Below are 57,671 nucleotides of genomic sequence, written 5' to 3' on the forward strand. Positions count from 1 at the left end.
AATGATAGGCTTTTTTGTATAATTTACTTTTTAAAAGTATGGTACCTTGGCTCAGATGGTAGAGCAATGGACTGAAAATGGATCAATCCTAAAACCTGTGGGGAAGCAAAATTAAGCATAAATATTAGTTAGTCTAAAAAGGAAGAATTCTATATTTCTAACCTCTTTAAATTGTGATCTAAATGGTAACAAGTTCAAAAGTTGGGGTTTAAACAAAAATCATAATCTTAACAGGAAAAAATCAGTTTTTTAAACTAATTTGTACTTAATTTTAAACTAAAGCAAGGTCAAAAATTGTGGATTCAAGATAAATATTTGATATTTTGAGATGAGAAAATCAATTTTAGAACCACTTTAAATCGAATATAGATAGTGTAGATTTTAAGGTTAATATTAGTTTTAATATGCTAAGTCTTAATAAATTTTATTATTAGAAATAGGTTATACAAAAAGCAGCAAAATACTTTGCTGCTTTTTGTAATTTAAATTGTATCTACTATTCCGCCAAAACGGATTCTGATGCTAGCACATTCAATTCTATCATGCATTGCTTCATCATTTGATACGTTCTTTCAATATCATTATCTAAACCAATGGAGAATCGAATTAAACCATCAGTCAATCCCATTTCTATTTGTTCTTCCATAGGAATTTCACTAGATGTAGAGGTTCCTGGTGCACTAAATAGAGTTTTGTAAAAGCCTAAGCTCACAGCAAGGTATCCCAAGTTTTTTTCTTGCATCAATTCCATTAAGGCATTTGCCATTTCTAATGTGCCGACATCAAGCGTCATCATTCCCCCAAAACCATACTCATGGTTAATCATAGACGAATACAATTCATGACTCGGGTGACTTTTTAATCCAGGATAAACTGTTTTTAATCCATCTTTTTCAAAGCGTTCTGCTAAATACTTCGCATTATGGCTGTGTTGTTTCATTCTAATATGTAGTGTACGTAAGTTTTTCATTACACTAGCAGATCGTAAACTATCCATTGTTGGGCCCAATAACATACTGGCACCGTTATTTACATTTTTTAAACTGTCGATAAATTCCTGAGAAGCACATGTTACACCACCCACCGTATCACTGCTTCCGTTGATGTATTTCGTTAAACTGTGAATCACTATATCAGCACCTAATTTTGCAGGAGAAACGGACAATGGTGAAAAAGTATTATCTACAACCAATTTTAAATTATGTCTTTTTGCAATTTCGGCTAGTCCAGCAATATCGGCAACTTCCAATAAAGGATTACTCACCGTTTCGCAATATAAAACTTTAGTTTCGGGAGTAATAGCTGCTTCCACAACAGCAAGTTTCGTGATGTCAACAAAAGTGGTTTTGATACCTAATCGTGGCGTGAAATTCTTAAGGAATGCATATGTTCCTCCGTAAATGGTTCTACTAGAAACAATGTGATCGCCTGAGCTGCACAGTTGTAATAGTGTAGGCGTAATTGCTCCCATCCCAGAAGCAGATACATTAGCTGTTTCGGTGCCTTCCATTGCTGCCAAGGCTTTGTCTAAATATAAATTACTCGGCGAGGAATGACGGGAATACAAGTAGCATCCTTCCATATTACCTTCAAAAGTATCGAACATCGTTTTTGCCGATAAAAAAGTATAGGTTGACGAGTCTGAAATCGATGGATTTACACCACCAAATTCACCAAAATACTGTAAATCCTGAATGTTGTCTGCGGGATTGAAATTTTTCATAGTTTTTTTGTTATTTGAAGCCATTCCTGCTATTCGCTTTATCTTTTATTCGCCGCGGCGAATAAAAGTATGCCGCTTCTATCAGGGCTAGGAGATTTCGGTTTGAATAAAACCTTTTCAAAATAACAGTGATTTAGATTAATAATCAATCATATTGTTCGACATTAGATTTTAAAACTATTAAATATAAATTATACAATTTAATTTTCTAAATTAGCTTCGTAAATAATAACTTTATAGATTATTTATCCATTCTAAATTTTATTAAAATGACATTAGATTCAATAGATAAAAAACTACTTTTTTTACTACAAACAGACAGTAAGAAAACAACCAAAGAACTTTCCTTAAAATTGAATCTATCTGTCACGGCAGTTTATGAACGTATTAAAAAATTGGAACGAGAAAGGGTTATTGAGAAATATGTTGTTTTAGTCAACCGTTCTAAAGTTGAAAAAGGATTTGTTGTTTTTTGTCATCTTAAATTAATACAACATACCAAGGAGTTTATCGCTAAGTTCGAAAGTGAAGTAATACAGCTTAAGGAAGTGATTGAATGCCATCATGTGAGTGGCGATTATGATTACATATTAAAAATTGTGGTTAAAGATATGGAGGCCTACCGGGAATTTTTGGTTACAAAACTCACCACATTACAGCATATAGGAAGTACGCACAGCACATTTATGATTAGCGAAGTTAAAAACAGTACAATTGTTGATATTTAGAATAAACGTGAATTTAAAGCGGTATTCAATAATTAGTAAATGCTAACTACTAAAAATTCGTAACAAAAAACCTTCTGAATTAAACTTTAAACAAAACTTAATTCCTTAATTTTGTGCAACATTTTATAAAAACACAATAAAAAAATATACTATGAGTTCATTTGACGTAGTCATTATAGGTTCTGGTCCAGGCGGATATGTAGCAGCAATTCGTTGTGCACAATTAGGTTTCAAAACAGCAATTATCGAAAAATATTCAACTCTTGGTGGAACTTGCTTAAATGTTGGTTGTATTCCTTCAAAAGCATTGCTTGCGTCATCTCACCATTTTAGTGAAATTGCACATTTTGCAGACCACGGAATCGAACTTTCAGGAGAAGTAAAAGTAAATCTAGAGAAAATGATTGCTCGCAAACAAGCGGTTGTTGATCAAACTTCAGGTGGAGTAAAATTTTTAATGGACAAAAATAAAATAACCGTTCTCGAAGGACTGGGTTCATTTGTTGATGCTACACATGTTGCTGTTGTAAAAGCAGATGGAACTACTGAAACTATCGAAGCGAAAAACATCATTATTGCTACAGGTTCAAAACCATCTTCTTTACCTTTTATCAAAATCGATAAAGAGAGAATTATCACTTCTACCGAAGCTTTGAAACTTAAAGAGGTACCAAAACATTTGGTGATTATTGGTGGTGGAGTTATCGGAATTGAATTAGGTCAGGTGTATTTACGATTGGGAGCGCAAGTTTCTGTTGTAGAATATTTAGACCGAATCATTCCAGGAATGGACGCTTCGTTGTCTAAAGAATTGACTAAAGTATTAAAGAAACAAGGGATGAAATTCTACGTTTCACACAAAGTGAAATCAGTTGAAAGAAATGGCGAAGGTGTTGTAGTTCAAGCTGAAAATGCAAAAGGAGAAACTATTACGCTGGAAGGAGATTATTCATTAGTTTCTGTTGGTCGCCGCCCGTATACAGATGGTTTGAATGCTGATAAAGCAGGAGTAAAAATCTCAGATAGAGGAATGGTTGAAGTAAACGATCATTTACAAACTTCAGTTCCTAATATCTATGCAATTGGCGATGTTGTTCGTGGAGCAATGTTAGCGCACAAAGCAGAAGAGGAAGGAACTATGGTTGCCGAAATTTTAGCGGGTCAGAAACCACATATTGATTATAACTTGATTCCTGGTGTTGTTTACACTTGGCCGGAAGTAGCTGCTGTTGGCCAAACGGAAGAGCAATTGAAAGCTGCCGGAGTAGAGTATAAAGCAGGAAGTTTTCCTTTCAAAGCTTTAGGTCGTGCTCGTGCAGGTGGGGATTTAGACGGATTTGTGAAAATTCTTGCAGATGCAAAAACAGATGAAGTTTTAGGCGTTCACATGATTGGTGCTCGTTGTGCGGATTTAATCGCTGAAGCAGTAACTGCAATGGAATTTAAAGCATCTGCTGAAGATATTTCAAGAATGTCTCATGCGCATCCAACTTTTGCGGAAGCAATAAAAGAAGCAGCTTTAGCAGCAACTGATAATAGAGCTTTGCATGTGTAATTAGGAATCTAAATTAGATAATTAATTTCGTTTTAAAATAAAGAAACCCGTTCAATTGAACGGGTTTCTTATTTGTTATGAGATGAGTTTAATTAGCCTTTTGCTACAAACAGACCTTTATAATTTTCCCAATGGCTAAAAATTAAAAATAGATTTCCTAAAAATAAGAACATCGCAATAGGTATTCCTTCCGGTGACAAGAAAAAGTTAATAAACAAAATATTTAAAGTTATAGGAAGGATCAAGATATTGGCCAATGTCACGTATCTACCTGTAAGAAAAGATAATCCGCAGAGGAATTCTATTGATTTAGCTAAAGGAATTAAGTACGTTGAGGCAACTAAACCTACATTAAAAGCTTTGAAATTTCCAGTAGCTTCTGGTTCTGGCGCTAGTTTTAAAAAGAAACTAACCGATGCAAATAATAATAAAAGTCCAATTAGGCTTCGAATAATAATAATTGCGATTTTCATAGTATATTATTTAAGTGGTTACATATTGAAAATTATTATAGTGGAATTGCATTTTCATCCATATACATAATTTCCCACTGATGCCCGTCTAAATCAGCAAAACTATGTCCATACATCCATCCATGATCTTGTGGTTTCATATATATTGAACCACCGGCATCTACTGCAGTTTTTACTATTTCATCTACTTTTTCTCTACTATCAGCATCTATTGCAATTAATACTTCTGTATTTTTATGGGCATTGCAAATTTCTTTTTTGGTAAAGTCTTTAAATCGTTGGTCAGTAAGAAGCATCGCAAAAATAGTGTCTCCAATAATCATGCATGTGGCGTGTTCATTAGTAAATTGTGGGTTGAAAGAAAATCCAAGTTTAGTAAAAAAAGCAACAGATTTTTTAAGGTCTTTAACAGCTAAATTAATGAAAATTTTTAAAGCCATAATCGGAATGATTTAATGATTTAAAAAATCTAAAATTGAACACTCACTATCCAAGTTACAAAAAAATAAGCTAATTTTAGTAAAATCGTTTATTGAAGGTTTATTTTTTGTTGTAATTTTGAATTTTAAATACCAATACTTTTTGAGAACTTTTATTTACAAGTATATTTCTGATCCAAAACTGTTAAAAGAACAGCTTTTATTTTGGTCTCAACAATTTCACGAAATCATATATTTAGACAGTAATGACTATCCACAGAATTATTCGAGTTATGATTGTGTTCTCGCCGTCGACGCATTTACTTCAATAAAAACAGATTATCACAATGCTTTTGAGGATTTAAAACAATACCAACAAAGTACTAAAGATTGGCTTTTTGGCTATTTATCCTATGATTTAAAAAATGATATAGAGCAGTTACAATCAACTAATTTTGACGGATTAGGATTTCCAGATTTGTATTTCTTTCAGCCTAAAAAGTTATTTTTATTGAAAGGCAATCAACTCGAAATTCAATACCTAAATTTGTGTGATGATGAAGTAGAGGAAGATTTTGAAAATATAGTTAAAAGTCAAAAGTCAAAAGTTGAAATTGAAGAACTAGTAACGATCCAACAACGAATTTCGAAGGAGAATTATCTTCAAAAAGTTTCAAAAATAATAAAACACATTCATCAAGGGGATGTTTATGAAGCTAATTTTTGTATGGAGTTTTTTGTTGAAAAAGCCGCGATTGATCCAATCCAAAAGTTTTTAAAACTCAATGAAATCTCCAAACCACCTTTTGCTGTTTTTTTTAAAAATAACAATCACTTTTTACTTTCGGCTACACCAGAACGATATCTAAGAAAAGAGGGTGATTTGCTTATTTCACAACCGATAAAAGGAACTGCCAAACGATTTTCAGACCCAATTGAAGACGAAAATTCAATAAAACAATTGGCTTTAGACCCAAAAGAACGATCAGAAAACATAATGATTGTGGATTTAGTTCGTAATGATCTGTCAAGAACGGCACAAAAAGGATCTGTAGAAGTACAAGAATTATGTAAAATTTATTCTTTTTTACAGGTGCACCAAATGATTTCGACGGTAACATCAAAATTAGACCCGCAATATTCAGCAGTAGATGCATTAAAAACCACTTTTCCGATGGGAAGTATGACTGGTGCTCCCAAAATTTCAGTGATGAAAATCATTGAACAGCTGGAAGAAACAAAACGGGGTTTATATAGTGGTGCTGTGGGGTATTTTTCGCCAAATGGTGATTTCGATTTCAATGTAGTAATCCGAAGCATTTTGTACAATCAAGAAAAAAAATATGTTTCATTCTCTGTAGGAAGTGCTATTACATCTCAATCTATTCCCGAAAAGGAGTACGAAGAATGTTTGCTTAAAGCAAAAGCGATGCGAGAAGTTTTAACCTAAAACAAAATGAATTCATTAAATTTGAATATGCTACAGAAATTCCAAGATCATCTTCGTCAAAACTTTCAGTTCTTGAACGGAAAAAAAATTCTGCTTGCTACAAGTGGTGGGAAAGATAGTATGGTGCTCTTGCATTTGTTTCATCACTTGGATTATCAAATAGGAATCGCACATTGTAATTTTCAGTTGCGTGGAATGGAAAGTTTTGAAGACCAAAATTTTGTCCAGGAATATGCTTCCGCAAATGATATTCCGGTATTTATTACACAATTTGATACTAAAGCTTTTGCAGAAGATTTTAAAGTCTCTACTCAAGTTGCCGCCCGTGAGTTGCGCTATAACTGGTTTTATGAATTATTAGATACTGAAAAATTTGATTATATTCTTACGGCACATCATGCCGATGATAATTTGGAAACTTTTTTAATTAATTTGAGTCGTGGAACCGGATTAGAAGGTTTGACAGGGATTCCTGAACAGAACGAAAAAGTAGTGCGTCCCCTTTTGGCATTTAGCCAAGAAGAAATCGAAGAATATGCCAAATTTAATACTATTCAATGGCGAGAAGATAGCAGCAATGCGTCTGACAAATACCTTCGGAATAAAATTCGCCATCATTTGGTTCCGATGTTAAAGGAATTTAATTCAAATTTTCTTTCGTCATTTCATAAAACGCAAACCTATTTGCAAGAAGCACAAGTGATGGTCGAAGATGCTTCTATTATGATTTACCAGCAAGTGGCTAGGCAAGAAAATGATACCATATATTTTGATTTAAAGAAATTGCAACAATTACCCAATTTCAAATCCTATTTGTACCAATGGCTGAAAGAATTTGAATTTACTGCGTGGGAGGATATATATGATTTGGTCGAAAGCCAACCTGGAAAATCTATTTTTGCTCCAGAATATCGTTTATTGAAAGATAGAGAATTCTTAATTTTAAGCCCGATAGATTTTACAGCTTCAAATGATAAATACTATATTCAAAAAGATCATTCGGAAGTTAATATTCCCTTAAAACTTACACTTTGTAAAGTAGCTGACATTAGTATCGTTTCAAATAAAACTATATTTGTGGACGCAGATAAAATCTGTTATCCACTAGTTTTACGAAGATGGAATGAGGGAGATGTTTTTCAACCTTTTGGCATGAATGGAAAATCTAAAAAAGTAAGTAAGCTTTTCAAAGATGAAAAATTGTCTTTGCTAGAAAAGGAAAACGTCTGGATTCTATGTTCTGATAATGAAATAGTTTGGGTTATTGGGATTCGTCAGGATGAACGCTTTAAAATTAATACAACAACAAATAACATACTCAAAATACAATTAGACTAATGAAGAAACTATTATTTTTATTCATTGCTTTTTTGGCTTATTCCAATGGTAATGCACAAATTCTAGATCCAGCAAAATGGACTACCAAAATAGAGAAAAAATCAGAGACAAACTACATCTTAACATTTAATGCTGTAATCGAAAATGATTGGCATTTATACTCCCAGTTTACTCCAGATGGAGGACCATTACCATTAGAAATTATCTTTAAAAATCAAAAAGGGAATTTCAACTTAGTAGGTAAAGCTAAAGAAAGCAAAACAAGAACGGCTTACAATGATATTTTTGAAGTAAATGAAACATTTTTTGAAAAAAAAGCTCAAATCCAACAAGAAATTAGCATTACAAATCCAAAGCTTACGGAAATAAAAGTTGATTTTAACTATCAGGTTTGTAAAGACGTTTGTATCAATGTAGAAAAAAACTTTACAATTAAAGTTACTGCTGTTAAATTAGTTGCAACTGCTAGCACAACTGATTTAGTACCTTTAGACTCCACAAAAGTTGCTCCAGTAATTTCTAATAGTACTGTTGATGAAAAACAAGTTACCACACCCGAGAGAGTTTCAACTATAGACCCAAAACCGGCTGCGAAAAGAGGATTGTGGTCCATTTTCTTCATAGCTTTTTTATCAGGATTTGCAGCATTGCTAACCCCTTGTGTGTTCCCAATGATTCCTATGACAGTGAGTTTTTTTACAAAACAAAGCAAAACTAAAGCCAAAGGAATTCGAAATGCTATTATTTATGGCATTGCAATTATTTTTATTTATGTGGTTTTGGGATTTTTAGTGACTTGGATTTTTGGTGCCGATGCCTTAAATGCACTCTCTACAAATGTGTGGTTCAACATCATATTCTTTATACTGCTTGTTGTATTTGCCTCATCATTTTTGGGTGCTTTCGAAATTATGTTGCCTAATTCTTGGGCTAACAAAGTAGACAATCAGGCTGACAGGGGTGGAATAATAGGCATTTTATTCATGGCGTTGGCATTAGTGATTGTATCTTTTTCGTGTACCGGACCAATCGTAGGAACTCTTTTAGTCGAAGCGGCATCTAAAGGCGGAATAGCACCAATTATAGGAATGTTCGGATTTTCATTGGCTTTAGCCTTACCATTTATGTTGTTTGCTATGTTTCCTGGTTGGTTGAATTCATTGCCAAAATCAGGTGGTTGGTTGAATACTGTCAAAGTAGTTTTAGGATTTTTAGAATTGGCTTTGGCATTTAAATTTTTGTCGAATGCAGATTTGGTATTGCAATTGCATTTTCTTGAGAGAGAAGTGTTCCTTGTGATTTGGATTGCCATTTTTGGAACATTAGCCTTTTATCTATTCGGAAAAATTACATTACCGCATGATAGTCCTATGAATCATATTTCAGTAGGACGATTATACTTAGGATTGGTAGTTTTAGCTTTTACTGTTTATTTGATTCCTGGAATTTGGGGAGCACCATTAAAAATAATTTCTGGTTTTCCACCTCCTATGACTTACAGCGAAAGTCCGTACGGAGTTGGGAATTCTAAAAGCGGTTCGAACGCATCTGCCCAAATTTTGCCAGAAGGCGCACATTTAGGTCCACATGATTTGATCGCTTTTGAAGATTATGAAAAAGGATTGGCTTATGCCAAATCAGTAAAAAAGCCAATTTTACTTGACTTTACAGGATATGCGTGTGTCAATTGTAGAAAAATGGAAGACTTTGTTTGGTCTGATCCTGCAATTTTAAAAATACTGCAAAATGAAGTAGTATTAATCTCTTTGTATGTGGATGACAAAAGAGAATTGCCTATAAAAGAACAATATGTATCAAAAGAAACTGGTAAAAAAATTATAAGTATAGGGAATAAATGGAGTGATTTTCAAATTACAAAATTTAAGGCAAATGCACAGCCGTATTACATTATATTAGACAATGACGGAATGATGTTATCTGACAAACCAGAGAGTTACAATTCAGACATCAATGCCTACAGAGAGTGGTTGAGATCTGGAATAGATCGCTTTCAAAAATAGAAATACCAAGAATTTAATTGTTCTAAAAACACTAATTGTTACTACTGTGAAGGTAGTAGTTAGTGTTTTTTTTGCTTTATGTTTTAATCAATTCTCTTTTAAGTCGTTTTAGTAAAGAGGTAATTTTAAGCAACTGCTTAATTACTGGCAGGTTGTTTTATTCAAGAAGGATGTAAATAGTTTTGCTATTTTCTTTATCCTCTTTGAATTTGCAGCGATTTGATAGAGATAAAATTATTTGGTTTACGACCTTATATTCAGTGAGATTTTTTACCTTTAAAAACTATTTTTTAATTCAAAAATTATGAAAAAACTATTTAGTATTGCATTACTTTTCGTTAGTGTAATTCTTTTTGCTCAAGACAAAGCACCAAATTATGTTGCTGCTAATTATACTAAAAAAGAGGTGCATATCAAAATGCGGGATGGAGCTGAGCTCTTTACTTGTATTTATTCTCCAAAGGATCTTTCAAAAAAGTATCCTATTATAATGCAAAGGACTCCCTATGATTGTGCCCCGTATGGAGCAGATCAATTCAAAAGGAGTATCTCGCCAAGCGAAACGATGATGAAAGAGGGCTATATAGTAGTTTATCAAGACGTTAGAGGTCGTTATATGAGTGATGGATTGTATGATAATATGCGTGGTTTTATACCAAATCGAAAAAATAAGAAAGATATTGATGAAGCCTCTGATACCTACGACACGATTGATTGGTTAGTTAAAAATGTAGCAAACAATAATGGAAATGTAGGAACTTGGGGAATTTCATATCCGGGATTTTATGCGACTTATTCATTATTAAGTAACCATCCTGCATTGAAAGCAGTTTCGCCTCAGGCTTGTATTTCCGATTTCTTTTTTGATGATTTTCATCACAATGGCGCTTATTTATTGAGCTATTGGAAGGTAACACCATTATTTGGACCTCAAAAAACGAAGAGAACTACTGAAGATTGGTTTAAATTTGCAGATGTTGGTACCAAAGATGATTATCAATTTTTCTTGAATGCTGGACCTTTGTCAAATTTGGACAAATATTATGGTAAGGATAATGAGTTTTGGCAACAGTTGAAAGATCATTCTAGTTATGATGATTTTTGGCAGAAACGTGGAATTTTACAGCATTTAAAGAACATCAAGCCAGCGGTGATGACAGTAGGAGGTTGGTTTGATGCAGAAGATTTGTACGGTCCATTAAATACTTACAGTACAATTGAAAAAAACAGTAAAAATTATAACACTATTGTTATGGGGCCTTGGAGTCATGGCGATTGGGCAAGAAATTCAGCAAAACAGGTAATAGGAAATATCAATTTTGGTGACAGTATTTCAGGTTTTTATCAAAAAAACATAGAAGCTAATTTCTTTCGTCATTTTTTAAAGGAAAATGGAAAAGGTGAGAATAAATTACCTGAAGCTTATGTTTTTGATTCTGGGCGAAAAGAGTGGAAGACATACGATGCGTGGCCACCGCAAAATACAGTAAAACAAGATTTCTATTTGCAAGAAAACAAATTGTCAAAAATGGCTAAGAAAAATTTAGCTTTTGAAGAATTTGTTAGTGATCCAAAAAAACCTGTACCTTCCTCAGAGGATATATTACAAGGTTTTACCCCAAGAAAATACATGACAGATGATCAGCGATTTGCAGCTAAGCGTCAAGATGTAATTGTTTTTGAAACGGAAGTATTAGCTGATGATATGTCACTAGCGGGAGAAATACTAGCTAAATTACAAGTTTCTACTACAGGAACTGACGCAGATTGGATTGTGAAAGTGATTGATGTTTTTCCAAGTGACGAGCCGGAAACAAAAGAAATTGCCTCTTATTTAAAAATGAGTAACTATCATATGATGGTGCGCAGTGAAGTAATGCGAGGACGTTTTAGAAATAGCTTTTCAAAACCGGAACCTTTTGTTGCAAATGAAAAAACGGCAGTAAATATTAAATTACAGGATGTTTTTCATACGTTCAAAAAAGGGCATAAAATCCAGATCCAAGTTCAAAGTACTTGGTTTCCGTTGATAGATTTGAATCCGCAAACTTTTGTAGAGAATATTTTTTATGCTAAACCAGAAGATTTTCAAAAGCAAACACACCGCATTTATAACGATTCAAAAATAGAGTTTACCATTTTAAAATAGTAAAAATTTAATTTGAATACTATATAAAAAAGGCTACCAGTATGGATAGCCTTTTTTGTGTTTAGTTCGGTTTGTTTTTTTTTAAACGTACAAAATTGTATAGTTGTTTTCTTAATAATCAGCTTATTTATAGAAATTCGCCGTGCTGAGAAATATCTAATCCTAATTCTTCCTTTTCTTCACTAACGCGGAGTGGTGTTATTTTATTTACAATAAAGAATAGGAAATAGGAAGCAGAAAAAGCAAACACCGAAACTATAACTAAGGCAGTCAATTGGTTTAAAAATAGAGTAGTGTCTCCAAATATAAGTCCCTGATTGTCGCCAACTACTGAATTAACTGATTTAGATGCAAATACACCAGTTAGTAACATACCAACCATTCCTCCAACGCCGTGACATGCAAATACATCTAGCGCATCATCAATTTTACCTTTTGGAAATTTACTAACAACTAAATTACTGACAATACTAGCAAAAATACCAATAAAAATGGCATGAGGAATAGTTACAAAACCTGCTGCAGGTGTAATGGCTACTAATCCTACAACGGCTCCTATACACGCGCCCATTGCAGAAAGTTTGTGTCCTAAAATTTTATCAAGAAATACCCACGTCATTCCTGCAGCCGCCGCTGCTACAGTTGTGGTTCCTAATGCTTGTACCGCTAAACCATTTGCTCCTAAAGCTGATCCAGCATTAAAACCAAACCATCCAAACCATAGCAAACCTGTTCCTAGTAAAACATAAGTGATACGTGCAGGATTTACTTTTTGTATTTTTCTTTTCCCCAAGAATATGGCTCCTGCCAATGCAGCCCAACCAGCGCTCATGTGCACTACTGTTCCACCAGCAAAATCCAATACGCCCATTTTAAAGAAAATGCCATCAGGATGCCAAGTCATGTGTGCTAATGGAGCATAAACCAATAGTATAAATAGTACCATAAAAAGTAAGTATGCCCAGAAACGAATTCGCTCTGCAAATGCGCCAGTAATTAAGGCTGGTGTTATGATAGCAAATTTTGCCTGAAACAAAGCAAATAACATAAATGGTATGGTTGGAGCGAGACTCCAAGCGGTATTCGTTCCTACATTTTGAAAAAATATATTAGGCAATGGGTTACCAATTATTCCTCCTATTGTTGGTCCAAATGATAAACCGAAGGCAATTACAACCCATAAAACAGTAACAATGATCATAGCCATAAAACTTTGTAACATGGTACTAATAACATTTTTTTTACCTACCATTCCACCGTAGAAAAAACCTAGACCTGGCGTCATGATTAATACAAGTGCTGTTGCAACAATCATCCATGCCGTATCGCCAGTGTCAAATTTTACGGCTACCGTTGGAGCAGGACTGTCGATTATGAAATAATTTGAAAAAAGAGTGGCCACCAAAATTGTGAATAAAATCACGCTTAAAATAATTTTTCGCATTGTTTTTTAGTTTTAAATTTTTATAAAAATATAAAAATATTAAACAACTCCTTAAAAAATATGCTTTGCACCTTTATTTTTACAGTATAAATAATACGACCCCTATTTATTTATGGGTATGAAATAATTTAAAGTAAAAAATTATAATTTATTAATGTTAGTTTAATTTTTTTTTCAAATAAGTAAAAGTATTTTGAAGAAAAGCGATGCAAGATAAATCAAGGCCACAATTATTTTATACCCTATTTAAAAGAAAAAGCACCAATCGAAAAGTAATTTCAATTGGTGCCATTTTATCTTTGAATTTTGATATCTACTTTAAAAGATGTTGACTCAAAATTTTATAAACTTCATTGATGTTATTTCCTCCTTTGCCAAAAGTTTTTATTATTGGTGTATTGTCGTTATTGAGCCAAATTTTTAATTCAGCATCCATATCTAATATTCCGGCACTTTCTTTAGAGAATTTTTTGATACTGGAATAAGGTATTGACATGTAATCAACCTTGGTTCCTACCAATTGTTTTTCGACTAAAATAAGTCTTTTGTTAGTAAAAATAAACATGTCACGGATGAGTTTATAGGCTTTCTCTATGATCTCACCTTCGATTAAAATAGGCTCAAATTCTCTTGAAATATTTTCAATGTTCACTTCGGATGCGTTGCCTAGGATGGCATTAAATAGTCCCATAAAATATTTTATTTTTGATTGTACTTTGTTTTGTATTTTTCGTTCATTCTGGTTTGATGCGTTTCTAAGCTGATCATTCTACCCTGAATAAAAGCATTGGTCAATTTATTAGTTCTCATATCTAAAGCATCGCCTTCAGATATAAACAGTGTTGCATCTTTTCCTTGTTCTAAGGTACCACATTGTGCATCAATTCCAAGTATTTTAGCGGTATTAGATGTAATTAATTGTAACGCTTGTTCTTTGTCAAGGCCATAAGTTGCACAGGTTCCTGCTAAAAACGGTAAATTTCTTGTATTCATACGTTCCATTGCTCCACTATTTTCTAAACCTACTAGCACCCCTTTATCCGTTAATAATTTGGCTGATTTGAATGGTAAATCAACATCATCATCTTCGTTTTCAGGCATGTCATGAACTCGTTTTAGCAATACTGGAATATTATTTTTTTGCAATAATTCGGCTGTTTTGTATGCTTCATATCCTCCTACAATCACCATTTTTTTGATGCCATTTTCTTTTGCAAATTGAACTGCATCTATGATTTGCTTTTCTTCATTGGCATTTATAAATAAGGTTTGGCTGCCATCAAATAGACCTTTGGTAGCCTCTAAAACTAAATTTCTTTCTTTGGAGCTGTCTCCTAAATAAGCTTTAGCATTAGACAAGAATGTTGATAATTCTAAAATCTGTTTTGCGTAGTCTTTATTTGGTTCAATGCTACCAGGTTCAAACCAAGAACCACTTCTTCTGAAAGTTGCAGGAAAGTTCATGTGCATTCCATCATTTTCTTTAATCGTCGCATCTTTCCAGTTCCATGCGTCAAGCTGAACAATTGAGGACGAACCCGAAATTATTCCACCACGTGGTGTGATTTGAGCCATCAAAATTCCGTTTGGTCTTACTGTTTCAATTACTTTCGAGTCGGCTGTATAAGCAATGATACTTCGTACATTGGGATTCATTGTCCCAATCTCGTCTTCATCATCAGATGATTTGATGGCGTCAATTTCTACTAAACCCAATGTAGAATTGGGAGCTATAAACCCGGGATAAACATGTTTTCCACTTGCTTCGATGGTAATGTCATAAGCACCACTCGCTAATCGAATTACTCTTGCATCCGCAACAAGATTTATTTTTCCGTCAACAAATCCTATGGCACTATTCTCAATGATTGTTCCATTTCCCAAATGTGCCGTAGCATTAAGAATAAGAACCGATTTTGATTGTTTCAAAGCCGGTGTTAGTTGTGCTTTTGTAGCTATTGATAAACTAAATGCCAATAGCAATATGTATATTTTTTTATTCATTTTTATTTTTTTATTTAGAATTCCTAAACTTTTTCGAAAAAGCATTTGCTGTAATGGTCCGTATTTATTGCTCCATTGTATCACAGTGGTATTCTTTTTTCTCCGCTTTTTTTGGTTCTTGAGTGATCATTCCTTTATTTTTTTCTTGCAAAAGTTGACCAATTAACTCATTTCGTTCTTTGGCGATAGAAGCTCTATGTTGCAAATCGTTTTCAATATCATAATATACAACACCTTCAATCATTGTTTTCTCTGCTTTTGCATATATCGACAATGGATTAGCGTTCCACAATACCATATCGGCATCTTTACCCACTTTTATACTCCCTACTTTATCATCAATATGCAATAGTTTAGCTGGATTTAGTGTTACAAATTTCCAAGCTTCTTCTTCAGAAACATTACCATACTTTACAGCTTTTGCAGCTTCTTGATTCAATCTTCTTGACATTTCTGCATCATCAGAATTGTAAGCAACAACCACTCCTGCATTATGCATAATTGGTCCATTAAAGGGAATAGCATCATTTACTTCAAATTTATAGGCCCACCAATCAGAGAATGTAGAAGCACCAACGCCGTGTTCTTTCATTTTATCGGCTACTTTATACCCTTCCAGGATGTGAGTAAATATGCTTACTTTGAAATTGAATTTCTCGGCTACATTCATCAACATCAAAATCTCTGATTGTACGTACGAGTGACAAGAAATAAAACGCTCTTTATTTAAAATTTCGGCTAATGTTTGAAGCTCTAAGTCTACTCTCGGTGCTTTTAAGTTTCCTTTTTTACCATTGGCGTTGTAATTTTTCCACGCCATATCATAGTCTTTAGCACGCTGAAAATAGTCTGTGAATACTTGTTCTACACCCATTCTTGTTTGAGGAAAACGAGTTGGATTTGTGATTCCCCAATTGGCTTGTTTAACATTTTCACCTAAAGCAAATTTGATAAAACCAGGTTGATTTTTATACAACATTTCCTCTGCTGGTGCACCCCATTTCCATTTTACAATTGCGGAACGTCCCCCGATTGGGTTGGCTGATCCGTGTAATAATTGTGAAACAGTAACTCCACCTGCTAAATCTCTATAGATGTTTATGTCTTCTGAATTAACTACGTCTTGAATGGTAACTTCGGCGCTAGAGTTGTGACCACCTTCATTCACTCCATTAGAAATTGCAATGTGCGAATGCTCATCAATAATTCCGCTCGTTAAATGCTTTCCTTTTGCATCGACAATGATCGCAGAGCCGTCAGTAATATTTTTACCAATAGCAGCTATTTTTCCATTTTTTACCAATACATCAGACTTTACTAAAATACCATCTTTCTCATTGGTCCAAACTGTAGCATTTTTAAATAAAATAGTTTCCGCAGTTGGTTTTTTTAAATTACCATACGCCACATTCGGGAATGTAATCGGCATAATGGCATTATTCTTTTCAATTTTTGATGAATCAATCACTTTTACAAATGGTGCTGTTTTTACCGCAGTCCATTTCACTTCATTTCCGTTGAAAAGAACCGCTTTTCCTGATAGATTCTGATTTTCTTCAACGTATCCTATAAGTCTAGTAAAACTAGTTTTAGTTGAATCTATTGGTTTGATTACAGTAGAAATCCAGTTATTAGTAAAAGTAAGCTTGGATTTTATTTTTTTATTGTCTGTAGTTGTTACCTCTGATTTTGGTGCAGCAACATCGCCATCAATTTTCCACTTGTATTTTTCAGTGTTGATAGTTAAATCATAATCACCACGAATATCTCTTATTGCAATATCGTTTATCACAAACTTGTTGCCTTGAACCCAGTTTTCGTAAAGTATGGTTTTATCATTAAAAATCTCACCAGATGCGATAATAAAATTAGCTAAACTACCCGTTTTCAAACTTCCTATTTCATTGCTTTTTCCTAAAATTGCTGCAGGAATAGTTGTCAACGATTCCAGTGCTTTTGTTTTGTCAAATCCGTATTTAATGGCTTTAAGTAGGTTAGGTCTAAAGTCTTCCAGTTTTTTTAATTTGTCAGTGGTCAGGGCAAATACAACGCCATTATCCGCTAACACTTTAAGATTGGTTGGTGCTTGATTCCAAAAGCGCAAATCTTTCAATTCCATCTGATTGGCTTGGTTTGGGTCAGACACATCATACGCTTCAGGGAAGTTAATAGGAATGATAAATTTTGAATTTGTCTTTTTGATTTCCTCAATGCGCTCAAATTCATTTCCGTTGCCTTTCAAGATGTAATTTAGTCCAAATTCTTTTCCAATTTTGGCAGCTCTCAAACTGTTTAATTTATCTTCAGAAGCGAATATTTGTACTAATTTCTCATTGTTGGCTACAGCCTCTAAAGTTATATCTTTATTTATTGCATTCCCTTTTTTGTACCAGTCTAAGTCAAGATACATTTGGCGTAATAGAGCCATCATTCCCATTAATGAACTTGGATAGGCTTGATTTGTGGTAACACTTCTGGTAAAAGCATAATGATTGGTTACTCGATCAGTAATTAATTGGCTGCTTTTATCAAAATTATTTAAAGCAATTAAAGTTCCTGATCCTCTGGCAATTCCGTCTTGTACGTGCGTACCTACAACACCAAATCCCGCTTTCAATAACTCTTCTGCTTTGGGTTGGTCGTATTTAAAACTTTCATATCCGTTGACTTCTGATTTTATGTTTTCGTTCCAGTAGTGTCCAGATTTTTTGGTATCGTATAAAGGATTTCTTTCGTTGCTTCCCATCCCTTTTGGTTTTTCGATTCCAAAGCTGGTATACATATCGATAAAAGAGGGATAAATTGATTTTCCGTCTAAATTTATGGTTGTGCAATTTTTAGGAATAACAACAGTAGCTCCAGCGGCAATAACTTTTCCGTTTTGAATGAGTAAAGTTCCTTTTTCAATGACTTGTTTTGGAGTAACATAAATTTTAGCGTTAGTAAATGCGGTAAAATTTGTGTTTTTGTTAGGGATACTTTCATTGTTAGGAAAGTATTCTTGGGCATAAGTTTTTGGTAATAAAATACTGAATAGCAGTAAAAGTAAGATTTTTTTCATAGTTTAGTTTCTAATTATTTTCTAAAAGTAAAAAAAGGAATAGTTTAAGCCGTCTTTTTTTATGATTTTAACATTTGTTACTTAAGATAATTGTTAGATAGCGGCCTATTTTTCTGAAGTATTCCTATTTATTTTGATTGATAGCTATATATTTTAATTCATTCCCAAATTTTGTAAGAATAAATATATTAATTGAAAATGTTTTTATAATTTTAGAAACAAATAGTAAAATATGTTAGTCAAAGTTTTTGGGAGTGCTGTTTTTGGTGTTGAAGCCACAACAATTACTGTAGAAGTCAATATGGATAAAGGGATTGGATACCATTTAGTTGGCCTGCCGGATAATGCCATCAAAGAGAGTAGCTATCGAATAGCGGCAGCACTTAAAAACAACGGCTACGCCATGCCTGGAAAAAAAATAACAATCAATATGGCTCCCGCCGATTTACGCAAAGAAGGTTCTGCGTATGATTTGACTTTAACCATAGGGATTTTGGTGGCTTCGGGCCAAATCAAAGCAGAGGATGTTGACAAATATATTATTATGGGGGAACTTTCCCTTGATGGCAGTCTTCAACCAATACGTGGTGCTTTACCAATCGCTATCAAAGCCAAAGAAGAAGGTTTTAAAGGTTTTTTTCTTCCAAAGCAAAATGTAAAAGAAGCCGCAATTGTTGCCGGATTAGATGTGTATGGAGTAGAAAATGTTCAGGAAGTTATTGATTTTCTCGAAGGAAAAGGAACGCTGGAACCAACAACAATTGACACGAGAGCCGAATTTTATAAAACCTTAGATTTTCCTGAATTTGATTTTAGTGATGTCAAAGGACAAGAAAGTATCAAGCGTTGCATGGAAATTGCAGCTGCCGGAGGACATAATATCATCTTGATTGGTCCGCCAGGCGCAGGAAAAACAATGCTTGCCAAGCGATTACCTAGTATTTTGCCGCCGATGACGTTGCGAGAAGCGCTAGAAACTACTAAAATCCACAGTGTTGCCGGAAAATTAAAGGAAGTTGGTTTGATGAATCAACGTCCATTTCGAAGTCCGCACCATACGATTTCAAATGTCGCATTAGTTGGAGGAGGAAGTTATCCGCAACCGGGTGAAATTTCTATGGCGCATAATGGTGTTTTATTTCTGGATGAATTGCCAGAATTTAAGAGAGACGTTTTAGAAGTGATGCGTCAACCACTGGAAGATAGGGAAGTGACTATTTCGAGAGCTAAGTTTACGGTTACTTATCCGTCTTCGTTTATGCTGGTGGCAAGTATGAACCCTAGTCCGAGTGGTTTTTTTAACGATCCAGATTCGCCACAAACGTCTTCGCCACACGAAATGCAACGGTATTTGAGTAAAATTTCTGGACCTTTATTAGATCGAATTGATATTCATATAGAAGTGACGCCCGTTCCTTTTGAAAAATTATCCGAAGATCAAAAAGCAGAAAGCAGTGTTGATATTCGGAAAAGAGTGACTGCAGCACGAGAAATTCAAACGGTGCGCTTTGAGCAAATGGATCACATTCATTACAATGCCCAAATGAACACCAAACACATTCGGGAATATTGCGCTTTGGATGATGTTTCCAAGCAATTATTGAAAACCGCAATGGAACGATTAAATCTATCGGCGCGGGCCTACGATCGTATTTTGAAAGTGGCCAGAACTATCGCTGATCTTGATGCTGCTCCAGTAGTGGTTTCGAGTCATATTGCAGAAGCGATTCAATATAGAAGTTTGGATCGTGATGGTTGGTTGGGTTAAAATTGATTCCAGATTTTTGATTAACGATTTTTGATTTTAGATGTTTCACGGCTAGAAAAATTTAGGATTCGCTCGCGCTATTGTAGAAAAAGAAAAGTATAGAAATAAATACGTCAAAAAAGAGATTTCGAGAGAAATCTCTTTTATTTTTGCCAAATGTTAGAAATTCTGTACCAAGACGAATATATTATTGCAATTAATAAACCAAGTGGATTGTTGGTCCACAAATCATTTTACGCACGCGATGCAAAAGTTTATGCGATTCAAGAATTGAGAAATCAAATAGGAGGGCAACACGTTTATCCTATTCATCGGTTAGATCGCAAAACATCTGGTGTCTTGTTATTTGCGTTGGACAAGGAAGTTTTAAAAATTATGAATGATCGTTTTGCCACACGCGAAGTCGAAAAAAAATACTTAGCAATTTTGCGGGGTTGGTCACCCGAAGAGCTAACGATTGATTATGATTTAACCAATGATGATGGCATTATACAAAATGCAATAACCTACTTTCATCGGTTACAAACTACCGAAATTGAGTTAGAATTTAACAATAAACCAACCTCACGATATTGTTTAGTAGAAGCAATTCCTGAAACCGGACGGATGCATCAATTACGAAAACATTTCAAACATATTTTTAATCCCATCTTAGGAAGTCGTCCACATGGTTGCAACAAACAAAATAAATTATGGTTGGAGCATTTTGAACTGAAAGGAATGATGCTTCATGCGCATCAGTTAATTTTTAATCATCCCATAACAAATGTACCACTTATCTTGAATGCAAAGATTAATGAAGAGTTTAGCAGAGTAGGTACTATTCTTAAGTTAGATTTGAATCAGTATAAGTAGGAAAAGATTCTGATTAACAATTTTTGATTTCAGATATTTAATTTATGCGTTTGCGATTGCGAGCGTCCCGCTCGTGCCTATTTTAAATTTATAGTGATTTACTTTTGTTAGTGTTCACGAGTAGGACGATCGCGCTAGCGGTGCAGTAGTTTTTTTAAGAAAATTATAACTCTATATTTCTGAATTTATCTTATATTTGCGTAAAAATCACAAATAACCTCTAAATTTAGAAAAATGTTATTAGAGTTAAGAGTTAGGAATTTCATGTCAATAAGAGATTGGCAGAGCTTTTCTATGTTGGCAGAAAATAAGGTTAAAGAGATAAGTGAATCAGTTATAGATGTGTCTGAAGTAAGTGTTTTAAGGACTTCAATTATTTATGGAAGAAATGCCTCAGGTAAAAGCAATCTATTACAAGCATTTAAAGCACTTCAATACCTAGTTTTTCAATCAGCTGACTTCAAAGTTGAAGAAGAAATAGAAGCTTATGAGCCATATTTGTTAAACTTGACAAATAGTTCAGAGCCAGTTGAGTTTTCAATAGATTTTTTGGCAAAAGATGGTTTCAAATATACATATTCAATCGGGTTTTTAAAATACGAAATAGTTTATGAAAATTTGAAGTTTTATCCAAAAGGTCAATCTGCAATTCTTTTTGATAGAAAGATTGGTAAAAAAATTAAATATGGAGAATATTTGACAGGAAGAAAAAAGGAAATTGAAGATTTACTATATCCAAATCAACTTTTTTTATCAAAAGTTGGAACTGAAAAAAATGAGCAATTAAAGGCGCCTTATAGATTTTTCATAACTCATTTATTTGTATCGACAATTCATGATACCGAATATGACGACGCATTGATTAGAATTTTTACTAATAAAATGAGTAAAGATGCAATACCATTTTTCAAAGAAAATTTGAATCGATTGATGAGAGTTGCAGATACTAGTATTGAGGAAATTACTATTAAGGCGGAGGATATTGATAGGTCACTTTTGCCAAATGATATGAATGAAAAAGATAAAGATGATTTAATTGAAAAGTATAAATATAAAATAAGAACAATCCATAAACAATTTGATGGAGATAAAGAGATTGGAAAAGTTGAATTTAAATTATCAGATGAGTCAACAGGAACAATTAAACTATTAGCAGTTGGTGGACTTATTTTAGAAGCTCTAGCTGATGGGCAAGTTTTAATTATTGATGAGTTAGATAAAAGTCTTCATCCGAAATTAACAAGAGCATTAATTAATATTTTTAATTCAAAAAAGAATAATCCTAACAATGCCCAATTAATTTTCGCAACACATGATGTATCATTATTAGATAATGAATTGTTTAGAAGAGATCAAATTTGGTTTGCAGAAAAGGAATATGAAGGATGTAGCCATTATTATTCAGTAGCAGATATTCCTGGTATTCGAGCTAATTCCCCATATGAAAAATATTACATGAGTGGAAGATTTGGAGCGTCACCAGTTATTAATCAAAATGAATTAAATTTTCAATTCTAATTATGAGAGATATTGGTCGTTTTCGTAAATCAAAAAAAGTAGTTACGATTAATAAGAGAGGTCTTATTCTTTGTGAAGGTGAGACAGAAGAAAACTATTTTACAGGATTAATAACTCAAGATAAATACAGAAGAAAGTTTGCTTCAATTGATGTAGATATTTATAAACCAAAAAATCATTCACCTTTAGGTTTAGTTAATAAAGCTAAAGATTTGATAAAAATTGCCAAAAGAGATAAAAATAAATATGATTTTGTTTGGGTTGTGTTTGATAAGGATGGACATGCTAATATGGCTGATGCCTTTGAAATCGCAAGAAATTCAAATCCTGAAATTAAAATAGCGTTTACTATTCCTTGTTTTGAGTTTTTTGTTTTATTGCATTTTGAGAAAAAATCTAAATCATATACTAAATGCGATGAAATTATTTCTAGGATTAAAAAAGAGAATTATATCGCTGATTACGAAAAGGCTTGTAATATTTTTGAATTATTATTACCCAATATGGAACAAGGTCTTGAAAACAGTAAATGGATAGGTGATAAATTTAAAGATGAAATTGAAGCAGGAGAAAAAATATACAATCTTTCGGTCTACAGTAATATTCATGAATTAATCTACTACTTGTATAGTCTAATTTAATTTGGGCGTCATTATTTCACGTTTTTATAAAACTACTGCTAATTAATTAATAGGTCTGACAAAACCATACAAAGCCAACCAATTCAAGGAAGATATGTACCACAATGATCATACTATTTATTCTAAATAAATCCATTTTTTCTTTCAAATAATTTTGCAATTTTAAATTTATAAAATCAATTTGCAAAAAGTTATTATGAAAGTAAAAACGCTCTAAATAGCCCCGATAGCAATGAAAAACCTTCTTAGAGCTGGTGTTCAGCTCTAAGAAGGTTTGTAATGTATAGCGGGACATGCGTTCTTAAAAACGAACTCGTTCTGCTCCTAAAAAAGAATAAAAATTAATTATCTATTAGTACGTCGGTCATTATTTTGACTCGGGCGTCTTGGACCAAAACTGTTATTGCTGCTGCGGTTTGTAGTGTCAGTTTTTGGTTTTCGCGGAGTTGAATCGCGTTGTTGTCTTCCTTGTCCTTGTTTGATTGGTTCTTTGGAAGCATTAGGATCTGGCTCGAAACCTCTGATGTTTTCTTTAGGCAAATTCAAACCTACTAATTTTTCGATATCACGTAAAAAAACCGTTTCATCCGGACTGAATAACGAAATAGCTTCTCCGCTTGCTCCGGCTCTTCCAGTTCTACCAATGCGGTGAACGTAATCTTCGGGAATATTAGGCAATTCAAAATTGACAACATGCGGTAATAACGGGATGTCCAGACCTCGCGCGGCAATATCAGTTGCGACTAAAGCGGTTAGGGTTCCGTCTTTGAAGCCCGCTAAGGCTTTGGTACGTGCGCCTTGTCCTTTATTTCCATGAATCGCAGCTGCTTTGATTCCGGCACTAATCATGCTTTCCGTCAATTTATTTGCGCCTTGTTTGGTTCGGGTGAAAACCAAAATTTGCTTCCAGTTTCCCTCAGTAATCAATTTAATGATTAGTTCTGTTTTTTTCTCTTTGGCGACAGGATATACTTTTTGGATGATAGCATCTACGGTCGTGTTTTCCGGGGTTGCTTCCACATGAACGGGTTGGTGCAAAATGCCCATGGCCAATTTCTTGATGTCTTTTGAAAAGGTTGCCGAAAACAGTAAGTTTTGTCTTTTAGTAGGCAATACTTTCAAGATTCGTTCGATGTCTCGTAGAAAACCCATGTCCAGCATGCGGTCTGCTTCATCTAAAACTAGGATTTCTACTTTAGCAAGTGATATTAAACCTTGGTTTTGCAAATCAATTAATCGACCTGGAGTAGCCACTAAAATATCGATTCCCTGACGCAGTTGTGTTACTTGTGGATTTTGGTTTACGCCACCAAAAATTACGGTACTTTTTAAGTCTAAAAATTCACTGTATTCTTTGATATTGGCCAATATTTGTGCGGCTAATTCTCTTGTTGGAGTCAATATTAAGGCACGAATAGGTCTTTGTCGCAATTGTTGACCTTGTGATAATATTTGCAGAATAGGTAATGTAAAACCGGCAGTTTTTCCTGTTCCTGTTTGTGCAGATGCTAAAACATCTTTACCTTCTAAAATTGGGGGAATTGCTTTTTGTTGTATTGGAGATGGGGTTGTATACCCTTTTTTGCTGATGGCTTTGAGTAAAGCATCAGATAAGCCTAATGAATTAAATGACATAAATGGTGTTTATGAAGCAAACACAATTATTTAGTTTACTTCTTTAAGTGGGGGCAAAGGTACTGTTAATTTTCCTATGTGCTTTTAATTGCTTCGAATTGTTTAAAATTAGGCAAAAAAAAAATCGGGAGACTATCCCTATTTTAAAATTCTTATTGACTTGTAATTTATCTTATTTCTGCAAAAGTATCGCCTTGATTGATGTCTCCGGATTTATAGCCTTTCATAAACCACGCTTTACGTTGCGCCGAAGTTCCGTGTGTAAAGGATTCTGGAACAATATGTCCTTGAATTTTAGATTGAATTGCATCATCACCAACTGCATGTGCCGCACTTAAGGCTTCATCAATATCGCCTTCCTCCAAGAAATTGTTCATTTTTTGGTTGTAATGCGTCCAAACTCCAGCATAAAAATCAGCTTGCAGTTCTAAAGCCACTGATAATTTATTGGCTTCAGCCTGGCTTTTTCCGTCTTGCATTTGTCTCATTTTAGCGGAAGTCCCAAGCAGCGTTTGTACATGGTGTCCTATCTCATGTGCAATTACATACGCTGTTGCAAAATCGCCTCCTTGAGCTCCGAATCTTGTTTTTAGCTCATTAAAAAAAGTTAAATCCATATAGACTTTTTGATCAGCAGGACAATAAAAAGGTCCTGAAGCAGCCGTAGCACTGCCGCACTCTGTTTCTACAGACTGGGAAAACAATATTAATTTTGGTCTTTCATACTGCATGTTGTTTTCCTGAAATATTTTTCCCCACACATCTTCGGTATCTACTACTATGGCATTTATGATTTTACCTTCTTCTTTTTCAGCAGCAGTTAAGGCTCTTTCTTCCGTTTGAGCGCCACTTCCTTGATTCATTTGTTCCAAAATAGGGGTAAGCATTTGGACATTTTCTCCACCAAAAGTATTTAGTAACAAGATAATTATCCCAATAATTCCACCTCCAACAATTGTTTTTCCTCCAGAGGACATTCCTCTTCGGTCTTCAAAATTTTCACTTGAACGCCTGCCACTCCATTTCATGTTTAATAAATTTAAGATTAATGATTAGCTATTTGACCGAAAGGTATAAAATTTTAATAGTATGAAGTTTTGTATTGATTATTAGTATTTATATAATTTACAGTTTATGTTTTATAATAGGTCAAAATAATTATTCTTGATCTAAATAGTAACACTAAGGTAAAATAGGTTTAATAAACTACTTTCTATTTTTTATGCAATATTAATGTGTCCACTTTGTAATAATTTCTTCAATAATTCCTTTAATTATGGGCTTCGGTATGTAATCATTCATTCCGGCCGCAATGCATTTTGCTTTTTCTTCTTTTTCTGTACCAGCCGTTATCGCTATGATGGGCACATTTTGACCAGATGGTAATGTTCTAATAATTTGAGTAGCTTCGTAACCGTTCATGATGGGCATTTGTATGTCCATGAAAATTAAATCTGGTTGAATAGTATCGAATTGATCTACAGCGTCTTTTCCATTAGAAACCTCAAAAATTGTAGGATGAATTTCTAAATTTTTTAGGATCGTTTTTAGCAATAACATATTCACTTTGTTATCCTCAACAATCATAATTTTTAATTTTTTATTGTTCAGGCTTTTTTCAACAACCTTGTTTTTGCTGGCATCAAAATCGGTTTCAAATAAGCTATCTTTTTTTGTAGGCTCATTGCTTGTTTGTACCTCCAGATCAAAATAGAATGTACTACCCACATCAATTTGGCTTTCGAGTTGTAAGCGACTATTCATTAACCCTAATAATTGATTAGAAATGGTTAAACCTAAGCCCGTACCACCAAATTTTCTGGTGGTAGAACTGTCTTCTTGCGTGAAAGCCTTAAATATTTTCTTTTTATTTTTTTCTAAAATTCCGATTCCAGTATCTGTAACTGCAAAACGAATTTTAGATTGGGTATCGTCTGTTTTATTCAAAACAGTAACTTTTAAAAGTATAGATCCTTTTTCAGTAAATTTTACTGCATTTGCCAATAGGTTGATCAATATTTGTTTCAAGCGCATACTATCTACCCAAAAATATGCCGGTACATCAGGCGATAAATTGAGGTTTAGTTTCAATTTTTTTTGATTGGATTCATATAATATCAAATCAATAATTTGATTTAACATTTCACCAATATTATATTGCTCAATAAATAAATCTAATTTACCTGATTCTATTTTGGAGAAATCCAAGATGTCATTGATAATATCCAATAAGGAGAGGGCTGATTGATTAACGGTAGTAATATATTTTTCTTGCGTAGCCCCTAAATTCGTTTTCATCAATAAATCCGTAAAGCCGATAATTCCATTGAGTGGTGTTCGAATTTCGTGACTCATATTTGCTAAAAATTCAGATTTTGCTTTATTGGCCGCCTCCGCTAATTCTTTTTGTTGCAGTACTGTTTCATTCTTTTTTCGTTCCGTAATATCTATGAAAATACCTTCGATAAACTCAATTTTTCCATCTTTATAAATTGCATCTCCAAACTCCTCTACCCAAACAATATGCTTTTTTTTATGCACAATTCTGTAGGTTAAGTGAATTGCTTTTTTATTTTCAATCGCATTTTTTTGTGCTGCAATAGTACTTATTTTATCTTTTGGATGTATCAAGTCAATGAATGATAACTCATTATTCAGAAAACTAGATTTAGGATATCCGGTTAGTTTTTCTATTTCATCATTAATATAAATCTTAGTATTGTATTCATCGTAGTGAGACAAATAAACTGTACCTGGAATATTGTTGGCAAGTAAGCGGAATTTTTCTTCACTTTCGTTAATCGCTGTTTCGTTTGCAATACGTTCAATTGAGGATGCAATATTTCTAGCCAAAGTTTTCAAAATATTAACTTCGTCATCAGACCATATTCTTTCGTTTTGAGTGTCATCAAATCCTAAAAATCCATGAAATTTATTTCTGACAAAAATTGGAAAGAGAATTACAGACACGACATCTACATCTATTAATTTTTTTCTTAGAGAATCGTTTTCAATCTTCGTTATGATTGCTCTGTATATTTTATTATCAAGAAGCGGTGTTATTAGCTCTTCGAAATATTCATGGGGCAGATTTTGAAGTTTTACATTGTTTTCAGTCAATTTTATATTATGTATGATCCACCGGTATTTTTGACTTATGAATCCATTTGTTTTATCATTTTCATAGTAATATGCTCTATGAGAATTAGTCGCCTTTCCCATAATAACAAGTACGTCAGAGAAAATAGCGTTGATGTCATTACTATTTAAAAATTTCTCTGTGCACAAGGTCATCGCTGATAAAAGATCACTCTTATATTCAAGCTTTTTCTCCGTTTCATATCTACTATGTGAGATTATTGTCAATGAGATTATATCAGAAATTGTTCTGGTAAAATTAATATCATCATTATCCCAATTTATTTTGTTTGTGGTAGTTTCAAAACAAATTAGTCCCGTTAGCTTTCCATTTACTGAAATTGGCAAATCAAGCAGTGATTGAATATTATATTTTACAAAATAGTCGTCTTTAAACTCTGAAAGCTCCTGAGCAATAGTAACGTTTGAAGCACAAATTAACTTGTTATTTTTAATGGCTTCAAAATAAATAGGGTATTTATTTTTTTCTAAAATTTTGCCTTTAGTAAAGCTATTAGTTTCTAAAATATATAAATTTTCACAAGTAAAAGTGTCTTGGGAGTATCTCCAGTAACTTACGCGATTGCATTTTGTAGCTTTAGAAGCAGATTCAATTATTAGTTTGATACTAAAATCTAGATTATTATACTCACTAAAGTTGGTTGATGCTAAATTTTTGATGGTTTGATTATACAACTCTATTTTTTTGTGTCGGATTTCATTTTCAAGTTCAACATCTTTAATTTTTGTTATATCTCTGGCAATTCCTGAATATCCTATAATTTGTCCTTTTTCATTTCGATTTACAATTACTTTTTGTGAAACCCAAAGTTCTTTTCCGTCTTTCCTGAGGAGGGGAAATTCAATTGTTGGAAAATTTTGTCCGTGTTCAGATAAGTTTCGATAAAAAACTTTGATGCTATCTCGGAAATCTTCGCGTATGAATTCTAAATAATGTTTGTTTATTAATTCTCGTTTCTTAAATCCTAACGATTTTAATGTAAAATCATTTACAAATTTGAAATTACCAATTTCATTTACTTCAAAAATAATATCAATTGCATTTTGAATTAAATTTTTATATTGGTTTTGTAAGTGAATTTCATGAGTTACATCCTGACCAATTCCGATAATTAAGTCTTCAGAAAATTTTTTATCGTTCCACTGTATGAGTTTATAGGTGCCATTTTTACATTTAATTTTTCTAATAAACATTCTATCCGCTAGGAACTTTGTATGATATTCTTCTCCATAAAATTCGGTATCTTCGGTTAATTTCCAGTACCCCAAACCCATAACTTGGTCAACAGTGTAGCCTAAAATAGTTTCTACATTCTCACTGCAAAAAACAACTTCCCCTTTTCGATTGGTAGCCAAAACAAGTGAATTACCTTTATTGATAATTTGATTGTTGAATCTAAATTGATCACTAGTGCTAAGCAAAAGTATGTCTTGAATATAATTTATAAGTACAATTATTATAGAATTAGTAAACAATACGAGTACTGTTCTAAAAGGTACCAATTTAAAAATCGTAACAATTGCAAAATACAAGAACAGTAGAGCGATAAAACTCCAATAGAGTTTTTTGGACTTAAGGACACGATATGAAAATAATAATGCAACAACAAATGCTACAATGGGAATAAGATCTGTGGGTGATACAATAACATTTCTTGAAATAGATGCAAAATAAAGGAAAAAACAGGATGTAAAAACTTGTTGTATGTGGGTAAAAATCCATTTACTCTTCGTGCTTAAGAAGTACAATAACAGCAATATAAAACCAATGCTTAGGTTTAAAACTAATAAACTTTTTGGTTTTATTTTTAAAAATTCAAAGGTTATTTCGATTATTGGCAATATTATACCTAGGAACAATAGGTAAAGTTGATATTCCTTTTTTAAGGTTATCGCTTTGGCTGTTTGTTCCAAGATATTTGACTTTAATCCCGTTTTTATTTGACTAATTTTAAAAATTAGAAAAAGAATTAAAAGAGGAATAAAAATGTAAAAGAGTACATTAATTCCCAATAGATTAATCGCCCAAAATAAAACTAAATTTGAGTTGCATAGAGAAAATAAGCTAAAGCATAAAGCCATAGGTTTTTTTTAAATAGGTTGAATGAATAGATTTGGAACGTTTCTATTTGTATTAACCAAAATAAGCATTTATTTTTAATTAAAAAGCCAAAATTTAATTTTTATAAATTTTGGCTTTTTCGTCTACAATGAAATTTAGATGGTAACTTCATCCTCAGGATCAAATCCTATAATCTCGCTGTAAATTGCAAAATATAGGGAATAGATAAAAGGCAATGTAAAAAAGAATCCAATGCAGCACCCTATAAAACCAACCATTGTTGCTATTGAACCTACCACAAGTAGCCCTAGTAACACTAAAGGTTGTTTAGAAACAATTAAAATACTCGCCTGAATGGCTTCAAGAGCTTTTAAATTTCCAAAAATGATAAGCGGAATCATCATAATGGTAAATAATCCTATAGTAACTGAAACGACCACATCCAGAATTGGTATTTGGATGTAATTAAGTGTGCCACTTATTACGGTATTCGTCAGAGTAACTAAAAATGTTGCAACAAAAAGTTCTGTGAAATAAGGGGCTTTGTAATATTCAAACATAGTTGATACATGAAATTCCTCATCTCTTTCGGCACAATAGGCCATTTTGATTAATCCACCAGATAAGGGACTCAATAAGCAGGTGAATAAAAGTGAAACCGCTGAAAAAATTAGCATAGTATTTACATTCAAATTTTCGGGTTTAAAACGATCTGGCTTTAAATTTTCTAAAATCGTTTCAGTATCAAAAATAGAAAAAAGTACAGCAATCCCTATTAGGCTAAACAATACTGCAAAAACAAAAAATACGAGGCCGCCATAGAGTGCGATTTTTTTATAGTTTTCGAAAGCAAGGTTAAAAACATTTCCAAAATCTAAGGTGTACCCATTTTTTTTGATGTCTTCAATTCGGTTTTGTGCAGTTTTGTTCATTTGGTTTTTGTTATTAATTGGTTTATAAATAGTTATCTCTTAAAATAGACTTCGTCAAAAGGAATTCTAAATCGTTCTCCGTAAATGCCTTGTGCATCTCGTATACCGCAACTCAAAATCATATTTATTTCTGTCTTTGGAGGCAAATGTAATATTTTTTTAATTCTAAGTGAATCAAATCCTTCCATTGGGCAAGTATCATAATTAATGGCAGCCATACTAATCATAAAATTTTGCGCAGCCAATCCAGCGCTTTTATGCGCTACTATGCGCATATCGCTTTGTCTCGCCTGTCTGTAGATGGGTTTTACAAGGCCGATAATTTGAAATGCTAGAAATTTTATCATTCCGACAATACCCAAAAAATCGAAATATAGTGTAGGAATTATTTTTTGGTAATAATTCAAGGCAAATTTTTCTCTTTTAGAATAGTCAGCAGTTGGTTTGTGGCCGTACAGTGTTTTTAAATAATCAATATTCGATTGAGCTCTTTGTCGCCATAAATCTTTTCGCACTACAACTACAACCATTTGTTGTGCAGTTTTGGCAGCATTTTGATCAAAACTAGCGGTGGCTATTTCTTGAATTAGGGCTGGTGTAACAATATGATAAAATTCCCAAAGTTGCATGTTGCTGCTCGTTGGGGCAAGAGATGCAAGTTCAATACATTCTTTTACTTTTTGTTCATCTATTGGTTCCGATTTAAAAACGCGAATAGACCGACGGTATTTAATAGCTTCGCTAACTGACTTTTCATTAGTTACATCCATTTTAGTACTTTTTGAATGGTTGTCAATTTATCTTTGTATGGAGCATAACGCAACGGCAAATCCAGCCAAGTTCCTCTTTTTACAATTGCTTTTTTATGTGAAAAAATATCAAAACTCAATTTTCCATGATAAGCGCCCATACCCGAATTGCCAACGCCTCCAAAAGGAAGTCGATTATTGACTAAGTGAATGACCGTATCATTTATACAACCGCCGCCAAAGGAATATTTTTGCAGGACTTCATCAACAAAAGATTTATTTTGGGAAAATAAATACAATGATAGCGGTTTCTCAAAACTGGAAACTATTTTTTCAATATCCACTTTCGTTTTAAAAGAAATAATAGGGAGAATTGGTCCAAAAATTTCTTCTTTCATAACCAAACTATCCATTTTGGGTTCATTCAGTAAAGTAGGGGCAATGTAAAAAGTTTCTTGATTGGATTTCCCACCATAAAGTATTTCTTGATTCTCCAATAAATTGATCTGACGCTGCCAGTTTTTTAAATTGACAATTCTAGCAAAATCATCAGATTCCTCTGGATTTGTACCAAGTGCTTTCTCAATTTCTTCAATTGTATGTTTTATGAATTTGTCTTTTATGGTATGGTGAACCAATATGTAATCTGGAGCAACACAGGTTTGTCCCGCATTAATAATTTTCCCCCAAACAATCCTCCGTGCACTTAATGCTACATCTGCTGTTTCATCAATAATACAGGGACTTTTTCCTCCTAATTCAAGTGTAACGGGTGTTAGGTATTCGGCTGCTGCTTTGGCCACTATTTTACCAACTGCCACACTTCCTGTAAAAAAGATATAATCCCAACGTTGTTCTAACAATGCTGCAGCGACAGTCGCATCACCCGTTTTGACTGTAACGTCATCAGTTGAGAAGGTTTCACTTACTATTTTCGATATGATTAAAGAGGTATTTGGAGTCAGTTCGGATGGTTTCAAGGTTACTTTGTTTCCAGCAGCAACAGCGGCAACAAGCGGACATAAAGCCAATTGAAACGGATAATTCCACGGAGCAATAATTAAAACATGGCCGTAAGGTTCACTATAGATGTAATCCGAAGAAGGAAAATTTAGAAGTGAAGCTGAAACTTTTTTTGGCTTTGCCCAAGAATCAATATTCTTAATAGTCTCCTTTAAATCAGAGATAACATAATTAGTCTCTGTTAAAACGGCTTCAAAAGCAGGTTTTTTAAAATCATTATACAAGGCTTTGATGATCTCCTCTTCATATTTTGTAATGACGTGCAATAATTTTTTAAGCGATTCTTTGCGGTATTTTATATCGGTATTGAGATTCATAAGGTGATTTTAATTTAAAATTACATAATTATTAACTGATACCAACTTTCTTTGGGAACTAAAATTTAAAAAATTGGATTTTTTTTAGCTGTATGTTCGTAAACTTTTTTTTGTTTTTGAATTGATACTTATAAGATGGTTAAAATTAAATCATAAGGTGTTGGTGCCAAGATTTTCATATTTTGTTTGAGAGCAATATGAATAGAAACTATTTTTATAGTTAATGTGAATTCATGCAGTGTATAGGTTTAAATAGTTAATGCTGTATTTTATATGGAGTTAAATTATACAAACATTAAATAGCAGTTCAAGTATTTTTATGTTATACTGTTTCATAAAATTAAATGGGAATGAACACGATATTTTGAATATATTTGGTTCATGAAAAGGGATAAAGGTTGTCCAACTAAAGTTAAATTCAATACAAATCGAAAAAAAATGAAAAAAATCATTTTATCAATACTGTTCTTATTTTGTAGTTATTTTTCAATTGCTCAAGAGAAAGAAATTAAAGCAGTCTTAGAAAAGCAACGTTTAGATTGGAATAATGGCGATATGATTGGATATATGCAAAGGTATTTAAAATCGGATTCTTTAGTATTTGTTGGAAAAACAGGACCATTTTACGGCTGGCAAAAAAACTTAGAGATTTATCAGCAAGTCTATCCTGACAAAGCTGCCATGGGTACTTTAATTTTTGATATCAAACAAATTAAAATGATAGATAAAAAAAATGCCTTTGTTTTAGGTGCTTGGAATTTGCAAATGGAAAAAGGGGAACAAAAAGGATTTTTTACTTTACTAGTAGAAAAATTTAAAGAAGGTTGGAAAATCGTTGTTGACCATTCTAGTTAGATTTTTATACAGGGAGAGACAATTACAACAGTTGTTGAGGAATTGAGTTTTCTAGATTGCATTCCAAATTACGTCATCTGGAGTTGGGGCTAAAATTTCTAAATTTTCTTTGGTAACAGGATGTACAAAAACTAATTTCCGGGCATGTAAATGAATGCCTCCATCGGGATTGCTTCGGTCAAAACCGTATTTTAAATCGCCTTTTATAGGAGAACCAATAGCCGAAAGTTGTGCTCTAATTTGATGGTGTCTTCCAGTATGCAGATTGATTTCAAGCGCAAAATAATTATTGAGCTCTTTGATGATTTTATAATCTAAACTGGCTATTTTACTTTCAGGAACTTCTTTTAGATGGGCTTTTGAAGTATTGTTTTTTTCGTTTCTTTTTAAATAATGAACCAATTTATCTTCTGATGCAACCGGTTTGTTTTTGACAATACACCAATACGTTTTTTGAGTTTCGCGGTTACTGAATAATTCATTCATTCGTGTTAACGCTTTGCTGGTTCGCGCAAAAACTACTATTCCTGTTGTAGGGCGGTCCAAGCGATGCACTACACCCAGAAAAACTTCGCCAGGTTTGTTATACTTATCTTTGATGTATTCTTTCACCACATCAGATAAAGGTTTGTCACCCGTTTTATCACCTTGCACAATATCGCCAACTCGTTTATTTACGACAATTAGGTGGTTGTCTTCGTGCAGAATTTGCAGATTGTTTTTATTGGATAGTATTTTCATTTTTCAATCTTCCTTTGGGTTTAGGGCCTTAATATTGCTCACTACTATTCGGAAAATCACTTGATTTTACATCGGCAACATATTGTCCAATGGCTTTTGTCATTCCGTCATATAAATCCATATACCTTCTTAAGAATCGTGGACTAAATTCATTATTCATTCCTAACATATCGTGAATTACCAAAACCTGACCATCTACACCACCACCAGCTCCAATACCAATTACTGGAATTGCAATACTTTGCGCCACTTTTTCAGCTAAATGCGCAGGAATTTTTTCTAATACTAATGCAAAACAACCCAAACGTTCTAATAATTTGGCATCTTCAATAAGTTTATCCGCTTCTTCGTCCTCTTTCGCTCTAACAGTATAGGTTCCAAATTTATAGATCGATTGTGGGGTTAAACCCAAATGCCCCATAACTGGAATTCCCGCATTTAATATTTTCTTGATTGACTCTTTAATTTCTTTTCCACCTTCCAGTTTTACAGCGTGACCGCCACTTTCTTTCATGATTCTAATCGAAGATCGTAATGCTTCTTTAGGGTCAGATTGATAACTCCCAAAAGGCAAATCTACAACAACCAATGCCCTTTCAATTGCCCGTACCACAGACGATGCATGATAAATCATCTGGTCTAAAGTTATAGGTAAGGTAGTCTCGTGACCAGCCATTACGTTTGATGCCGAGTCGCCTACTAAAATCACATCAATTCCTGCCGTATCGACTATCTTTGCCATCGTAAAGTCATAAGCGGTAAGCATCGATATTTTCTCGCCATTGGCTTTCATTTCTATCAATGATTTTGTAGTAATCCTTTTGTAATCTTTTTTAGCGACTGACATATTTGTTTTTTTAAGATCGTAAAGGTAATAAAATGTATATTTTTAACTCAAAAATGTATAGTAATGTTTCTTTGGTGGTCAAATTAATTAAATAAAATAGTTATGCGTAAAGTTTTAATAATGCTTGCCTTGTTTCTATCGGTAAGTTTGCAGGCTCAAAATCAAGAAATTAAAAAAGTAGTAGAGACTTTTTTTGAGGCTTTTCATGCCAAAGATACAGTCCAATTAAAAGGACTTTGTGATGAAACTATGATTTTACAATCCATAAGTGAGAATGCTAAAGGAATTAAATTATCCAATGAAAGCCCGAAAGCTTTTTTTAAATCGATTGGTTCTATTCCGATAGAAGTGAAGTTTCAGGAAAAAATTCTGAGTTATGCTATTCAAGTAGATGGGAGTATGGCGCATGCTTGGACACCTTATGAGTTTTATGTGAACGAAAAATTTAGTCACAAAGGTGTGAATGCTTTTACGCTTTTTAGAAAAGATAACAGTTGGAAAATCATTCATTTGATTGATACACGAAGGAAGTAATCACCAATTGTTGATTATGGGTAAGTATAAATACTCGACTTGTATTTTAAAATTATATCGTTATTCTCTTTTTTCTTTTTCTTAGTAATGCATCAATTATTTATACTGTTCACTGGAGTATGATTTTTTTATAAAAAAAAATCAATTTAACGGATTTCAATGATTTAACTTTAAGTAATACCGTGTATATTGCAAATATCAAATAATAAAAATGAAAATAATAATAATTACCGCTTTAATTTTTTTCGGATTAGTAACAGTGAATGCACAGGAAATCGAAAAAGAACCAAATTCATTCACCTTTTCTGGATATTTAGAAATGTATTACAGCTATGATTTTGGTAAACCTAGCAATCATGAAAGACCGGGATTTATTTACAGTCATAACAAACACAACGAAGTCAATTTAAATTTAGGATTGATAAAAGTGAATTATGAAAAGAATAATGTTCGAGGGAATTTTGCTTTAATGGTGGGGACATATCCTCAGTATAATTTGGCCTCGGAACAGCCTTTATTGCAAAATATATACGAAGCCAACATAGGTGTAAAGATTTCTAAAAAGCATAATTTATGGATTGATATGGGGATTATGCCATCACATATTGGTTTCGAAAGTACTATTGGAAAAGATTGTATGGCATTGACTAGGAGTATTTTAGCGGATAATTCACCTTATTATGAAGCAGGATTGAAAATTAGCTATACTTCAAAAAATGAAAAATGGTATTTGGCTGCGATGTATTTAAACGGCTGGCAACGAATCCAGAAAATTGAAGGTAATCAAACACCCGCTTTTGCAACGCAGGTAACTTTTAAACCATCGTCTTTAATTACCTTAAATTGGAGTACTTATTTAGGGAATGAGAAACCTGATATTGATAGAAAATGGCGCTATTTTAATAACTTTTATGCACTGCTCAATGTTTCTGAAAAAGTAACTATCCATGCCGGTTTTGATATTGGAGCGCAACAAAACGCATATAAAAGTGATAAAAATGATGTTTGGTTTTCACCGGTAGTAATTGCTCAAATTAAGCCTACAGCTAAAATACAGTTGGCTGCCAGAGCTGAATATTATAGTGATGAAAAAGGAGTTATTATTGCATCAACAACTCCAAACGGATTTAAAACGTATGGTTTTTCCGCAAATTTTGATTATTTACCAACTGATAATCTAATCTTCAGAATAGAAGCTAGATCCTTAAGCAGTAAAGAAGACATCTTTGTGAAAAATAATTTACCTAACAATCAAAATGTATTTTTAACTACATCATTAGCTATTTCATTTTAATATTTTTTCAAACAAAAAAATTATGTGGAATGATGAATTGAATTAGAATTCGATTTAAATTTTTCAAAATTATTTTCATTTTCAATCAATCGTATACATAGGAAGTAATTTAAAAAAGAACAAATTAATAGATGTCGTCATTCAAATCTGTTTCTACTTCTTCTGCTTTTTTGAAATCAGAATTTAAAAAATGGGTGTACTTTTTTTTGGCTTTTTGATTTTCTTTGATTAAAAAAATAATAAATACAACTACAAAGAAAGCCAAAACACTAACAATAATCCAATTGATTTCCATGGCTTTTGATTTAAAATTTAAAATCAAATTTAATGTAAATACTTGAATTTCAATGGATAATACATTTAAATTTTTGAAATTTGAATTTTGGTGTTTTTTTGGTTAGCAATCTGCCATATTTACGGCAATTGCCAATCCACCCTCGGATGTTTCTTTGTACTTGTTGTTCATGTCCTTTGCGGTTTGCCACATCGTGTCTACCACTTTATCCAAAGGTACTTTAGCATTTTTCGGATCGGTTTGTAGCGCAAGTTCAGCTGCATTGATGGCTTTTATTGCGCCCATTGTGTTTCTTTCAATACAAGGAATCTGAACTAAACCACCAATAGGATCACAAGTCAATCCTAAGTGATGTTCCATCGCGATTTCGGCAGCCATTAAAACTTGTTCGGGAGTTCCGCCCATCAATTCGCACAAAGCCGCCGCTGCCATGGCAGATGATACACCTATTTCGGCTTGACAGCCACCCATTGCTGCAGATATGGTTGAACCTTTTTTGAAAATACTACCTATCTCACCAGCAACCATAAGGAACTGTTTGATTTCTTTTTCACCAGCATTGTGGTTTTCAATGACTAAATAATACATTAAAACGGCAGGAATAACTCCTGCGCTACCATTAGTTGGTGCTGTAACCACGCGACCTAAAGCTGCATTGACTTCATTTACAGCTAAGGCAAAACAACTTACCCATTGTAAGATTTGGCGAAACTTCACCTCGGTTTTACGAATTTCTTCGAGCCAGCTTTGAGGCGAATCATAATTGGCTAAACCGATGAGGTTTTGGTGCATATCAAAAGCTCTGCGGCGTACGTTTAAACCTCCTGGAAGAATCCCTTCTGAATGGCAACCAATGTACATGCATTCGAGCATTGTTTTCCAAATGCGTATCAATTCATGATCGATAACTGCTTCGGTGCGCATCGATTTTTCATTTTCATAAACGATTTCTGAAATGGATTTATTTTCTGTTTTACAGATCGTCAATAGTTCGGCTGCTTTCTCAATCGGATAAGGAAAAGCACATTTTATTTCTATTTTCTTCTTGGCGTTGATGCGTTCTTCTTTGACCACAAATCCGCCACCAATTGAATAAAATGTAGAAACGAACTCACTATCATCTGTCATATACGCCGTAAAAGTCAGTCCATTGGCATGAAAAGGAAGGAAGTTTTTATTGAAAACAATGTCTTGCAGGAAATAAAAAGGAACTAGTTTTTCATTACCTAAATTGATTTCGTTTTTCGTTTCAATTGATTTTATTATCGCATCAATATTTTCCACTGGAATGTATTCTGGATCCTGTCCGCTTAACCCTAGCATTACTGCCAAATCAGTGGCATGACCTTTTCCGGTTAAGGAAAGGGAACCGTATAAGTCTATTTTTACGCGCTCGACTTTAGGAAATAAATTTTTGCTTCGCAATTCGCCAAGAAACCGCTCTGCAGCTCTCCAAGGCCCTAATGTGTGTGAGCTTGAAGGCCCAACACCAATTTTTAGCATGTCAAAAACTGAGATACATTCTTCCATCTGTAGTGTGAATTTTGTTGTTTGCAAATATAATAGAATGTAGCAAGGATACTAATCCAAAACTTACTATTATTGTTTATTTTATAACGAAAGGTGCTCTATTTTTAGTATTCTTCAACAAAAAATGAATTAATAAAAAATTGAGGCTTAGGATAATCAATATGTAACTAATCGGAGATTTAGCTTGTGCAATAGTTCGTAAATGGCTATTTTTGAAGCATAACTAACCTAAAATAATATGAAAAAGACTGTTTTTTCTTTTTATCTAATGCTAACTTTTGTATCAATTGCCCATTCGCAAGTGCAAAGTCCATCTCAGTTTTTACCCAATTACGGAAAACAAATTACCTATTACCATCAAGCTGAAAATTATTTCAAACATCTTACGGAAAAGTCCACTTTAATCAAACATCAGAAGTATGGTATAACGCCAGAGCAAAGGGATTTGAGTGTCTATTTTATTTCTAGTCCGGAGAACTTAGCCAATTTAGAACAAATACGAAATAACAATTTAGCAGCCATTGGTTTGTCCCAAAATAAATCGCAAATGATTGGCGATAAACTAATTGTATGGTTGAGTTTTAATGTTCACGGAAACGAATTTGCAGGAACTGAAAGCGCTATGACGGTAGCATACGAATTAGTAAATCCTTCGAATGCTGAGACTAAAAAGTGGTTAGAAAATACAATTGTGATCCTAGACCCGTGCATCAATCCCGATGGATATTCCAGATACGGAAATTGGTTACGAGAAATTTCAGGGAAGAAAACGCATCCAGAATTGTCAGATAGAGAACACATGGAAGAGTGGCCTGGTGGGAGATACAACCACTATATTTTCGATTTAAATAGAGACTGGGCTTGGCAAACACAAGCGGAGTCTCAGCAGCGAATTGCTTTGTATAACCAATGGATGCCACAAGTTCATACAGATGTACATGAAATGGGATACGATTCTCCGTATTTTTTTCCACCATCAGCAGAGCCTTTGCACGAATACATTGAAAAGTATCAAAAAGATTTTCATTACACTCTTGGTAAAAATATTTCTAAAAAATTTGATGCTCAAAACTGGATGTACAACACAGGAGAGCGATTTGATTTGTTTTATCCCAGTTATGGCGATACCTATCCTACTTACAACGGAGCGGTTGGAATGACATTGGAACAAGGCGGAATAGGAGCGGGAAGAGAAGTTGTGATGAGTAACGGCATCAATTTAACGATCGAAGATCGACTGACACATCATGCAACGGCAGTATTAACGGTCGTAGAATCCGCAGCAGCCCAAGCAGATGTTTTGCTGAAAGGATTCAGAGGTTTTATGAATAATTCCCGAAAAACAGTGAAGGGAAATTATAAAATGTATGTAATGAAAAACAATCCGAAGTTAGTTCAAATGGCGGATTTGTTGAAAAAGAATAATGTTGAATTCAGTTATGCTGATGCGAGTCAAAAAACTTCGGGATTTAGTTATTATACCAAAGCAGAGAAAGATTTCACGATTGAACCTAATGATTTAATTGTAAAAGTAGACCAACAAAAAGCTGTTTTTGCACAAGTACTTTTTGAACCGAATCAAAAGCTGAATGACAGTTTATCCTATGATATCACCGCTTGGGCGTTGCCCTTGGCGTATGGAGTTGAAGGCTATGCGTTGAAAAATAGTATTGCTATCAAAACAAAAGCGTCCATAGCAATACAAGAAAAAACGATTCCTCAAAATGTATACGCGTTTCATATTCCTTGGAATAATAGAGTATCAGCTCAGGTTTTGTCCTTGTTGCACCAAAATAATATCAAAGTACGTTCTGCTATGAAAAAAGCAGTTTTCGGTGATCAAACCGTGGAACCAGGTGGTTTGCTGGTTACAAAAACTGATAATCCCAAAGTAGTCGATTTTGAAAAAACGATAACAGAATTGGTAAAAATAAAAACAGATTTTAATTACATTTTAACTGGTTTTTCATCTAACTCAAAAGATGTAGGAGGCGAGAATTTTAATTTACTAAAAGCGCCTAAAATTGTACTATTATCAGGAAAAGGAGTCGGGTCTACTGAATTTGGTGCTGTTTGGTACTACTTAGAAGAAACATTGGGGTATTCCGTAAGTGTAGTTGATGCTGATAATTTGAAAAGAATTAAATTATACGATTACAATACCTTGATTTTACCTGATGGCTATTATGATTTCTCCGATGAGCAACAAAAACAAATTGGAGCGTGGGTAAATAACGGTGGAAAATTGATTGCGATGAATAGTGCATTGAGCTTATTTGAAGGTAAAGAAGGATATGCTTTGAGTCCCTTTGCTTCGGAGGAAGAAAAATTAAGTTCTGAAAAAGAAGCTGAAGAAGAGGCGTTAAAAGAGCGCTTTTTAGATTTCCAAGAAACAGAACGAAGGTACATATCGAAATCAATTCCTGGTGCCATCATCGAGAATTTGTTGAATAAAACACATCCAATGTCTTTTGGTTTGGGAGATAAATATTTTAGTCTAAAAACAGATGACAGGCATTATTCATTGTTGAAAAAAGCAATAAATGTTGTGTATGTACTAAAAGAGTATAAAAGTTATGGATTTGTCGGTAATGAAATTAAAAAGAAACTAAACAATACGGTAAGTTTTGCTGTAGATAAAAAGGGAAATGGAGCAGTTATTTACATGGTAGATAATCCGTTATTTAGAGGTTTCTGGGAAAACGGAATTTTATTATTTAGCAATGCCTTATTCTTGGTAAACTAAAACTGGATAATTTATTATGGGAATTAATAGTTAAATTGGCTCGTTAGGTACTAAATATTGGTAAAAAAAAACACAACATTTGAAGCGAATTTAGCGTGCCGTAGGTACGCAACAAAACCATAAATGTTGCGTACCTACGGCACGCTAACAAATTTTAAACCCAATTACTACCAATATTTAGTACCTAACGGCACAAAAAAAGATTTTACGCCTTGATTAGTTATTATACAAAAAGAGCACGGTATTTTCGTGCTCTTTTTTTTATCCAGATTGTATTGTTTTAAAATGGATAGCCAATAGCCAAATTGAAAATTAAATTTTCTTTACGCCACGAACCGTTTCCAAAACTGATTTGGTCTAAAACCCAACGATTACCATCGGGCAAATATGGTTTTCGAATAGGGAAGGCAAGATCTGTTCTCAGTATCAAAAATGAGAAATCAAAACGCAATCCAGCACCAGCTCCTACGGCTATTTCACTCAGAAATTTTTTCGAAAAAGTAGCTCCAGGTTTATCTGGATTCTCATTCAATAGCCATATGTTCCCAGCATCTATAAATAGAGCTCCTTTAACTAATCCGTAAATTTTAGCTCGGTATTCGGTATTGAATTCCAATTTTAAATCACCAGATTGATCGGGTAAAAACGTATTGGTATTTGTTGAAGCACCGTCAAAACTTCCCGGTCCGATAGAACGTGCTCTAAAAGCGCGTAAACTATTGGTGCCACCAATGAAGAATTGTTTGATAAAGGGCATTTCTCGAGAGTTTCCATAAGCAAATCCAGCACCTGCGATAATTCGGCTTGCTATTTGAGAATCAGGTCCTAACTTATAATAATGTCTAAAATCACTTTCTATTTTGATAAATTGACTAAACGGAACATCGAATAATTTAATAGTATCACCTTTTCGAATATTTGCACCCGAAACTAAACCTGCCACATTTCCTGCTAAGTCGATTGTTCCTTTATAATAAAAGGTGTTTTTCTTTCTTTTTTGTAACGTATTGGTGTAGGTATAGGAGTAGGTTGGTCCAAAAATCAATTGTTTTTCAATTACTTTTCCAAGGGATTCATTTGCGGCAATTTGCTCCTGATATAGAGGTGTTTCATTTCTTGGACTAGCGTATGTTATCTCAGTAACATTCAAAACATGTTCCTTTCGTTCATTTTCTTTCCATAAATATCCAAAGGAACCTTTAAAAGTTTGAAGGGAATATAATTTAGTTCTGTTTTGAAACTCATAGCCTATTGTAGCTTTAGTTTTGGGTACAAAACCGCTGGGCGAATTGAGTTTAAAAGGGGCAACTAATCTTGGCCAAACTAAATCAGCTTGGGTTCCAATTCGGTAGACATTAAATCCATTGTTTTGTCCAGATACTTGTACTTCAACTCCTCCAAAAGCTGAAATGGTAAGTAATTCTGCTCCTCTAAACGTATTTCGGTTGCTCCAATTTAAATTGAGTTCGGTTCCGGTGTAATTAGCAGAATTCGTTTTGGCCAAGAGTTCTAATCGGATTGATTTTTTAGGTAAAGGAGTTAAAAAATAGTATGCATCGAGATAATTGCCCGTAGTATCAGAAACCTTAAATTGGTTTTTTACAAACTTGAATGTGCCTAAGTTTACGAGACGGTTTAACGACAGATTATGATTGCTACGGTTGTATAAATCATTTTTTTTGAAATATAATGCTCGATCAAAAATGCGCGGTTTAAATAAATTCTCCTTATCTATAATAGTTAAGTCATTGTATTTTTTTATGGAATCCATATTAGTTTTCACACTGTCAGAACCTATGGAATAGTTGGGATAAACGATGATTTTATTGATTTTGTATGGTGTCTCAGCCAGTTTTGGAGCTTCGTCTTTTACCTTTACAATAAGATCCACCTGATGATCAGCCACAGTTGTATCTACTTGTACTTTGAGGTAATCAGGATTAAAATAAAAGAATCCTTTTTCTTTTAGTCTGGCGTCAATACGAATTCTTTCTTCTTTAATAACAGCAAGACTATAACCTTCTTTTTCTTTTAGCAGACTTCTTCTTCTGGTATTGCGAACCGCAGTTGAAATTATAGAGGAATCTGTAGGGAATTTTATTTCTTTAATTTTATATTGTTTCCCTGGTTTTACGTTATATTCTGCGGTTGCTTTTTTACCATGTCGGGTTGAATCTGCCGATGTTCTTGTATTGAAATAACCACTGTTTTCTGCAAAGTTTTGTAAAACACTTTTGTTGTATTCTAAATCTACTTGACTGTATAAAACGGGAGCTTCGCCTACCTTGGTTCTCAACCAGTAGCGCCATCCTTTTTCTTTCTTTGGCGTCCCAGCCAAATTATAGATGTATAATTTAGGTCGTAATCCTAAAATCGAGGAATTTGGCTTTGGTCTAAGAACTTCTTTTAATGCTGTTTTTAACGCTTTTTTTTCTTTTTTAGACACGTCTTTTCCTTCAACGGTAACTTTTGCGCCAGTATACAATAGTTCTCCCTCGGGCAGAAATCTGGTATTGCTGCACGATGAAGCGAACAATGCTAAAAAAAGAAAATATAATAAATGGCTCTTGTTCATATAATATTTGTTGTTATTATTGTTCCGTTAGGAACTAAATATTGGTAGTAAACGATATAATTATTTCTATGTCCCGTAGGTACTATACTTATTCTAAATCAATTCTTTAAAAATAAATTTCTCATCATAATCAACTTCAAATTTTTTAAGAAAATCTAAGTATTCTTCTTTAAAAGTTAACTTTTTATGATGAGATTCTTGATTATCAATGTAATCTATTACTTTGTTTATTTGTGATTTACTATGTGAAAAAGCGCCATAGCCTTCTTGCCATTCAAAATGTCCTTTAACTAATTTATTCTCATTAATCCACTTTGAAGAACTTTGTTTTAAATCTTTCATTAAGTCAGAAATAGATTGTGAAGGTCTAAGTCCAATCAAAATATGAATATGATCTGAGGTTCCATTAATTGCCAATAACTTATGATTGTTGTTATGAATAATTCCTGTTATATATTTATAAAGAGTATTTTTCCATTGAGAATTTATACTACCATCTCTAAATTTTACTGCAAAGACAAAATGAATATGTATTTGTGTATATGTATTTGCCAAAATGGTATAGTCCCTACGGGACATTTTTGTTTGAAATTTATATTTTTCCTACCAATATTTAGTGCCAAAAGGCACATTTTAAACCTACTTTATTTAATTCTTTTTCTGTTTTTGTTTTGCTTTTTTCGCTTCATTTTTGCGAAACAGCTCACTGAATTTATTGTAATCCAAGGTGATTATAAAAGCAATTCCAGTTTCTACAACTTCTCCTTGCAAGGCTACTTGGTATTTATTAACGCGGTAGGCTCGCATTTTATATCTTCCATCTTTAGAAAGTAGGTAATCAATAGAAACATCACCAGCAATATTATTAGCGTTTTGATTCACTTGCTGTGGACCTTCTATCCCAAAACTACTTCCCAAAGTGACTTTTAATCGATCATTCAATAATTTCTTTGAAATTCCTATGCTTAAATCAGTTTTGTTTTCGCGTTGACCAGTAGTGTAATCATCTGAGGTATTCAAATCAAAATTCAATTCTACGCCTTCAATTAAATCACCCGCTAAGTTATTCAATTGCTGCGATAAAATTTTACTGGCGCTTTCCCTTGCAATCGAGGACACGCTGGCAATACCAGTTTCACTAGCAAAAGGATTTTCTCCTATAAATCGATTCAATAACAGTAGGGAAAAAACTTGCTTGTTTAACTCGTCTGGTTGTTGACGCAATTGTGTCAATTTGGCTTGCGTTGCATTGATAATTTCCGTAGAAACACTATTGTTGCCCTCCGGTAAAATAATGTCAAATGAAATGTTTGGCTTCATCAAATCACCAGTCATTTTTAATTCGGTTTCAAAAGGAATTTTTTGTTTGTACGTATTTCTTATTTCAGCAGTTACATCTCCTAATTGATCATTTATTAAATCAAGGGGAGCGGCTTCTGTTTTGTAGACTGCAGTAATATTGATATCCGCTGTTGTTGGTTCTCCAGTCCACAGGATGTAACTGCCTTTTTTAATGTCGAATTTTCTTTTGATTGCATTAAAATTCATTTCATAACTACCTTCAGATAATTCATATCTTCCGGTCAATGTCGTTTTTCCTGATGGATCAATACCGCCGTTTAATTGCGCTTCTCCTTTTAATTTTAGGAAATCCCCATTTGCTTTATCAATAACCAGTGATAGTTCGGCATCTTTATCGATCTCAATATTTACTGATGCATTGATACCTTTGATGTCCATTTCACTCTTTAACTCGTCCAAAGAGATAGTGCTTGCTAATTTAGGATTGTCTTGATCGATAAATTCTATAATTCCCTCCCTATCCGCAATTGAAGGGTCTGACTGCGGTATAACAATAGTAAATTTTGTGTCTTTATTAATTTTGATATTTCCTTCTACAATAGGATTGTCTAAATTCCCAGATAGTTTCAAATGATTGTCCAAATACAATTCGCCGTAATAGGAAGCATTGTCTTTTTCTTTCGAATTAATTGCTTTAAAATTATCAGCATCGATGGCTAAGTCAAAGCCAAAATTACTGAAATTAGCACTATCAATTTTTCCGTTTATGGCTAGATCATTGTTTTTTTCATCCTTGATTATAAAATTATCAAAAAGAATAGCATCGTTTGTAAATACAATTTTATCATTCAAAGAATTGAATGCGGCATTGAGCTGCTTCACTTTAAAACCAATTTCATTGAACTTTAATTCTCCAAATACTTTAGGCTGATTTGTATTGCCCGTAATTTTAAAATTCCCATTTAAGAATCCTGTGCTTTCCGTAATATTATCAAGTGTAAAACCTTGAATACTTTTTAAATTCAATTTATCAATATCTAGATCCATATCAAAACTGCTGTCTTTAGTTTTGTAATTCCCTTCTAGATTAACTTGATTTCCCTGACCAGTAATGGCAATTACAGCGTCATATTGATTTGCAATTGCATTATTTACTTTGATGCTAATGTTTCCGACAGTGTCTTTTTTGAAAGTAAAATTTTCAATGTTTAAGTCCGAAGTAAAAAGAGGTGTAGTGCTTATATTTTTGACCAACGCATTTCCATTGATTTTACCGCTCATCTGTAAATCCCCTTTTTCTACAAAACTGGTAATGGTTTTTATATCGAAGTCTTTAAAATCAATTGCTAGCGGAGCGTTTCTTTGCTGCGATTGTGATTGTAGACTAATTTGACTACCTTCTTTACTCAATTTGAAGTCATCAGCATAAATACCGTTTTTACCAAAGCGAATTAAATTATCTTGTGTTATTTTCCAAGATTCATAGTTCAGCAGTAAATTATTTGGATTAAGATTGATATCGTTGTTTCCGTTGGTAGCTTTTAATGTTCCTGCAATTAAGTATCTTTCTTTATCCTTTGCATCTTTTAATTGCACCGTATAATCCACAATATTTTTTTGTACTTTACCGGTAATGCTTGTGTGAGGCAATTGTATTTGTTTGTTTTGAATGTCATCAACTACAAAGCTGTACACTATTGCATTGTCTTTTGTGTCAACTTTAAGGACAGCATTTGTGATGGTGTTTTCTCCATAAATTAATTTTGGAATTGTACCATTCAAAACAATAGAGTCGTTAACAGAATTATATCTTCCTTGAATATTTATTGGTTCCAGACTTTTCAATTCAGGAATAAGTTTAAGTAAAATTGGACTGTACTTTACACCAATTTTAAAAACAAATTCTTGTTTCTCAACTGCTGTTTTTCTAAAATTTGACGCGCTATTATAATATGTAGCAATAGAATTTGACAAAGCAGTCGCTATTTTTGACAACTTGTACTTTCCATCAGCCTCAACATCCAAAAACGGTGATTTCAATACCAATGTGTTCTTTTCCGAGCTCGATGTTGCCACTGCGCTGATAGAATCAATCACAAATTCTTCTTTAGCATTTACGATGGTAATGTTGTGTGCATAAACCGTTCCGTTGAGGTAATCTAGACTTGCCGATTGGATATCAGCATCTACAACACCTCTCAATTTTAATGGGCCAGCATGCAGATTTAGTTTTTCTAAATCAGCAATATCCACATTCAGTTTTAGTTTTCCAGTAGGATATTTGTCCTTGAAACTTCCGCTACTTACCAAATCAAACGTTAGATTGGGATCTTTGGCAACTGCAGTCGCATTAAAGTTTCCGTTGCGAATGGCTCCTTTTACAGCAAGATTTCTATACGTGTATTTGTTGTAATACGCTTTTTGAACTGTTGCGTTTACTGAAGCGGTGGCTGTTTTTGGATTGAATCCAGTTCCTTTTATGTTGGCTTTTAGGGTTACTTTTCCAATAGAATCATTTTTTATAAATTTCCCTAAATCAAAGTTCTTGAGCTCTGTTTGGGCATCATATTTCTCATAATTTTTTCTGCTTTGGTCGAATTTCGCTTTGATTTTAGCATTTCCAAAACTGCTTACCAGGTTCATATTCGTACTAAAATCAGCAATGGTTCCTCTAAAAAAACCTTTGGCATTGAATTTTGAAGGTAATTGAATAGAATTTGGAATGGTACCTTTTGGCAAAAAGCCAACAAAATCTTTCGAATTAGATTGTAAGTTTTTAATATCCAAGTCAAAATACGCTTTATTTACATCTGGTAAACCAATGATTCTTCCGCTTACAGCTACCGTAGTTGTTCCTATTCCACTAATTTCGATATTTGGGAATTCAATGTTTTTTAATTTTCCTTTTACAGTACCATTAATCATCAGTATTGCATTGGGATTACTCATAAAGGGATTCACAGTATTCAAAGTAGGAGCAAAAAGTAAAATATCTTTAATTCCCAATTTGCTTTTTTTCAAATTAGCAATAAGTCCTAATTCTCCTGGATTTTTAGCAAGTGACTCAATAGAAGGATACCCAATTCTAATTTCATCTCTTAGTTCTGTTTGAGGAGTTTTTAAGTATAATTTTTTAACAAAAGCATTTTTCTTACCATAGAAAAATTCTCCTTTGAATGCTTGAATATTCAATCCACTTTGGTCTTTCATTTGTAATGAATTAGCAATACCTGAAATATTTTCCGGATTGTAATTCAATTCTTCAACTTGTAAGTTCACATGGGTAAGATTCAGGTGGTTGTAATCGATACCCTTTTTAACTGCTGCAACAGTATTATTGTCGTAACGGAAATTAAATCGTTCGAAATTAGTCTCCTTAATTTTGATATTCCAGTTGTTCGAATCCGTAGAAGTAGTTTGTTTTTTTTGTCGAATTTTATCCAATGGATCCAAAGCCAAAGTACCTTCTACACCTGTTACTTCCAAGAGATCAACAATGGCAAATTGATTGTTGAGGTCAATTTTATCAATTTTGGCGAGTAGTTTTTTTAAATAAAAATGAGTCGAAAGCTTGGTTTCTTCGCTTTCATAATCGAAATCAATTTTTGCCAAATCAATTTCACCTAACTTTAATTTTAAGATGGATTCTGGTTCATTTTTTATGGCTGCCACTTTTGTCGCATTGGAAATTTGAACTAAACCTTGCTTTAATTTCAATTTTAATCCGTTGATTTTAGCTTTAGGAATTTCAAAGCTCATTTCGTTTAAATCGAATGTTTTAATTTTCGTTTCAAAATGCTTTAAATTGGCATAAAGATTATTTTTTGTAACAGCATCCGTATACTTAAACTGGATGCGGTCGAGCTTAATTTCTTCTACAGAAAACTGCATGGGTGGTGAATCACTCTTTTGTTTTTCTGGCGCAGCAAATGCTTTTACGATATAATCAAAATTAAAAACGGCTTTAGTATCTCTATTTAAATTTGCTGAAATACCGACTAATTCTAAGGAATTGATTTCTATTTTATTGTTGATTAACTGCAAAAGACTGATATCCGCAGCTAGTTTTTCTCCAGCAAAAAGAGTGTCTTTTTTTTGGTCTTCAAAGTATACCCCAGTAAGAACTACTTTTTTTGGAAAGGCAATAGAAAGGCTATCGACTTTTATTTTCGTTTTTATTTTACCTTCTAGATAAGTTACTGCTTTATCTTTAGCATAATTTTGAACAGATGGTATTTGAATAACTACGAAGAGTACTACGAACAACAGAACAATAAATCCTATTATCCAAAGGAAAATTTTCAAACTTTTCTTTAAATATCTTTTCAAATGAGGTGTGTTTTTTTTTAAAGAACCAACTTAAAAAGGAATGGTACTCTAATCTAGAAATGGAATTACGCACAAAGATCAAAAATTGAAATTGTAATAAATTATAAAATTCAAAAAAAATATTGTAAAATTACTAGATAAAAATGATCAGTAATGTGTCTTAATTAGTTTCTAAAGATTTATAATAGGTACACTTTTCTTTAATTTTTCGCTTATACTTTTTTAGGATATGGAGTGTTTTATTTCCCAGCTTAATTGCTTTCAAATCCTTCACTTTTAGGAAAAACACTAAGTGCTTCTTTTGCAATTTCAGGTGTTGGTGCTGCCAACTTTCTTAGTTTTAAATCCATCCAAGCGCCATCTACAGTTATAGTTGCACAAAGTTGGTTCTTGTCATTTCTGAATTCATGAACAATCGACCAGCGCGAAGCATCGGCATTTACTTTAGAACTTTTGGTGTGCATGAAAATGGTATCACCCAATTTTATTTCTTTTCTAAACACACATTCTTCCCTAAACAAAATGGGACCAAAGCCTTGCGTTTGCATTACGCTCATCGTTAAACCAAGACTCTCTAGAATTTCTATACGATGCTGGGCACCAAAATCATAATAAGCACTGTGTCGAACATGAAAATTAGGGTCTAAATCAGACCAACGAAAGGATAATTCTTTGCTAAATGAAGTCATTTGTATTTTTTTATTGTTTCCGTATCACTATCACTTTTATTTAAACAAGAAAGTTTTAGATTTTTGAAAATCGAAAATACAAATAAAAACCGAGATGCAATAAGTAAATAAGCCTATTTTATGGCATTCTTTAGTACAATTCATTTGAAAAAGGTGTAGAGTCTCTTTTTTATTTTACTTTAAAAAAGATTGTGGCTTATCTTTTGCAATGCGTAAGTGGTATCCAATTTCGGATATTGAAATCAGTACAATATATGAAAAAATTAATTTTTGTGTTCTTGCTTACGGGCTCTATTTATGCTCAAGAACAGGTGTTTAACGTACAACGGTATTGTGTAGATGAGAAGCCTTTTAAGCAGGGTGAGTGCAATATTTCTGGTAATGAATACTCTTTTGTATTCCTTGATACACAAAAACGAGAGGTAGTTTTCTTTCTTACTTCTACTAAAATGAAGTATAAAATTATTAATTCAAGTGTATTTCCTTCAGACAAAAATTACACAAGTTACACTTTAGAAAATGAGCAAGAGCGAGTAGAAATGAGAATAAACAAGCAGCAAACCCGAATAGAGTTTTTGCATCCAAATACCCACATCTACTTGACAGTAGGCACTTCGACTAAGGCGGTTCAATAATAGATGTACCTTTCATAGGATCTCATGAAACAAAAAAAATTGTAGGCAACAACTATTTGGTTCTGAGTAAAACAACAGGAAATGCTGCGTGGTGCAGTAGTTTGTATTTATTTAGAGTTTTGTTATTTGGTAGAATCAAAAATGAAGGGATGCAGTAAAACAGTATTGTTTCTTTTGGTATGAAATTTTTGACTGGTTTTCATTTTGTTAATTAAAAGTTAAACCCTTGAATACTATTTAATTTACAGCGACTAAAATTTATTTTTGGTATTGATTAACCACTAAAAAACCTGTAAATGAAGAAATTTTTCATTTTAACAGCACTTGCTACTGCAATGCTAATACCTACTACTCAATTTGCGCAATCGAAAAAGAAAAAAGATAAAAATGCTGTTGTAGCGCCACCTCCTGAAAAGAAACCAGAGACAACTATCAAGGAGTATAGCAAAGTAATTACAAAAGATGCTATAACCGATGAGGGTTTGTTTACAGTGCACAAAGTAGACAAAAAGTATTTTTTCGAAATTCCGAATAAGTACTTGGATAAAGACATGCTTTTAGTGAGTCGGTTGTCAAAACTGCCTTCAAATTTAGGTGGCGGGTATGTAAATGCTGGTTCAGAGACAAATGAACAACTAATTGTTTGGCAACGTTTTCAAGATAAAATCTTGATTAAGATAAAGTCTTTCAGCGCAGTTGCTAATGACAGTTTGCCAATTAGCATTTCGGTTAAATCCAATAATTATGAGCCTACCTTATTTGCATTCGATATCGTTGCATTTAGTAAAGATTCTGCAAATACGGTTATTGATGTTACTAAGTTTTATGGAACTGATGTAAAAGCGATTAGCGGTTTATCAGCAGAAATGAGAGAAACATATAAAGTAAAAGGCATGGATGATTCTCGTAGTTTTATCAATACGATGAAAAGTTTTCCAATGAATATTGAAGTGATTCAGGATTTCACGTATAATGCCTCTAAACCACCGGTTCAAGAAGACTCAGAAACAATAAGCATCCAAATGAATCAGTCGATGATTTTATTGCCTGAAAAATTAATGCAACCTCGATTGGCCGATCCGCGTGTGGGATGGTTTACGATGGATCAAATCGATTATGGAAGTAATGAATTGAAATCTGATAACAAAACATTTATCCGTCGTTGGCGATTAGAGCCTAAAGATCCTGTCGCTTATGCAAAAGGGGAACTTGTAGAGCCAATAAAACCTATTGTTTATTACCTAGATCCTGCTACACCCGAAAAATTGCGTAAGTACATCAAACAAGGAATTGAAGATTGGCAAAAGCCTTTTGAAACAGCAGGTTTTAAAAATGCAATTATCGCCAAAGATGCACCAACGAAAGAACAAGATCCTGATTTTAGTCCAGAGGACATTCGATATTCGGTAATTCGTTATGTGGCGAGCACGACACGTAATGCGGTTGGACCAAGCGTTTCTGATCCTAGAACTGGAGAAATTATCGAGAGCGATGTAATTTGGTACCACAACCATTTGCGTTCGTATAGAAATCGCTATTTGCTAGAAACCGGTGCTGCTAATCCAACAGCAAGAACATTAAATACCAGTGATGCTGAAATGGGTGAGATGATGCGTATGGTTATTGCTCATGAAGTAGGACACGCACTAGGTTTTCCTCATAATATGGGTGCTAGTTGTGCCTATGATACCGAAAATTATAGAAGTGGAGACTTTACTCAGAAAAACGGAATTGCAGCCAGTTTGATGGATTACGCTCGTTTCAACTACATTGCTCAACCCGGAGATAAAAACGTTCGTTTTATCCGCCAAATGGGACCTTACGATCATTATGCTACGAATTGGGGATATAGAGTGATTCCAAATACGACCTCACCAGAAGCAGAAGTACCTACATTAGACCGATGGATTATGGAAAAATCGGGGAATATAATCTATAAATACGGGCAACAAAGTAGTAGTTTTGACCCTACTTCACAAACAGAAGATATTGGAAATAATTCAATGACTGCTGGTACCTACGGACTTAAAAACTTGCAATATGTAGCGGCACATTTATCAGAATGGACTAGTGATGTGACTAATAATTATGAAGATTTAGAGGAGTTGTATAAAGAAATGTTAGACGTTTGGGGTAGGTATGTAGGGCATGTAGTAACTAATGTAGGCGGTGTTTACGAGGCTGCTAAAAAGCCAAACCAAAAAGGAACTATTTACGATATTGTACCAAAAGCAAAGCAACAAGAAGCGATGCAATGGTTGCAAGCCAATGCTTTTGCTTCGCCAACGTGGTTGGTAAATGTGAGCACTTTAAAAAATATTGATTATGCAGGATACACAGAACTTTTCCGAAATTTGCAAGCCAGACATTTGAATGCACTATTGAGTTTTGAGCGATTGGGACGATTAATAGATTCAGAAATTATGGGTACTGCTAATTATAAAGCATTGGATTTGCTGGGTGATATGCGCAAAGGAATTTGGAAAGAAGCCAGTTTAGGTTCGAATGTGACTATTTATAGAAGAAATTTACAACGTGCCTATATTGAAAGAATGAGTTATCTAATGAAAGAAGAGATCAAATCTGGTCGTCCGTCTGACTATTATAATGTAGCACAATCAGATGTAAGAGGATTGGTTCGGGGAGAATTAACTACTTTGAAAGCTGCATTATCAATTGCTAAAACTAAAATAGTACAACCGGAAACAAAATACCACTATGAAGATGCAATCAAAAGAATTGAATTGATTTTAAATCCAAAATAGATTTATTAGAGTACATTACAAATTAAAAAAAATCCGCTTTAGCGGATTTTTTTAGGTTAAAAATTGATTGAAAATTTTTTATTTTACAGCAAAATTGGCTTCAAATGTTTTAAATCTAGTGTCTAAGTCAATTAATAATTGCTTTTTCACAGCAGCTTCTTTTATGAAACTATAATTGATGCTGTTGTACACAAACTGTTTGATATCTGAGTAGGAAACGTCTTTGTATCTTTTGGCTAATAAAACATATTGTTCGGTCATATTGGTTCGCAAAATTCCTGCATCATCCGTACTGATAACTATAGGAACGCCAAATTCTTTGTACAAGGAGAATGGGTGGCGGTTTTCTTTTACTTTTAAAATAAATTCGTTACTCACTAAATTAATTTCGATAGGAATGGAGTTCTTTTCCATGTAACGCAGTAGATTATAGGAATCTTTCTCATAAGCTAGATCTACTCCGTGCCCAATGCGATTGGCTCCTGCGGTATAAACAGCGGCGCCAATATGCCAAGTTAAATCTTCGGGTAATACCAATCCAAGAGTCAGTTCTCCAGCATGCATCGCGTACTTCACATTTGGATAGCGCGCATGACAATACTTGAACATCAGCATGTGCAACCAATAATCGTTCATCGCCGTTTCACCATCTTCGGGAGAAACAATATTAACACCCGCCACTAGCGGACTATTATTTGCCGATATAAACGCAATTACCAAATTCTTGAACAAATCTACCGGTTCCATAAAACGCAATACAAAATTTTGGTAGCGCATGGTAAATTGATTGTCATCAATTTTTAAATCATTGTGCATCTTGGCTACAAAATTAGTATTGAAGTCTTTAGCATAGGACTCCGCATTTTTCTTTAGTAACGAATTGAAAACAGAATCCAATGATGTAGTGATTGCTTTTTCGTTTTTTACCAAAGCTAGTTTTCGCAACTTTATATTGAATGATGTCAAATCATCGGTAATCATCGTTGTTGGAATTGTAGATAATTGAGTTTCAATGTAACTTACATTTTCTGTAATGGCTCTATTTTTTAGTTCCAATAATCCTTGTCCAAAATTTCCTTTGATCGCCGGTTCAAACTTCATAAAAGATTCAAAAAACAATTTATCGGATGGATAATCCACATAATTATAGTCCTTTACAGACCATTTTTGCATTATTTTTTGTTTGAATATATTCAGAGTACCATTTGCTTTGAGCGAAGAAAATAATAACCAATTCCCTGAATTTTCTTTGACTTTGCGCACATCCATTGTCTCAGTGTTGAGGTAAAAGTCTTCTTTTATAGCATGTTGCAATAAAGGCTCTGCGTAAATAGATCCAGAAAAATGGTGATGTAAATCCCCTCCTTTTGGCATTTGGGAGAAAAAAGCAGTTAACTGCGCTTCATTATTTCTAATTTTTTCAAAGTAGGCATCAGTAGGTTGTGAATAAACAGTGTTTAAGACAAATGCAACTAATAGGGTATATACTAATTTCATATTTTTTATTGTAGCTAAAGTAATAGGTATGCCATTTCAAAAAGTATAATTGATAGATATCAAGAAGCTCTTTATGAAAAAATATTCTTATTTTTAATGGTGGTAATAGTTTACAAAAATAAGTAATTTCATTGTCTGTTTTGGCTACTGTTTAAAAAGTTTATTTGGATTACTTTATTGCATTTCAAAAACTAATTTTTATTAAAGGTGTTGTTGATTTTTTAGTACGTTTATTTTGTTTTTTTTCTTGTTCTAATTTTGAAAATAGTTTTTGTTTGATAGGCTTTAATTTATTTAGATTTCATCATTGCTTCGGCGGCTAATCGTCCTGTTTTTAGTGCGGCATTAATTGAACCATTTAATAAGTTGTCTCCACAAATAAATAGCGTATCTGATATTTTTATTTCGGAAGTATCAATCGTATTTCGTACACTTTCTTGAGTTGGCAAAGCATATTCAATTCGATAGGCTTTCAGCATTTTCCATAAATTTACTTTTTCGCCATACCATTGTTTCAATTCTTCTTTCATATTTTCAGCCAAAGTAGCGTCATCAACAGCTGGAATTCCATTGAAAGAAACCGATATAAGCACTTTACCTTTTGGAGCATACGCTTCAGAAACATTAGATAGAACCGTTAAATTATTGACCCATTTCTTTTGGGTGGAAGCATTTAATAAAACCACCGCTTTTTTAGTAGGTGCTTCATTGGTTTCAAAATAGATGTTTGTAACCTGATGCGAAGTCATTTTTTGCTTTGGCAAAAACTGGTGGGTAGGAGTATTTGCGGTCGTTGCCAAAAGGATTTGGTTGGCCTCAAAAACGCTTCCATCCGCAGTTGTCACCTTGTTTCCATCAATAGCTGTTACTTTCGTATGACATTGAATACTCCCTTGCGGAAGCATAGCGACTAATTGTTTTGGAATTTCCTCCATGCCTAATGCTGGAACAGCAACATCGCCATCAGAAAACATTTTCATCACAAAATCAAACATACGTCGGGATGTTAGTAAATCATTTTCCAAGAATATCCCGGATAGAAATGGTCGGTAAAAGCGCGCAATCATTTTTGCACTAAAACCATATTCGGTTAATTGCTTTTGTGTAGATTGTTCTGGTTGTTCGAAAATTTCGTCGATGCTTAAATTTTGCAACCTGTTTTTCAACCAAAGGGTATTAATTTTATCTTTTAAAGTACCTACAGGAGCAAAAAGCGTTGCAAATGCCGCCGATGGTCTTCGGAAGGGATCTGCAATTTCAAAAATACCGCCATCATAGAGCACAGTGGCTCCTGGAAGCATTTTTTTTAAGTTTAAATCAGTGTAATTAAGTAGTGTTTGAGTTTCTGGATAGGCGGTCAATAGCACTTGAAATCCTCTGTCCAAAAGATATCCTTCATGTAAATCGGTTTTTATGCGTCCGCCTGGACGATCAGTTGCTTCTAGAAGTAACACTTTTCGGCCTTGACGGTGCAAGTGAACGGCAGCAGACAATCCCGCTAATCCCGCTCCAACAATTATAACATCTTGTTTCATGATTTTTATACTATTTGCAACAAAAATAAACCAAATTGAGTTTTCATGAGGTTTAATTAAGGGACAATTTTGAGGTAAAACTTTTGTGTCTGAAAGTAGAGTTCAAAACTATATGCTTTCACGGCATTTACTTTAGCTTAAAAAAAAACACTCACCACAGATTTACAAATTTTAAAAGCGTACTATTAGAAAAGTTTGCGAATCTGCGGTAAATAATACCATCTAACTTTGCAGATCAATTCTGACTAATGAAATCTATGTACTTTCAATCGATAGGGCTTCAGTTTTTATAATGGTAATTTAGATTTTTTTACAAGATAAGTTGCATCATTAAATCGGTTTGTTTGTCAGTTCCCATTATAAAGTCATGCTGATCAAAAACTACAAATCCATTTTTGGTGTAAAATCGAAGTGCTCTATGATTTTCTTCCCACACTCCAAGCCAAATTGAAGTAACGCAACTAGTTTGACCAATATT

Annotated in this window: 40 protein-coding genes (1 of these 40 running past the window's edge); 16 read left to right on the forward strand and 24 right to left on the reverse strand. The window is 33.5% G+C overall.

Annotated features, from left to right (window positions below; genetic code table 11):
• Positions 1-496: 496 nt before the first annotated feature.
• Complete coding sequence (locus ACNQGB_RS14125) at positions 497-1,723, reverse strand: aminotransferase class I/II-fold pyridoxal phosphate-dependent enzyme (RefSeq protein WP_417946432.1); 1,227 nt, start codon at positions 1,721-1,723, stop codon at positions 497-499.
• A 269-nt stretch (positions 1,724-1,992) separates the two neighbouring features.
• On the opposite strand from ACNQGB_RS14125, the gene ACNQGB_RS14130 reads away from it, so the two are divergent.
• Positions 1,993-2,451, forward strand: coding sequence for an Lrp/AsnC family transcriptional regulator (locus ACNQGB_RS14130; protein ID WP_417946433.1), 459 nt, complete (start codon positions 1,993-1,995; stop codon positions 2,449-2,451).
• 151 nt (positions 2,452-2,602) lie between these two features.
• Positions 2,603-4,006 carry a dihydrolipoyl dehydrogenase gene (gene lpdA / locus ACNQGB_RS14135; RefSeq protein WP_417946434.1) on the forward strand — a complete coding sequence of 468 codons (1,404 nt, stop codon included), beginning with the start codon at positions 2,603-2,605 and terminating at the stop codon, positions 4,004-4,006.
• A 92-nt stretch (positions 4,007-4,098) separates the two neighbouring features.
• Here lpdA and ACNQGB_RS14140 read toward each other — a convergent pair whose 3' ends face one another.
• Both ACNQGB_RS14140 and ACNQGB_RS14145 read right to left on the reverse strand, forming a co-directional pair.
• Positions 4,099-4,479 carry a DoxX family protein gene (locus tag ACNQGB_RS14140; protein ID WP_417946435.1) on the reverse strand — a complete coding sequence of 127 codons (381 nt, stop codon included), beginning with the start codon at positions 4,477-4,479 and terminating at the stop codon, positions 4,099-4,101.
• A gap of 35 nt (positions 4,480-4,514) precedes the next feature.
• Positions 4,515-4,919, reverse strand: coding sequence for a VOC family protein (locus ACNQGB_RS14145; RefSeq protein WP_417946437.1), 405 nt, complete (start codon positions 4,917-4,919; stop codon positions 4,515-4,517).
• Positions 4,920-5,061: 142 nt separating this feature from the next.
• Between ACNQGB_RS14145 and ACNQGB_RS14150 the strand changes: the two genes are divergently transcribed.
• The 4 genes from ACNQGB_RS14150 to ACNQGB_RS14165 all read left to right on the forward strand — a co-directional run bounded on the left by ACNQGB_RS14150 (position 5,062) and on the right by ACNQGB_RS14165 (position 11,856).
• A complete protein-coding gene (locus ACNQGB_RS14150; RefSeq protein ID WP_417946438.1) occupies positions 5,062-6,348 on the forward strand; it encodes an anthranilate synthase component I family protein in 1,287 nt (428 codons plus the stop codon).
• A gap of 27 nt (positions 6,349-6,375) precedes the next feature.
• Positions 6,376-7,686, forward strand: a complete 1,311-nt coding sequence (gene tilS / locus ACNQGB_RS14155; RefSeq protein ID WP_417946459.1) for a tRNA lysidine(34) synthetase TilS — start codon at positions 6,376-6,378, stop codon at positions 7,684-7,686.
• Positions 7,686-9,707: a protein-disulfide reductase DsbD family protein gene (locus tag ACNQGB_RS14160; RefSeq protein ID WP_417946439.1), complete on the forward strand. Its 2,022-nt coding sequence runs from the start codon at positions 7,686-7,688 to the stop codon at positions 9,705-9,707. Before tilS ends, ACNQGB_RS14160 begins: the two co-directional genes overlap by 1 nt.
• A gap of 304 nt (positions 9,708-10,011) precedes the next feature.
• Entirely contained in the window at positions 10,012-11,856 is a 1,845-nt protein-coding gene (locus ACNQGB_RS14165) for a CocE/NonD family hydrolase (RefSeq protein ID WP_417946441.1), read from the forward strand.
• Positions 11,857-11,983: 127 nt separating this feature from the next.
• On the opposite strand, the gene ACNQGB_RS14170 is transcribed toward ACNQGB_RS14165, so the two are convergent.
• The 4 genes from ACNQGB_RS14170 to ACNQGB_RS14185 form a co-directional block, all read right to left on the reverse strand.
• Positions 11,984-13,300 carry an ammonium transporter gene (locus ACNQGB_RS14170; RefSeq protein ID WP_417946443.1) on the reverse strand — a complete coding sequence of 439 codons (1,317 nt, stop codon included), beginning with the start codon at positions 13,298-13,300 and terminating at the stop codon, positions 11,984-11,986.
• A 313-nt stretch (positions 13,301-13,613) separates the two neighbouring features.
• On the reverse strand, positions 13,614-13,991 hold the full coding sequence (locus tag ACNQGB_RS14175; RefSeq protein WP_417946445.1) for a PH domain-containing protein: 378 nt from the start codon (positions 13,989-13,991) through the stop codon (positions 13,614-13,616).
• A gap of 8 nt (positions 13,992-13,999) precedes the next feature.
• Positions 14,000-15,304, reverse strand: a complete 1,305-nt coding sequence (locus ACNQGB_RS14180) for an amidohydrolase family protein (RefSeq protein WP_417946446.1) — start codon at positions 15,302-15,304, stop codon at positions 14,000-14,002.
• Between the two features lie 64 nt (positions 15,305-15,368).
• Positions 15,369-18,365, reverse strand: a complete 2,997-nt coding sequence (locus ACNQGB_RS14185; protein ID WP_417946448.1) for an amidohydrolase family protein — start codon at positions 18,363-18,365, stop codon at positions 15,369-15,371.
• Between the two features lie 232 nt (positions 18,366-18,597).
• On the opposite strand from ACNQGB_RS14185, the gene ACNQGB_RS14190 reads away from it, so the two are divergent.
• The 4 genes from ACNQGB_RS14190 (at position 18,598) to ACNQGB_RS14205 (ending at position 23,147) form a co-directional block, all read left to right on the forward strand.
• Complete coding sequence (locus tag ACNQGB_RS14190; RefSeq protein ID WP_417946449.1) at positions 18,598-20,133, forward strand: YifB family Mg chelatase-like AAA ATPase; 1,536 nt, start codon at positions 18,598-18,600, stop codon at positions 20,131-20,133.
• Between the two features lie 156 nt (positions 20,134-20,289).
• A complete protein-coding gene (locus ACNQGB_RS14195) occupies positions 20,290-20,988 on the forward strand; it encodes a pseudouridine synthase (RefSeq protein ID WP_417946451.1) in 699 nt (232 codons plus the stop codon).
• Between the two features lie 234 nt (positions 20,989-21,222).
• Positions 21,223-22,506 (forward strand): AAA family ATPase, encoded by a 1,284-nt coding sequence (locus ACNQGB_RS14200; protein WP_417946453.1) that lies wholly within the window; start codon positions 21,223-21,225, stop codon positions 22,504-22,506.
• A gap of 2 nt (positions 22,507-22,508) precedes the next feature.
• A complete protein-coding gene (locus ACNQGB_RS14205) occupies positions 22,509-23,147 on the forward strand; it encodes an RloB family protein (RefSeq protein ID WP_417946455.1) in 639 nt (212 codons plus the stop codon).
• Between the two features lie 345 nt (positions 23,148-23,492).
• Here the strand turns inward: ACNQGB_RS14205 and ACNQGB_RS14210 are convergent, their stop codons facing one another.
• The 6 genes from ACNQGB_RS14210 to ACNQGB_RS14235 all read right to left on the reverse strand — a co-directional run bounded on the left by ACNQGB_RS14210 (position 23,493) and on the right by ACNQGB_RS14235 (position 33,024).
• Positions 23,493-24,782: a DEAD/DEAH box helicase gene (locus ACNQGB_RS14210; protein ID WP_472777126.1), complete on the reverse strand. Its 1,290-nt coding sequence runs from the start codon at positions 24,780-24,782 to the stop codon at positions 23,493-23,495.
• A gap of 167 nt (positions 24,783-24,949) precedes the next feature.
• Positions 24,950-25,810 (reverse strand): KPN_02809 family neutral zinc metallopeptidase, encoded by an 861-nt coding sequence (gene ypfJ, locus ACNQGB_RS14215; RefSeq protein WP_417946118.1) that lies wholly within the window; start codon positions 25,808-25,810, stop codon positions 24,950-24,952.
• A gap of 202 nt (positions 25,811-26,012) precedes the next feature.
• Entirely contained in the window at positions 26,013-29,363 is a 3,351-nt protein-coding gene (locus ACNQGB_RS14220; protein WP_472777127.1) for a PAS domain S-box protein, read from the reverse strand.
• Between the two features lie 795 nt (positions 29,364-30,158).
• On the reverse strand, positions 30,159-30,935 hold the full coding sequence (locus tag ACNQGB_RS14225) for a hypothetical protein (RefSeq protein ID WP_417946122.1): 777 nt from the start codon (positions 30,933-30,935) through the stop codon (positions 30,159-30,161).
• 32 nt (positions 30,936-30,967) lie between these two features.
• Positions 30,968-31,705, reverse strand: a complete 738-nt coding sequence (locus ACNQGB_RS14230; protein ID WP_417946124.1) for a nitroreductase family protein — start codon at positions 31,703-31,705, stop codon at positions 30,968-30,970.
• Positions 31,696-33,024: an aldehyde dehydrogenase gene (locus ACNQGB_RS14235; protein ID WP_417946126.1), complete on the reverse strand. Its 1,329-nt coding sequence runs from the start codon at positions 33,022-33,024 to the stop codon at positions 31,696-31,698. The genes ACNQGB_RS14230 and ACNQGB_RS14235 overlap by 10 nt, the downstream gene beginning before the upstream one ends.
• Positions 33,025-33,462: 438 nt before the next feature.
• Between ACNQGB_RS14235 and ACNQGB_RS14240 the strand changes: the two genes are divergently transcribed.
• Complete coding sequence (locus tag ACNQGB_RS14240; protein WP_417946128.1) at positions 33,463-33,879, forward strand: YybH family protein; 417 nt, start codon at positions 33,463-33,465, stop codon at positions 33,877-33,879.
• A 51-nt stretch (positions 33,880-33,930) separates the two neighbouring features.
• Here ACNQGB_RS14240 and ACNQGB_RS14245 read toward each other — a convergent pair whose 3' ends face one another.
• On the reverse strand, positions 33,931-34,620 hold the full coding sequence (locus tag ACNQGB_RS14245) for an RluA family pseudouridine synthase (protein WP_417946130.1): 690 nt from the start codon (positions 34,618-34,620) through the stop codon (positions 33,931-33,933).
• Positions 34,621-34,648: 28 nt separating this feature from the next.
• Positions 34,649-35,467: a 3-methyl-2-oxobutanoate hydroxymethyltransferase gene (gene panB, locus ACNQGB_RS14250; protein WP_417946132.1), complete on the reverse strand. Its 819-nt coding sequence runs from the start codon at positions 35,465-35,467 to the stop codon at positions 34,649-34,651.
• Positions 35,468-35,569: 102 nt separating this feature from the next.
• Here panB and ACNQGB_RS14255 point away from each other — a divergent pair, with 102 nt between their 5' ends.
• Together ACNQGB_RS14255 and ACNQGB_RS14260 are read left to right on the forward strand one after the other, a co-directional pair.
• Complete coding sequence (locus ACNQGB_RS14255) at positions 35,570-36,001, forward strand: Cif family virulence factor (RefSeq protein ID WP_417946134.1); 432 nt, start codon at positions 35,570-35,572, stop codon at positions 35,999-36,001.
• 211 nt (positions 36,002-36,212) lie between these two features.
• Positions 36,213-37,295: a porin gene (locus ACNQGB_RS14260; protein WP_417946136.1), complete on the forward strand. Its 1,083-nt coding sequence runs from the start codon at positions 36,213-36,215 to the stop codon at positions 37,293-37,295.
• A 124-nt stretch (positions 37,296-37,419) separates the two neighbouring features.
• Here ACNQGB_RS14260 and ACNQGB_RS14265 read toward each other — a convergent pair whose 3' ends face one another.
• The gene (locus ACNQGB_RS14265; RefSeq protein ID WP_417946137.1) at positions 37,420-37,590 is read right to left on the reverse strand and encodes a hypothetical protein; all 171 of its coding nucleotides are present in this window, start codon (positions 37,588-37,590) and stop codon (positions 37,420-37,422) included.
• Between the two features lie 102 nt (positions 37,591-37,692).
• A complete protein-coding gene (locus ACNQGB_RS14270) occupies positions 37,693-39,120 on the reverse strand; it encodes an L-serine ammonia-lyase (RefSeq protein WP_417946138.1) in 1,428 nt (475 codons plus the stop codon).
• A gap of 238 nt (positions 39,121-39,358) precedes the next feature.
• Here ACNQGB_RS14270 and ACNQGB_RS14275 point away from each other — a divergent pair, with 238 nt between their 5' ends.
• On the forward strand, positions 39,359-41,866 hold the full coding sequence (locus ACNQGB_RS14275) for a M14 family zinc carboxypeptidase (RefSeq protein ID WP_417946140.1): 2,508 nt from the start codon (positions 39,359-39,361) through the stop codon (positions 41,864-41,866).
• 280 nt (positions 41,867-42,146) lie between these two features.
• On the opposite strand, the gene tamL is transcribed toward ACNQGB_RS14275, so the two are convergent.
• The 4 genes from tamL to ACNQGB_RS14295 form a co-directional block, all read right to left on the reverse strand.
• Positions 42,147-44,441 carry a translocation and assembly module lipoprotein TamL gene (gene tamL / locus ACNQGB_RS14280; protein ID WP_417946142.1) on the reverse strand — a complete coding sequence of 765 codons (2,295 nt, stop codon included), beginning with the start codon at positions 44,439-44,441 and terminating at the stop codon, positions 42,147-42,149.
• 93 nt (positions 44,442-44,534) lie between these two features.
• Complete coding sequence (gene tnpA / locus ACNQGB_RS14285; protein ID WP_417946143.1) at positions 44,535-44,996, reverse strand: IS200/IS605 family transposase; 462 nt, start codon at positions 44,994-44,996, stop codon at positions 44,535-44,537.
• A gap of 93 nt (positions 44,997-45,089) precedes the next feature.
• Complete coding sequence (locus ACNQGB_RS14290) at positions 45,090-50,072, reverse strand: translocation/assembly module TamB domain-containing protein (RefSeq protein ID WP_472777128.1); 4,983 nt, start codon at positions 50,070-50,072, stop codon at positions 45,090-45,092.
• 251 nt (positions 50,073-50,323) lie between these two features.
• Positions 50,324-50,761 (reverse strand): acyl-CoA thioesterase, encoded by a 438-nt coding sequence (locus tag ACNQGB_RS14295; protein ID WP_417946146.1) that lies wholly within the window; start codon positions 50,759-50,761, stop codon positions 50,324-50,326.
• A gap of 236 nt (positions 50,762-50,997) precedes the next feature.
• Here ACNQGB_RS14295 and ACNQGB_RS14300 point away from each other — a divergent pair, with 236 nt between their 5' ends.
• Both ACNQGB_RS14300 and ACNQGB_RS14305 read left to right on the forward strand, forming a co-directional pair.
• On the forward strand, positions 50,998-51,396 hold the full coding sequence (locus tag ACNQGB_RS14300) for a hypothetical protein (RefSeq protein WP_417946148.1): 399 nt from the start codon (positions 50,998-51,000) through the stop codon (positions 51,394-51,396).
• 296 nt (positions 51,397-51,692) lie between these two features.
• Positions 51,693-54,161: a zinc-dependent metalloprotease gene (locus tag ACNQGB_RS14305; protein WP_472777129.1), complete on the forward strand. Its 2,469-nt coding sequence runs from the start codon at positions 51,693-51,695 to the stop codon at positions 54,159-54,161.
• A 78-nt stretch (positions 54,162-54,239) separates the two neighbouring features.
• Here ACNQGB_RS14305 and ACNQGB_RS14310 read toward each other — a convergent pair whose 3' ends face one another.
• From ACNQGB_RS14310 to ACNQGB_RS14320, 3 genes are all read right to left on the reverse strand, one after another.
• On the reverse strand, positions 54,240-55,658 hold the full coding sequence (locus ACNQGB_RS14310) for an adenosine deaminase (RefSeq protein WP_417946869.1): 1,419 nt from the start codon (positions 55,656-55,658) through the stop codon (positions 54,240-54,242).
• Between the two features lie 290 nt (positions 55,659-55,948).
• Positions 55,949-57,250: an NAD(P)/FAD-dependent oxidoreductase gene (locus ACNQGB_RS14315; protein ID WP_472777130.1), complete on the reverse strand. Its 1,302-nt coding sequence runs from the start codon at positions 57,248-57,250 to the stop codon at positions 55,949-55,951.
• A 253-nt stretch (positions 57,251-57,503) separates the two neighbouring features.
• Positions 57,504-57,671, reverse strand: the final stretch of a protein-coding gene (locus tag ACNQGB_RS14320) for a GNAT family N-acetyltransferase (RefSeq protein ID WP_417946868.1). 351 nt of this gene lie beyond the right edge of the window; 168 of the gene's 519 nt are visible here — the last part of the coding sequence; its start codon lies beyond the right edge, outside the window; the stop codon is at positions 57,504-57,506.

Source organism: Flavobacterium frigidum, from assembly GCF_048286795.2.

Bases quoted from the DNA above. Each gene is read 5' to 3' on its own strand.
- ACNQGB_RS14125 (WP_417946432.1), bottom strand. From the start codon at position 1,723: ATGAAAAATTTCAATCCCGCAGACAACATTCAGGATTTACAGTATTTT.
- ACNQGB_RS14130 (WP_417946433.1), top strand. From the start codon at position 1,993: ATGACATTAGATTCAATAGATAAAAAACTACTTTTTTTACTACAAACA.
- lpdA (WP_417946434.1), top strand. From the start codon at position 2,603: ATGAGTTCATTTGACGTAGTCATTATAGGTTCTGGTCCAGGCGGATAT.
- ACNQGB_RS14140 (WP_417946435.1), bottom strand. From the start codon at position 4,479: ATGAAAATCGCAATTATTATTATTCGAAGCCTAATTGGACTTTTATTA.
- ACNQGB_RS14145 (WP_417946437.1), bottom strand. From the start codon at position 4,919: ATGGCTTTAAAAATTTTCATTAATTTAGCTGTTAAAGACCTTAAAAAA.
- tilS (WP_417946459.1), top strand. From the start codon at position 6,376: ATGCTACAGAAATTCCAAGATCATCTTCGTCAAAACTTTCAGTTCTTG.
- ACNQGB_RS14160 (WP_417946439.1), top strand. From the start codon at position 7,686: ATGAAGAAACTATTATTTTTATTCATTGCTTTTTTGGCTTATTCCAAT.
- ACNQGB_RS14165 (WP_417946441.1), top strand. From the start codon at position 10,012: ATGAAAAAACTATTTAGTATTGCATTACTTTTCGTTAGTGTAATTCTT.
- ACNQGB_RS14170 (WP_417946443.1), bottom strand. From the start codon at position 13,300: ATGCGAAAAATTATTTTAAGCGTGATTTTATTCACAATTTTGGTGGCC.
- ACNQGB_RS14175 (WP_417946445.1), bottom strand. From the start codon at position 13,991: ATGGGACTATTTAATGCCATCCTAGGCAACGCATCCGAAGTGAACATT.
- ACNQGB_RS14180 (WP_417946446.1), bottom strand. From the start codon at position 15,304: ATGAATAAAAAAATATACATATTGCTATTGGCATTTAGTTTATCAATA.
- ACNQGB_RS14185 (WP_417946448.1), bottom strand. From the start codon at position 18,365: ATGAAAAAAATCTTACTTTTACTGCTATTCAGTATTTTATTACCAAAA.
- ACNQGB_RS14190 (WP_417946449.1), top strand. From the start codon at position 18,598: ATGTTAGTCAAAGTTTTTGGGAGTGCTGTTTTTGGTGTTGAAGCCACA.
- ACNQGB_RS14195 (WP_417946451.1), top strand. From the start codon at position 20,290: ATGTTAGAAATTCTGTACCAAGACGAATATATTATTGCAATTAATAAA.
- ACNQGB_RS14200 (WP_417946453.1), top strand. From the start codon at position 21,223: ATGTTATTAGAGTTAAGAGTTAGGAATTTCATGTCAATAAGAGATTGG.
- ACNQGB_RS14205 (WP_417946455.1), top strand. From the start codon at position 22,509: ATGAGAGATATTGGTCGTTTTCGTAAATCAAAAAAAGTAGTTACGATT.
- ACNQGB_RS14210 (WP_472777126.1), bottom strand. From the start codon at position 24,782: ATGTCATTTAATTCATTAGGCTTATCTGATGCTTTACTCAAAGCCATC.
- ypfJ (WP_417946118.1), bottom strand. From the start codon at position 25,810: ATGAAATGGAGTGGCAGGCGTTCAAGTGAAAATTTTGAAGACCGAAGA.
- ACNQGB_RS14225 (WP_417946122.1), bottom strand. From the start codon at position 30,935: ATGAACAAAACTGCACAAAACCGAATTGAAGACATCAAAAAAAATGGG.
- ACNQGB_RS14230 (WP_417946124.1), bottom strand. From the start codon at position 31,705: ATGGATGTAACTAATGAAAAGTCAGTTAGCGAAGCTATTAAATACCGT.
- ACNQGB_RS14235 (WP_417946126.1), bottom strand. From the start codon at position 33,024: ATGAATCTCAATACCGATATAAAATACCGCAAAGAATCGCTTAAAAAA.
- ACNQGB_RS14240 (WP_417946128.1), top strand. From the start codon at position 33,463: ATGAAAAAAATCATTTTATCAATACTGTTCTTATTTTGTAGTTATTTT.
- ACNQGB_RS14245 (WP_417946130.1), bottom strand. From the start codon at position 34,620: ATGAAAATACTATCCAATAAAAACAATCTGCAAATTCTGCACGAAGAC.
- panB (WP_417946132.1), bottom strand. From the start codon at position 35,467: ATGTCAGTCGCTAAAAAAGATTACAAAAGGATTACTACAAAATCATTG.
- ACNQGB_RS14255 (WP_417946134.1), top strand. From the start codon at position 35,570: ATGCGTAAAGTTTTAATAATGCTTGCCTTGTTTCTATCGGTAAGTTTG.
- ACNQGB_RS14260 (WP_417946136.1), top strand. From the start codon at position 36,213: ATGAAAATAATAATAATTACCGCTTTAATTTTTTTCGGATTAGTAACA.
- ACNQGB_RS14265 (WP_417946137.1), bottom strand. From the start codon at position 37,590: ATGGAAATCAATTGGATTATTGTTAGTGTTTTGGCTTTCTTTGTAGTT.
- ACNQGB_RS14270 (WP_417946138.1), bottom strand. From the start codon at position 39,120: ATGGAAGAATGTATCTCAGTTTTTGACATGCTAAAAATTGGTGTTGGG.
- ACNQGB_RS14275 (WP_417946140.1), top strand. From the start codon at position 39,359: ATGAAAAAGACTGTTTTTTCTTTTTATCTAATGCTAACTTTTGTATCA.
- tamL (WP_417946142.1), bottom strand. From the start codon at position 44,441: ATGAACAAGAGCCATTTATTATATTTTCTTTTTTTAGCATTGTTCGCT.
- ACNQGB_RS14295 (WP_417946146.1), bottom strand. From the start codon at position 50,761: ATGACTTCATTTAGCAAAGAATTATCCTTTCGTTGGTCTGATTTAGAC.
- ACNQGB_RS14305 (WP_472777129.1), top strand. From the start codon at position 51,693: ATGAAGAAATTTTTCATTTTAACAGCACTTGCTACTGCAATGCTAATA.
- ACNQGB_RS14310 (WP_417946869.1), bottom strand. From the start codon at position 55,658: ATGAAATTAGTATATACCCTATTAGTTGCATTTGTCTTAAACACTGTT.